Source organism: Marimonas arenosa (assembly GCF_030848945.1).
Lineage (GTDB): Bacteria > Pseudomonadota > Alphaproteobacteria > Rhodobacterales > Rhodobacteraceae > Marimonas > Marimonas arenosa.
This window is the reverse complement of record NZ_JANHAX010000003.1, coordinates 508,428-565,902: the sequence shown is the minus strand read 5'-3', so window position 1 is coordinate 565,902 and position 57,475 is coordinate 508,428. Positions and strand designations below refer to the sequence as shown.

The window sequence follows — 57,475 nt, the reverse complement described above, 5'->3', positions numbered from 1 at the left end:
GCGGTGTCAGCCTGACGGTCCAACCGGGCGAGGTTGTCGGACTGGTCGGTGAATCCGGTGCCGGAAAATCCACCATCGGTAATGCCATCATCGACCTGCTGGAAGCGCCGGGGCGGGTGAGTGCCGGGTCGATCCTGTTCGAAGGCGAGGAATTGCGCGGACGCAGCGAAGCCGAAATGCGCCGCGTCCGAGGTGACCGGATCGGAATGATTTTCCAGGATCCGCAGACATCGCTCAACCCGCTGATGACGATCGGGGCGCAGCTGGTCGAGACCATCGAAAAGACCAGTGACCTGCGTGGTTCCAGGGCCGAAGAGCGGGCCATCGAACTCTTGGAACAGGTCGGCATCACCGAGGCCAAGGCGCGTCTACGCGCCTATCCGCACCAGTTTTCGGGCGGCATGCGGCAGCGCGTGGTGATCGCGCTGGCGCTGGCGGGGGACCCGGACCTGATCATCGCCGACGAACCAACCACCGCGTTGGATGTGTCGATCCAGGCCCAAATTCTGGATCTGATCAAAAGGCTTTGCCGCGAGCGCGACCTTGGAGTGATCATCGTCACGCACGATATTGGCGTCATCGCAAATATCGCCGACCGCGTCGCGGTGATGTATCGCGGCGAAGTGGTGGAAACCGGCGATGTGGCGCAAATCCTCGGCGCGCCCAAGCATGAATACACCAAATCCCTGATCGCCGCCGTGCCCCGCGCCGACCGCAAGCTCGAGCGGTTCTCCTCGGTCGACTACATCGAGGGCGGCAACAAGCCGTTTGAACGGATCGATATTCAGACCCACTGGCTGGGCGCGTCACGGGACAATCGCGGCACGGGCAAGGCGATCGAGGTCGAGAACCTCGACCTGTCCTTCGTGCTGCAAAAGGCGGTGCTGAAACGTAATCGCAAGATGTTGCAGGCGGTGGACAATGTTTCGTTCACCGTGACCGAAGGTCAAACCTTTGGCCTTGTCGGCGAATCCGGGTCGGGAAAATCGACCGTGGCGCGGCTGATCGCCGGGCTCTACCGGCCCGATGCCGGGACAATCCGGGTGCTGGGGCAGGATGTGTCTACGCGCCCGAACAGTGCAGCGGCCCGCGAAGCCCGCCGAGCGTTGCAGATGATTTTCCAGGATCCCTATTCCTCGCTCAATGCGCGGATGCGGGTGATGGATATCGTGGCCGAGCCGATCCGGTTCTATCGTCTGACCGAGAACGAGGCCGAGACCCGACGCATCGTGGGCGATCTGCTGAACCATGTCGGACTTGGCGCGCAGGCCGCCCTGCGCTATCCGCATGAGTTTTCCGGTGGTCAACGGCAGCGAATTTCCATCGCCCGGGCCCTGGCCTCGCGCCCGCGCATCCTGATCTGTGACGAACCAACCTCCGCGCTTGACGTATCGGTTCAAGCCACGATCCTCAACCTTCTGAAAGACTTACAGCAGGAGCTTGGCCTGACCATGCTGTTCATCAGCCACGACCTGCCGGTCGTGCGCCAGATGTGCGACCAGATCGCGGTGATGCGGCACGGACAACTCTGCGAGGTTGCCGATGCCGAGACGTTGTTCAAGACGCCTCGGCATGAATACTCGCGCCACCTTTTGGAGCTCATGCCAAGCATGGAACTGCTTGGAGAGGCATAGTGTTCCGGCGGATAGGGTCTGGTACAAGGGCTGTCGCCTTCAGCCCTTGTGCCGCTGTTCGAAACCTGGCGCCACGCAGACCCGGACCTGATCCGGGACCTCGTTTTTTTCCGGGTATCAAAGACCCTGGATCAGGTTCGGGGTCGCGGATCGCGGGTCACGGGTCAAGGTCAGCACCACTCATCCAACCTGTCACCCTTGAAAACCCTGGCCGGCATCCGCGCCCAGATCCCAATAGAGCCCGGCCATCAGGCCCAGGGCCTGTCGTGCCACCGGGATCAGCATATGTTCGTCTGGGGCATGCTGATTGCAGCCGCCATAGGAGTGCGGGATCCAGATTGTCGGCAACCCCAGCGCATCCATGAAGACATGATTGGGCAGTGAGCCGCCAAGGTTGGGCGCGAGGTGCGGTGCCTTTCCGGTCGTTCGCTGTAGCGAGTCAACGACACGCTTGACCCAGGGATTGTTCGGGTCGGACCGGGTGGCCGGGAAGTATCCGCTCTCTTGCTGTTCGACCCGCACCTGATCGAACCCTTCGGCATCGAGATGGCGTCGCAGTGCCGGCAGAATGTCATCGGCGTCGGTCCCAGTGACAAACCGAAGCTGGCAGGTCGCACGCGCCGTCCCGGAAATTGCATTGACCGGGGCCGCGGGATTGCCGCTTTCCATGGCGAGCACGGCAAAGGAATTCCAACCGTAGACGCGTTCTTGCGGAGTCAGCTCTTGTTCTCCCCACTCCGGATCGACCTGCGGCCCGACCGGCAAGGGCAGCCTCGCAAGAACGGCGCGAATATCCGGCGTCAGGCTGGTCGGGCGCCATTCCGGCACCCGTATCTGTCCGTGCGGGTCGGTGATCGTGGCCAGCGCCTGAGCCAGAATTATTGCTGGATCGGCCAAAAGCCCGCCCCAGTTTCCCGAATGATGGGCACCGTCGCGCAGTTCGACGGTCAGATTGAAGTTCACCGCCCCCCGCGCGCCAAGAAACACCAGAGGCACGTCCGTCGACATCCGCGGCCCGTCTGACGCGATCAGCAGGTCCGCCGCCAGTAGATCGCGGTTCCCGGTGCAGAACTCTTCAAGGCCGGGCGAACCGGTTTCCTCGCCCATCTCGATGAGCCATGTCGCATTGAAGCCAAGTCGCCCACGCGCCGCAAGCACGCATTCGAGCGCGAGCAGGTTGATCAGATGCTGGCCCTTGTTGTCAGCCGTGCCTCGCCCATAGAGCCGGTCGCCTTCTTGCCGAAGCTCGAATGGCTTGCGGTTCTCACCCCATTCGTCGTCCTGTCCCCGGGTGACGTCGCCATGCCCGTAGCCAAGGATCGTGGGCAAGCCCGGATCCTCAACACGCCGCGCCAGTAGGAGCGGATTGCCCTGCGGGTTGGAATGTATCGTGCAGGAAAACCCGGCTTCGGTCAGACGCGGAACCAGCATCTCTTCGAGATAGGATCGCATTTCGTCGCGTCGCTGCGGGTTCTGACTCTCCGTCGGGCGGGAAACGAGCTTGGCCAATTCTGAAGCGAAACGGCCTTCGTCGACCAGAGCCTGCGCTGAAGTGACGACCTCTGAACGTTGGGACATAGCGCTCTTTTTCCTCTTCTGTTTGTTTTCACGTTATGGGCTTAATTTCGGCGCGGATTTCGGTTGCCACCTTTTTAGGGGTTGGTGTGGCCAAGGCCACTTTACATCTGAAAACGGCCATTCCACCCACGGTTCGCAAATGTCCAGATTTGACTGCATGCCCAGTCAATGCGCAACCAGCCAAAGGCCGCTTTCTCCCGCGACACAGTCATTGACGTTACAACTTCGCGGCACGCCGCATGAGCGGCTGCTTTCACAGCTGCACCGCGGCTTCACTTCTCTCGGCTTTGCGGGGACGGAAATGCCGCGAGTGCAGATACGGTTCTTTCAGCACTTTCGCCTTGGGCTCAAACTTGCCGCTCGCTGCAGGCTGGACTCTGTTCAGCAAGGAACCTGCAATCGCCAGTCATCGATCCCGACCCGGCTGACTGGTTCGCTCTGCGACACTCCCTCTTGCATCGAATCAAAGTATTCCGTATTTGGAATGTTAGTTCGCAACTCCCCGGGGAGTTGCCCCACGCAAAAGGACTGAACTTATGACCGTATCCCAAGCCGTCATGGCCTTCGCAGGCTTCATGGTAATCCTGTCGGTGCTGCTCACCGTCTTCGTGCACCCGCTTTTTGTCTGGCTCACCGTCTTCGTCGGCGCCAATCTGTTCCAGACCGCCTTCACCGGCCTCTGCCCCGCAGCCTGGGCCTTCCGCAAGATGGGCTTTAAACCGGCCTGATCGCCGGGTACCACCTATGAATTGCCCGCCCGGGCCTGCCCATGCTATCGTTTGGTTAACAACGAGGCAGAGCAGGCCCGCAGATGACCGCACTCAGCGCATATGACCGGCTGGAAGCGACCGGCCTGTGGCGGGCCACGCCCGATGACCAGCGCCGCGAGGTCATCGTCTCGATCGGCGAGGCGACGCTGACCATTTCCGACCTCAACGACCGGGCGCTGGCGCATTGGTCGATCCCTGCCGTGGCCCGGGCCAATCCTGGCATCCTGCCCGCGATCTTCCACCCCGACGGCGACCCCGGCGAAACCCTCGAGCTTGCCAACAACGAAGCCGAGATGATCGAGGCGATCGAGAAACTGCGCACCGCCGTCGAACGCGCCCGCCCCCACCCCGGGCGCCTGCGCCTCGTCACACTGGCGCTGTCCTTCGCAGCCGTTGCGGCACTCTGCGTCTTCTGGCTGCCCGGCGCGCTGCTCGATCACGCCGTGTCGGTCGTCCCCCAGGTCAAGCGCCAGGAGATTGGCGAGGCCCTGCTGGCCAATATCCGCCGGGTTGCCGGTCGCCCCTGCGACGAGGCTCAGGCCCTGCCGGCACTCGACCGGCTTTCGGACCGGTTGCCCTCGCCGCAAGGTCCGGCGCGGCTCGTCGCCCTGCGCGGCGGCGTGACCGAGGCCGGCCACCTGCCAGGCGGCATTATCCTGCTCGGCCGGGCCCTGTTCGAGGACTACGAGGAACCCGATGTTGCCGCCGGCTATGTCATCGCCGAACATCTGCGCGCCGAGCTTGAAGACCCGCTGCACCGTCTGCTGTCGCAGACCGGCCTCGCCGCCACCATCCGTCTGCTGACCACCGGCAGTCTCACCGACGCCCAGCTTCAGGCCTATTCCGAGACGCTGCTCACCGCCACGCCGGTGGCGCTCGACGACGAAACCCTGCTGGCGGGCTTCAAGGCCTGGTCGGTGCGCTCGACCCCGTATGCCTATGCGCGCGACATCACCGGGGAAACCACGCTCGGCCTGATCGAGGCTGACCCTTTCGCCGCCACGCCGCCCGATCCGCTGGTCTCCGACGCCGACTGGCTCCGGCTACAGAACATCTGTGGCGGCTGACCCGAAACGCCACGCCAACCGGGCATTTTCATCAGGCAAGAGCAGCACGTCCGCTTTCTTTCTTGGCTGAAATACTCAATTCCACCGCCGCCCGCGGGTCCCACTTCCGACCGGCGGCGCTCACCGCCCCAAAAGCGGCAGAAGCAGGGTAAACAGCTCAGCCTGCGAGGAGATGCTGCATTTGCGGTAAAGCTGTTTGCGAAACACCTTCACCGTCTGTGGGCTGATCCCCAGGCGCAGCCCGATCGACACCGAGGAGTGCCCCCGCAGAATGAGCAGCGCCACCTCCGCCTGCCGCACCGACAGCTTGACCCCGTGCGTCGCCGCCAGTGCCGCGATCAATCGTTCGGTCACCTCGGCCTCGGAATAAACCCCCTGGTCCGCCAGGTCGGCCCACTGCCGCACCGCCAGCGCCCCGACGACCGGCGCCAGCTGCCGCGCCCGGGCGATGTCGCGGGCCGCGAAACGCGTGTTCGAGGTGGTGTCCCGGCCGAGGCAGACATGCAGCGAAACGCCCGGCGCCGGATAGGCGACGAAAGCCATCTCATCGACCATGGTAGTGTTGGCGTAATAGTCGAGGAAGTAAGGATTGCGGTGGAACTGGTCCGGGGCGATCTCGCTCAGCCGGTAGACCCCGGGCGCCGCCTGACTGGTGTGCAGATCATGAAACGGATCGAGCAGATAGGCCCCACCGAGATAGACCCGGTCGAAATTCTCGTGCACCTGTCGCTGCGCCGCCTCGGCGAAAAGCGCCACCGGCGCCCGGCCCTGGAAATAGGCCAGGATGGTGAGGTTGTCATGCGGCAGTTCTGCTCGCAGCCATTGACCCAGCGCCGGCGGGAATCCGTCGCCCTCCAGCGACCCAATCGTCTGGGCCAGCCGCGCCTCTGCCTCTTGATTGGGCATCTCTGCATACCTCTCTGGGGGTATATACCCCCCGGATTCCCCGTCTTAACCTGAATAGGCCATTTCAGGGGGTATTCAAAGGCTTTGCAGGGGGACAGCGTGGCCGAAGACCAGGGCGACATTGCCGTCGACATCGATCATGTGACCAAACGCTATGGCGATTTCACCGCGCTGGCGGATGTGTCCCTGGCGATCCGTTCGAATGAGTTCTTTACGCTTCTGGGCCCCTCGGGCTGCGGCAAGACCACGCTTCTGCGCTGCATCGCAGGGTTCGAAGACATCACCCTGGGCGCCATCCGTCTCTACGGCGACAACATAGTTGATTTGCCCCCGAACAAGCGCCCGGTGAACACCGTGTTCCAGCAATACGCGCTGTTCCCCCATATGGACGTGACCCGCAACGTCATGTTCGGCCTTCTGCGCCTCGGCCAGTCCGAGGCGGCGGCCCGCAAGCGCGCCGGAGAGGTGCTCGATCTCGTGCAACTCACCCAGTTCGCCGACCGCCTGCCCGCCCAGCTCTCCGGCGGCCAGCAGCAGCGCGTCGCCTTGGCCCGCGCCCTGGCGCCGAACCCCAAGGTGCTGCTACTGGACGAGCCGCTCTCGGCCCTTGATCTCAAGCTGCGGCAGGCGGTGCGGCTCGAGTTGCAGCAGATCCAGCAGGAAACCGGCATCACCTTCATCTTCGTCACCCACGATCAGGAAGAAGCGCTGACCATGTCCGACCGAATCGCAGTGATCTCGGACGGCCGGCTGCAGCAGATCGGCACGGCGCGCGACATCTATGAGGAGCCCGACAACAAGTTCGTGGCCGATTTCATTGGTGAGACCAACCTGATCGACGTCACCGTCGCCGGCATCGACAACGGTCAGGCCACCTGCACCCTGCCCGGTGGCAATCATTTCACCTGTCCCGCCGCCCAGGGCGCGCATTCCGGCCGCGGCCACCTGTCGGTGCGGCCCGAACGGGTCTCGCTCTCCGACCCGGCGCAAGGGCTTTTGACCGGCACGGTGTCGCGGCTGATCTATCTCGGCACCGACATGCATGTCGATATCACGCTTACCGATGGCGAGGTGGTCACCGCCCGGGTCCAGAACTCGGCCGGGACTCGCATCCCCGCCATGGGCGAAACCATCGGTCTCAACTTCGAGGCGGGCGCCGCGCGCCTGCTGATCGACTGATGGCCGGGCTGGGACCGACCGGGGGCCGCGCCGCCCGCACCTATGCCGGCCGCGGACCGCTGCTGATCCTGCCGGCCTGGGTGATCATCGGCATCTTCCTTGTCCTGCCGATCCTGATCATGGCCACCTATTCCTTCCTCACCAAGGAGTTCCGTGGCGGCGTGATCTGGGAGCCGACACTGGCCGCCTATGACCAGTTCTTCTTTGATCGCGGCCTGTTCGGAGACGAGCAGCCCAAGATCGAATGGACCTACATCCTGATCTTCTGGCGCTCGATCTGGCAGGCGGGGCTGGCCACGCTTTTGTGCCTGCTGATCGGCTTTCCCACCGCCTGGTTCATCGCCACCCGGCCCGCCCACAGCCGAACGGTCTGGCTGTTCCTGATCACCGTGCCCTATTGGGTCAACCTGCTGATCCGCACGATCTCGATGAAATTCCTGATCCGCGACAACGGCCCGATGAACCAGTGGCTGCTGAACGCCGGGCTGATCGACGAGCCGATCCACATCATCAACACCAACCTCGCAGTGCAGCTCGGCCTGTTTTACTCCTACCTGCCCTTCATGGTGCTGCCGATATATGCCGCGGTCGAGCGCTACAATTTCGCGCTCTCCGAGGCCGCCGCCGATCTCTACGCCTCGCGCTGGGTGACGCTGACGCAGGTAATCATCCCGGTCGTCAAACCCGGCATCATCGCTGGCTGCATTCTTGTCTTCGTGCCGAGTCTCGGCGCCTTCCTCGCCCCCGACCTGCTCGGCGGGGCCAAGAACTTCATGATCGGCAGCCTGATCGAGGAACAGTTCAAGGGCGCCGCCGGCAACTGGCCCTTCGGCGCGGCAGCGGCGATGATCCTGCTGAGCATGGTGCTGATCGTGCTCATCGTCTACGCCCGCAACCAGGATCGGGAGAGCGCCTGATGGCCCGCAAACCCGACCTCCGCCGCTTCCCGGGCTTCCTGGCCGTGACTCTGCTCTGCCTGTTTCTGCTCTACGCGCCGCTCGTCATCGTTGCGATCTATTCCTTCAACGATTCCCCGTCGATCACCCTGTGGGGCGGCGTTTCTCTGCGCTGGTACGAAGACGTCTTCTGGGGCCTCGAGGCGGACAAGTTCAAGCGGGCCGCGATCAACTCGCTGACCATCGCCGCCGCCGCCGCCACCACCGCCACCGTCATCGCCACCATGGCGGCCACCGCCATGCTGCGCGCCGGCCAGTTTCGCGGCCGCAGTTTCAGCTTCGGCCTGATCTCGCTGCCGCTGATGGTGCCCGAGATCGTGACCGCCGTCGCCACGCTGATCTTCTTTTCCGCCATCGGTTTTCAGACCGGCATCCTGTCGATCCTGATCGCCCATATCGTCTTCTGCATCCCGTTTGCCTACCTGCCCATTGCCGCCCGGATGGAGGGCATCGAGGATGTCTATGAACAGGCCGCGCAGGATCTCTATGCCACCAAATGGCAGGCCTTCCGCCTTATCCTGCTGCCGCTGATGACCCCCGGCATCGTCTCGGGGTTCCTCTTGGCCTTCATCATCTCGCTCGACGATTTCATTATCACCAACTTCGTCAAGGGTGCGGGGGTCGAGACGCTCCCCACCGCGATCTTCGGCGCCGTGAAACAGGGGATCAAACCCAATATCATGGCGATCTCGACGCTGTTGTTGATGGTCTCGATCACCTTCGTGACGCTGTCCTATTTCGCCGGCCGCATGGGCCAAAACCGCAAATCCAACCCAACAGGAGAGACATAAATGAAAACTCTGAAAACGGCTGCCTCCGCGCTTGCCCTGTCGCTGATGGCCTCGGTCGCCACCGCCGAAGGCAAGCTCTCGATCTACCACTGGTTCGAGTATATCCCACAGGAACTGCTCGACAAATTCGCAGCGGAATACGATGTCGAGGTCACGCTGGACACCTACGACTCCAACGAGGCCCTGCTCGCCGCTTTGAAAGCTGGCAAGCTCGGCCAGTATGACGTGGCGGTGCCCGGCGACTACATGGTCGAAATCCTCGGCAACGAAGGCATGCTCGACACCTTCACCGACGACGAAATGCCGAACAAAGGCAACATCCTGCCGCAATGGGCGGATGTCAGCTTCGATCCCGGCCGCAAAAGCTCGATCCCCTACCAGTGGGGCTCGACCTCGTTCTCGGTCAACCGCGATGTCTATTCCGGCAACATCCAGACCACCGACATCATCTTCAATCCGCCGGAAGAGCTGAAAGGCAAGATCAACGTGCTCGACACCGCGGGCGAAACCCTGACTTTCGCCTCGCTGCACCTCGGTATCCCGCAATGTTCGACCGACCGTGAGCAATTGAAAGCCCTCAATGACCTGGTACAGAACGCCAAGGCCAACTGGGCCAGTTTCGGCTCGGACGTGGCCAAGGATGTACTGGTTTCGGGTGACGCCGCCGCGGGCATGATCTGGAATGGCTTCGGCATGAAGGCCCGCGAGGAAGGCGCCAACATCGAATACGCCTATCCCGATCAGGGTTACATCGTCTGGATGGACAATGTCGTTCTCCTGAAGGATGCGCCCAACCGCGACAACGCGCTGAAGTTCATGAACTTCCTGCTCGAACCCGAAAACGCCGCTGCGGTGACCAACTATGCCCGCTACACCGCCGGCGTGGCCGGGGTCGAGCCCTTCCTCGACGAGGCACTTAAGACCGCGCCCGAGCTCAACCCGCCCGCGGGCGGCAACCCCCAGTTCGTGCAGGCCTGCCCGGAAGAGGTGCAGAAGGTCTATGACACGATCTGGACCAACCTGAAGAAGTAAGACGAAAAGGAGGGACGGCCATGAAACTGGCGCTCTATCAGGGCCCACCGATCCAGGGCGATATCGAGGAGGGCTTCGCGCGCATCGAGGCCCAACTCGGCGCCGCGGCTCTGTCCGGTGCGCGCATGGCCGTCTTCCCCGAGCTTTTCCTGCCGGGCTACAACCAACCCGGGCTGCACGCGTCCCTGTCCCAACCGCTGGGCGGCGCTTGGTGCGACCGTCTCGGCCAACTGGCCGAGACGGCGCGATGCGGCCTGACCATCGGCTGGGCCGAGCGCGATGGCGATCAGGTCTATAACGCCGCCACGGCCTTCGGCCCCGATGGGGCAATCCTCGGCCATTACCGCAAAATCCAGCTCTTCGGCCCGATGGAACAGCAAAGCTTCGCCTTCGGCAACGGCTACACCCTGTTCGACTACCAAGGCCACAAAACGGCGTTGATGATCTGCTACGACGTCGAATTCGCCCACCACGTCAAGGCTTTGGCCGACCAGGGCGTCACGCTCATCCTCGTGCCCACCGCCAACCCCGCCGGGTTCGAACATGTCTCGACCGCGATCGTCCCCTCACGCGCCTCGGAACACGTCCTGACCATCGCCTACGCTAATTTCTGCGGTAGCGAAAATGGCCTGGGCTTCGGCGGCCATTCGGTGATCGTGGGGCCGGACGCCCGGGCGCTGGCTGCCGCCAGCACGACCGAAACTCTGCTCGTCACCGACATCGCCAAAACCTACGACCCGGCACTTCTGTCAACCCAAAGCACCGACTACCGCGAAGTCACACCATGACCTGCTCGGCGCAATCGTTTTCCGCGGCCCCGAATTCAGGCGCGCGCCACATTTTTTCAGGGAGAGAAATCACATGAACAAGATGACCACCGACGACATCCTGACCGCGGACACCCATCTGATCCAGTCCTTCGCCAATCTCCATGCACTGAAACAGGACGGCGCCCGCACCGCCATCGTCGCGGCTGAGGGTGCCCACGTCACCGACAGCGAAGGCAACCGCATGATCGACGGCATCGGCGGGCTCTGGTGCGTTAACGTCGGCCACGGCCGGCCCGAGATCATCGACGCCATCACCGAACAACTGAAGACTCTCGACTACTACTCGACATTCTACAATTTCACCCATCCCGCTGCCGCGGCACTGGCCGAGAAGGTGGCAAGCCTTGCGCCCGGACGGCTCAACAATGTCTATTTCGGCAATTCAGGTTCGGTCGCCAACGATACTGCCGTGCGCGTCCTGCACCACTACAACAACCTTCGCGGCAAACCGCAGAAAAAGCACATACTCAGCCGTATGGGGGCCTATCACGGCTCGACCCACATGGCGATGGCCTTGACCACGCCACAATACGCCGAGGGCTGGGGCGCGGTCGAAGGGCTGGTGACCCACCTGCGCGCACCACACAAATATCGCGAGGCGCCCGATCTCAGTGACGAGGACTTCCTGGCAGAACTTGAAAAAGACATGCTCGATGCCATCCACCGCATCGGCGCCGACAACATCTGCGCGTTCTTCGCCGAGCCGATCCAGGGCGCCGGTGGCGTCATCACCGCGCCGCCGGGCTATCACAAGCGGATGCATGAAATCACCCGCGAACACGACATCGCCTATGTCGCCGACGAGGTCGTCACCGCCTGGGGCCGGCTGGGCCACATGTTTTCCAGTCAGGACGTCTACGACTACACGCCCGACATCATCACCACCGCCAAGGGGCTGACCTCGGGCTATCAGCCGCTGTCGGCCACCATAATCTCGGACGAAATTCACGAGGTCATCTCCGGTCCCGATGCGATGTTCCTGCACGGGATGACCTATTCCGGCCACCCGGCGGCGGCCGCCGCCGGGCTTGCAAATATCGCCATCCTCGAGCGCGAGAACATCCCCGAACGGGTGCGCACCACTGGTAAGCGGTTCGAGTCGAACCTGCGCGGGTTGATCGACATGAATATGGTCGGCGAGGTCCGTGGCTCGCATTTCATGATCGGTATCGAGTTCGTGAAGAACAAGGACACCCGCGAAGAATTCGCCGCCGATGCCATGATCGGCCTCGCCGTCTCGCGCGCGTGCCAGGAACGTGGCCTGATTGCCCGGGCGCTGGGCAATATCCTGATCTTGTCGCCGACCCTGATCATGGACGAACCGATGATCGATGACATCGGAGCCATCCTGCGAGAAAGCATCGAGACGGTGAGTGACGGGCTCGGGATCTGACTGACGCGGCGACCCGGGAACTGTTGGCCCGGAGCGGTCATACCCGAACAGCATTGAGGCGTGCATACGTCAAGCCCTCCCGTGGGGGAGGAGGTCGGGCTTGGCGCCTGCGCGCCGGGCGGTGCGAGGCATGAACGTTTCGCGACACTTCAAACGGCAGTTCCTGCCCAATACCCGGCGCCGCCTGCCCCACCCGCGAAACCCGCTTCTCCGAACCGGCATCCGCAACCACCGCGCGCCCGGTCAACCCGAACCTTACCGCAACCTTGCCCCACCGCGCGCCAGACGATGTGCCAGCCAGCCTGCCAGCCGGGTTGCCATACTCCGCTTATTCGTCGAAAAATTGCGTTAACCGCGCGGGACGGTGGCTTCACGATCCGGCAAGCCCTGCGAATTCGAAAAGCCCGTCGCGGCGGGTGCGCGATCCCATTTTCTACTGGAACCCGCCGCCTGCCTGCGCCATCTCTAGGGACGTAACCGCAGAGGACAGACCATGGACCGCGCCCAGATCGTGCATGACAATTTCCTGCGCCGCGTGGCTGCGAACGACCTTCCTCCGGGCTCACCGCCCGCGCCCGGCCTCACCGCACCCGAAGCGGTGTCGCTCTACCGCGCCCAGTGCCTTTCCCGCGCGCTCGACTTGACTTCGCGCGCCATGCAGAAGGCCGGCACCGGCTTCTATACCATCGGCTCCTCGGGCCACGAAGGCATGGCCGCGGTGGCGCATGCCCTGCGTCCGACCGACATCGCCTTCCTGCACTACCGCGATGCCGCCTTCCAGATCGCCCGCGCCGACCAGGTGCCGGGTCAGAATATCGCCTGGGACATGGCTCTTTCCTTCGCCTGCTCATCCGAGGATCCGACCTCGGGTGGCCGCCACAAGGTGCTGGGATCGAAAGAGCTTTTCATTCCGCCGCAGACCTCGACCATCGCGTCGCACCTGCCCAAGGCGGTCGGGGCGGCCTTCTCGCTGGGCCTGGCCAAGCGCAACCCGCCGGATCATCGCAGCCTGCCCGAAGACGGCATCGCAATGGCCTCGTTCGGCGATGCCTCGCTCAACCATTCCACCGCCCAAGGCGCGCTCAACACCGCCGGTTGGACCGCCGTGCAGCACACTCCGCTGCCGCTGCTGTTCGTCTGCGAGGACAACGGCATCGGCATCTCGGTCAAAACGCCGGACGGCTGGGTCGAGGCTTCGATGCGCCATCGCCCCGGACTGGAATACTTCGCCGCCAGCGGGCTCGACCTGTTCGAGACCTACGCCGTGGCGCGGCAGGCCGCCGATTACGTCCGCAGCCGCCGCAGACCCGCGTTCCTGCACCTGAAGACAGTGCGGCTCTACGGCCACGCCGGCGCCGACATGCCTACGACCTACCTGTCCAAGGCCGAGGTCGAAGCGGACGAGGCCAATGATCCGCTGCTGCATTCCGTGCGCCTGCTTAACGATTTCGGAGCGCTTTCCCCGGACAATGCCCTCGCGATCTACCAGGAAACCCTGACCCGCACCAACGCCATCGCCGCCGAAGCGGTCAAACGCCCCCACCTCCATACGGCTGCGGATGTCATGGCCTCGCTGATTCCGCCAGAACAGAACTGTACGCCGACGAATGGACCAGACCCGCAGGCTCGCGCCGCGCTGTTCGGCGCCGATCTCAAGATGGCGGAGGAGCCACAACCGATGGCGCGGCAGATCAACCTCGCGCTCCACGACCTGATGCTCGAGCACAACGAAATAGTAGCGATGGGCGAGGATGTCGGCCGCAAGGGCGGCGTCTACGGCGTGACGCAGAAATTGCAGTCGCGGTTCGGCCCCGACCGGGTAATCGATACGCTGCTGGACGAACAATCCATCCTCGGCCTCGCCATCGGCCTCGCCCATAACGGCTTTGTTCCGATCCCAGAGATCCAGTTCCTCGCCTATCTCCACAATGCTGAGGACCAGCTCCGCGGCGAAGCTGCCACCCTGCCGTTTTTCTCCAACGGCCAGTTCACCAACCCAATGGTGGTGCGCATCGCCGGGCTTGGTTATCAGAAAGGCTTCGGCGGGCACTTCCACAACGACAACTCGCTCGCCGTGCTGCGCGATATTCCCGGTCTCATCCTTGCTTGCCCCTCGACTGGCCCCGACGCCGCGATGATGCTGCGCGAGTGCGTCCGTCTGGCGCGCGAGGAGCACCGCGTCGTCGTCTTTCTCGAACCCATCGCCCTTTACCCGATGCGCGACCTGTATGCGGAAAAGGACGCGGGCTGGCTGGCGCCCTATCCCGCCCCCGATCGGCGTATCGGCCTCGGTGAAATCGGTCAGCATGGTAAGGGAACGGACCTGGCCATCGTGACCTATGGCAACGGCCATTACTTGTCGCGGCAGGCGCAGAAAGCTCTTTCAGAACAGGGCATTGACACCCGCGTCATCGACATCCGCTGGCTCGCGCCCCTGCCGGAGGACACCATTCTCGCCGCCGCGGCAGACTGCAAGGCGGTGCTGATCGTCGACGAATGCCGCGCCCGTGGCAATCTCTCGGAAGAACTGATGACTTTGTTCGCCAGCCGCTCGTCGGTCCTGGCAGACCGCCTCGCCGCCGAGATGAGCTTCATCGCCACTGGCCCCGCCTATGCTGCCACGATGCCCTCGGCCGACACGATCGCGGCAGCCGCGAAAGCCCTCGTGGAGCGCAGCAAATGACCCGCCGTGCCGTGCTCGTCTGCCCCGGGAGGGGCACCTACACCAAGACCGAACTCGGCTATCTCGCGCGACACCACGCAGGTCACCCCTGGCTGGCCGATTTCGACGCCGCCCGCGTCGCCGCGGGTCAGGAGACGGTCACGGCGCTCGACAGCGCCGCCCGCTATTCCGTGGCCACCTATTCCCGCGGCGACGTCGCCTCACCGCTGATCTACGCCAGCGCGCTGCTCGACGCGCAGGCTCTGGCCGAGGACATCGAGATCGTCGCTGTCACTGGCAATTCCATGGGCTGGTATATCGCCCTTGCCGCCGCCGGGGCCGTGTCTCCGAAGCATGGCTTCACCCTCGTCAACACCATGGGCCGCCTGATGCAGGAACACCTGATCGGCGGCCAGGTCGTCTATCCGCACACCGGTGAGGACTGGCGCCCCGACCCCGCCCGCAAGGCCGAATTGTTGGCACTTGCCGCCGAAGTCGATACCCGCGAGGGCCACCTTCTCAGACTCTCGATCGATTTAGGCGGGTTGTTGGTTCTGGCCGGCAACGAAGCCGGGCTCGCGGCCTTCGAGGCCGCGGTCCCGCCCGCCCAGTCCCGTTTCCCGATGCGGCTGGCCAACCACGCCGCCTTCCATACCGCGCTCCAGAAGCCGGTGGCCGAGGAGGCCCGCGAAACCCTGACATCAGATTTCTTTTCGCAACCGGTCTTGCCGCTGATCGACGGTCGCGGCGCAATCTGGTGGCCACATGCCTGCGATACCGACCGGCTGCACGCCTACACGCTCGGGCATCAGGTGACCGAAGCCTACGACTTCACCCGCGCCATCCAGGTGGCCGCGCGCGAATTCGCCCCCGACCTTTTCATCCTCACCGGCCCCGGCGACACGCTGGGCGGCGCCGTGGCGCAATCGCTCATCCAGGGGGGCTGGCGCGGCATGACCGGTAAAGCCGATTTCCAGCGGCTGACCGCGCAAACCCCGATGATTCTGTCAATGGGTCGGGAAGATCAGCGCCGTCTCGCGACCGATCCGGCCTGACCGCCGTCTTGGACCTTCCGGATCAAGTTGGGCGCGGGGCTTGCCATTGTCCCCCGACTCGTCCCAAGCTGCGGTCAGGGCGCCCAGCGCCACGCCAAGCACAACCCCGGAAACCGGAAAGAAGACTCCATGAGATTCCAATCCCCAGAGAGCGTTGACGAAGCGGTCGCCCTGCTCGCCGCTGATCCCGAGGCGCGCGTCCTGGCCGGAGGCACCGATCTGCTCGTGCGCCTGCGCATGGGCGATGTCGCTCCCTCGGCCGTGATCGACATCAAGCGTATCACCGAGATGACGACCATCGCACAGGATGACGGCGGCTGGCGCATCGGCGCCGCCGTGCCCTCGGCCGAGATGAACGAAACAGCCGCCCTCGTGACCGACTGGCCCGGCGTAACGGAAGCCGCCGACCTGATCGGCTCGACTCAGATCCAGGGCCGCGCCACCGTGGCCGGCAACCTATGCAACGCCTCGCCCGCGGCCGACAGCGTACCTGCCATGGTCGCCGCCGGTGCGGTGGCCCGCGTGGCCGGCCCCAATGGCAGCCGCGACGTGCCGGTCGAAGACATTCCCACCGGCCCGGGCCAAACCTCACTGGCCCAGGGCGAACTGGTCACCTCGATCTTTTTGCCTGCCAAACCGGAAAATTCTGGCAGCGCCTATCTGCGCTTCATTCCGCGCACCGAGATGGACATAGCCGTGGTCGGCGTCGGTATCACACTGACGCTCGACAGCGCAGGCGCCGTGACCGCCGCCAAGATCGCTCTGGGCGCCGTCGGGCCCAAGGTGATCGTGGCCGGGGACGCCGCCAAAACACTGATCGGCACCACCGGTGACGACCCCGCGCTCGACGCGCTTGCCGCCGCCTGTTCCGCCGCCGCCACGCCGATCGACGACAAGCGCGGCACCGCCGAGTTCCGTCGCGACGTCACCGGCGTGATCGCCAAACGCACCGCGCGGATCGCGTTGGCCCGTGCCAAGGGAGAAGCCTGATGTCCCAGATTCATGTCATCACCACCATCAACGGCGACGAGACCGAGTTTCTCTGCGAGGCGCAGGAAACCCTGCTCGACGTGCTGCGCGATCACCTCGACCTGACCGGCAGCAAGGAAGGCTGCGGGACCGGCGATTGCGGCGCCTGTTCGGTTATCGTCGACGGCCGTCTCGTCTGCGCTTGCCTGATGCTCGCCGGCGAGGCCGAAGGCCGCAGCGTCGAGACCATCGAAGGCATGGCAGACGGCGATGACTTGCATCCCCTGCAGCAGAAGTTCCTCGAAATGGCAGCGCTGCAATGCGGGGTCTGCACCCCGGGTATTCTGGTCGCCACCAAGAACCTGCTCGAACGCAACCCGAACCCGACCGAGGAAGAGGTCCGCTACTGGCTGGCGGGCAACCTCTGCCGCTGCACCGGCTATGACAAGATCATCCGCGCGGTGATGGACACCGCCGCCGACATGAGGGGAGCCGCCTGATGCCTAAAGACGAGTACCAATCCCGCGACTTCAGGATCGTCGGAACGCGGCCCGTTCGCCCCGACGGCATCGACAAGGTCACCGGCAAGGCCCGCTATGGCGCCGACATGACCGCGCCCGGCATGCTCTGGGGCGCCATCCTGCGCTCGCCGCATGCCCATGCTCGGATCAAGTCGATCGACACGTCCGCGGCTGAGGCGATGAAGGGCGTCAAAGCCGTCATCACCCGCGCCGATTTCACCTACCAGCCTGAAAGCGCCAGCCTTGCCGACGTGCTCGACAACTGCATGGCCGGCGAAAAGGCCCGTTACGACGGCCACGCCGTCGCCGCCGTCGCCGCCACCTCAAAATCCATCGCGCGCGCCGCACTCAAGGCGATCAAGGTCGATTACGGGGTTCTGCCGCACGTCACCGATGTCGACGAGGCAATGAAGCCCGACGCACCCGTTATCGAAGCCGGCCGGGTTCAGGAAAACGTGCCCGAAGGCTATTCCGAAAACGTCACCGGCCGCTCGCAATACGGTCATGGCGATCCCGAGGCCGGCTTTGAGAAGGCCGATCTGGTGATCGAGCGCCACTTCACCACCGCCGCCACCCACCAGGGCTATATCGAGCCCAACGCCTGCCTGGCTCAACTCGGGGCCGATGGCCAGGGCGAGATCTGGGTCTGCACCCAGGGCCATTACATGGTGCGCAACACCTGCGCCGGCGTCCTCGGCCTCGATGCCGGCATGCTCAGGGTGACCGCCAGCGAAATCGGCGGCGGCTTCGGCGGCAAGACCCATGTCTGGATGGAGCCCACCGCGCTGGTCCTGTCGCGCAAGGCGGGCAAGCCGGTCAAGCTGGTGCTTTCCCGCGACGAGGTGTTCCGCGCCACCGGCCCGACCGCGTCGTCGTCGATAGACGTCAAGATCGGCATGAAAAAGGACGGCAGCATCACCGGTGCCACGGCCACGTACCGGCTGCAGGCCGGGGCCTACCCCGGTTCGATCGCCTTCCTGTCGGCGATGTGCGGCTTTGCGCCTTACGACCTGAAACATGTCCGTACCGAGGGTTACGAGGTCATGACCAACCGGCCCAAGGCCGCCGCCTACCGTGCCCCCGGCGCGCCGATGGCCGCCTATCCGGTCGAGTCGGTCATCGACGAGCTCTGCCAGAAGCTCGACCTCGACCCGCTGGAAACCCGGCTGAAAAACGCCGCCCGCGAAGGCACCAAGGCCTCCTATGGCCCGACCTACCCGGCCATCGGGCTCGAGGCCACGCTGAAGGCTGCGCAATCGCATCCGCACTGGATCGCGCCTCTGGGCGAAAACCAGGGCCGTGGCGTTGCCTGCGGCTTCTGGTTCAACTTCGGCGGCGATACCTGCGTGTCGCTGATGGTCAATCCCGACGGCACCGTGTCGCTCTCTGAAGGCAACCCCGATATCGGCGGCTCACGCGCCTCGATGTCGATGATGGCTGCCGAGGAACTGGGCGTCGACCTCGATCAGGTCCGCACGGTGATCGCCGATACCGCCAGCCTCGGCCAGAACGAGGTCACTGATGGCAGCCGCGTGACCTTCGCCGTCGGTCTCGCCACCATCAAGGCGGCGCGGCACGCGATCCAGATCATGAAGGAACGCGCCGCGATGACTTGGGGCATCGACCCCGAGGCCGTCGACTGGCGCGACGGCGCGGCCCATCCGGCGGGTCCCAACGCGGGCAAGTTCCCGCCAATGACGATCAAGGAAATCGCCGCCATCGCCTCGAACACCGGCGGCCCGATAGCGGGCCATCACGAGGTCACGGCGGAAGGGGCCGGCGTCAGCTTTGCCACCCACATGGTCGATACCGAGACAGACCCGGAAACCGGTCAGGTCAAGGTGCTGCGCTACACCGTCTTCCAGGACGCTGGCAAGGCGGTGCATCCGGATTACGTCGAAGGCCAGTTCCAGGGCGGCGCCGCCCAGGGCATCGGCTGGGCGATCAACGAGGAATACATCTATGGCGAGGACGGAAGGCTTCAGAACCCGGGCTTTCTCGACTACCGGATTCCCGTCGCCTCCGACCTGCCGATGATCGAGCCGGTGATCCTCGAAATCCCCAACCCCGGCCACCCCTACGGCGTGCGCGGGGTTGGCGAGACCTCGATCGTGCCTCCCCTGGCGGCCATCGCCAACGCGGTATCGCGCAGCTCGAACGTGCGCCTGACCTCGCTGCCGATGTCGCCGCCCAAGGTGCTCGCGGCCATGAAAGGGACCTGATGGTCACGGTCCGGCTTTGGGGTTCGCTCGGCGACCTGGCGGGGAAGACAGAAGTGGAGATCCCCGCCACGACCCTGCGCGAGCTGCTTCAGGGCCTCGAAGAAACCTACCCCGCGCTCAAGCCGCAACTCGAGCGCGGGGTGTCCGTTTCGATCGACGGCAAGATCTACAACGACAGCTGGTCCACGCCGATCCGCGAGGATAGCGAAGTGGTGTTGCTCAACCGTCTCGTCGGCGGCTGATCCGTCCTTCATCTTGCTCAAAGTACTCCGGGGGTGTGGGGGCAGAGCCCCCACGGCTTCGTCCTCGGCTCAGAGCGACGCGTCCAGCTTGGCGACAATCGCATCACCCATCTCGGACGTCGAGACCGGCTGCACACCCTCTTCGCCCAGCAGGTCAGCGGTGCGCAGACCGTCGGCCAAAACCGCGTTCACCGCCTCTTCCAGCCGGGTCGCCTCGTCGCCGGCATCGAACGAGTAACGCAACGCCATGGCGAAGCTGAGAATACAGGCGATCGGGTTGGCCTTGCCTTGTCCCGCGATATCGGGCGCCGAGCCGTGCACCGGTTCATAAAGCGCTTTCGGCCGACCATTGGCCATCGGCGCCCCCAACGACGCCGAGGGCAGCATCCCCAGCGAGCCGGTCAGCATCGCTGCCAGGTCGGAAAGCAGGTCTCCGAACAGATTGTCGGTCACGATCACGTCGAATTGCTTGGGCCAGCGGGTCAGCTGCATCGCTCCGGCATCGGCATACATGTGGCTCAGTTCGACCTCGGGGTAGTCCTCGCCCACCTTGGTCACCACCTCGCGCCACAGCACGCCCGACTCCATGACGTTGGCCTTTTCCATCGAGCACAGCTTCTTGTCACGCTTCATCGCCAATTCGAAGGCCGAGCGCGCCACCCGGTCGATCTCGCTCTCGGTATAACGCTGGGTGTTGATCCCGACCCGCTCGTTGCCTTCCTCGAATATCCCGCGCGGCTCACCGAAATAAACGCCCGAGGTCAACTCGCGCACGATCATGATATCGAGCCCCGCCACCACGTCGCGCTTGAGCGAGGAAAAATCCGCCAAAGCGTCGAAACACTGCGCCGGGCGCAGGTTGGCATAGAGGTCCATCTCCTTGCGCAGGCGCAACAGGCCGCGCTCGGGCTTCACCGAGAAATCAAGGCTGTCGTATTTCGGCCCCCCCACGGCGCCGAGCAGGACGGCATCGACCTCCTGCGCCTTGTCCATGGTCGCATCGGCCAGCGGCACCCCGTGCTTGTCATAGGCCGCGCCGCCGACCAGGTCTTCGCTGACGTCAAAGGTCAGGTCGCGCTTGGTGCCGTACCAGTCGATGATCTTGCGCACCTCGGCCATGACCTCGGGGCCAATCCCGTCACCGGGCAGAATGAGAAGCGAGGGGTTGCTCATGGGGTGAAACCTTCCTTGGGACTCCGTTCGCTCTCGCCTAGCGGGATGCGCAGCGAGGGTCAAGAAAACACCTCAAGCCGCCGCCGTCCGCAGCGATTGGCCGAACCCATGGAAGGAAACGCGCGTGACGTGACGGCGCGCAGTCGCAAATCAGGCGGCAGCGCCAAACGCCGCTTGTCTCGGACCCGGCCAGATCCTACTGCTGGATGTCGGGGATTTTCCCTGACGTTACAGGTTCGGCGCCGCGCAGATGACCACCCGCTCCCCTTCCCAAATCACTGGCCATGCCGCCGCCTGGAGCATCGTGTTCGTGTGGTCCTTCTGGCTGATCGTCAGCCGGGTCGCCAGTCAAAGCGGGCTGACGATCTATGACCTCGCGGCGATGCGGTATGGCCTGGCCGCGCTGATCGCCGTTCCGCTCAGCCTGTATTACAAGCCCTGGAAGGAACTGCGCCCGATGCAGATCGTCGTGGTCTCGGTCATCCTGGGGCCGGTTTATATCCTGTGCGTGTTTTCCGCCTTTCTCTACGCACCAGCCGCCCATGGCGGCATTTTCATGAACGGCGTCCTGCCGCTCATCAGCATTCTGTTCGGCCTCGTCCTGTTTCGCGCGGTCCCCGGCCCGCGCCAGGTCCTGGGCGCGGCGCTGATCCTGGTCTCGACCATCTTGTTGGCGTGGGACGGGACCGCAACCAGCAGCGGCGACGCGTGGATCGGCGATCTGCTGTTCGTCGTCGGGGCGGTCTTTTTCTCGTCCTACGTCATCCTGTCAGAGCGTTGGGGCCTTACCGCGATGCAGGTGATCTTCTGTGGCACGGTGGTCAACGCCGTGCTCTACGTCCCGGTCTGGGCGCTTTGGCTGCCCTCGGGGCTGGCCGACGCGCCGCTGCAGCCGCTGCTATTGCAGGCCGTCTATCAGGGCTTCGTGCCGAACCTTGTCGGGCTGATCTTCATTGCCCACGCCTCGCGCACGATCGGCAATTCCAATACCTCGTCGATCCTCGCTGCGGTGCCGGGGGTGGGCGGGCTGCTGGGGGCCCTTATCCTGGGCGAAGCCCTGAGCCTGTTCAGCATTGCAGCGATTGCCCTCCTGACGGTCGGCTTGCTGACAAGCGTGCGCCGGAAAAAGCCGGCGCTTGCCTGACCTTCGCCGCGGCGTGAGCGTTTGAGCGCCTGGCGGAAATGTTGGTCGCCTTTGGCCTGGGGGTGCCATTGCGAGACCACTCCGTGAAAGACCAGTCATGCCCTTTCCGGACCTCGATTGAGCCCTGCGCCAGCCGGGCGGGCGGGATGCGCCAAAGGGCGCGGCTTTGATCCGTTGCCGATCTTGGGACATCGCGCAGCCAAGAGCAGCGACAGGGCAATACCTCGCTGAGACATATTTTGACAGACGTCGTTCGGGAATTATGCGCGGAGGGCCTGTAAGCCGGATTCTGTAACCGCGGGTTTCCCCGTGGCCGATGACCATTCCTCTGGTCCCGCGGTTGCCCGCGGGCTCAAGCTGCCGACCCGGACCGCAGGGCCAAGGCTGCCCATGTGCGATCCCTATTTGGCATTGCTCCCGGTGGGGCTTGCCGTGCCCCCTCTGTTGCCAGACGGGCGGTGGGCTCTTACCCCACCGTTTCACCCTCACCTCCGCCGAAACGAAGGCAGACTTTTCTCTGTGGCGCTTTCCGTCGGGTTTCCCCGCCCGGGCGTTACCCGGCACCGTTGCCTTGTGGAGTCCGGACTTTCCTCGCGGGGTCGCCCCCACGCGGCCATCTGGCCCTCCGCGCAAAAGTTCACATAGGCTCGCCAGTCCGGTCCGTCAATGTAGAGTGGGTTTTCAACTCACCTCCGGCACCGCCGGCCAGCGCGCCGCCAGCGCTGCCATCACCGCCCCGTCGGCCTCGCACAAAGGCCCCTCGGCCCAGGGCCGGAACCGCATGCGGAACGCCTCTAGAACGGCATCGGTGCCGACATCCGCCACGGGATAACCGAACGCCGCCGCATCCGCCTCGAACGCCGCCGTATCCGCATCGGGCTCCCCGGCTTGCGGCCAGACGCTCAGCCCAGCCCATGCCAGACGCCGCCAGTCGAACCGCCGCCCCGGATCGCCTTTGCGCCCCGGCGCCATGTCTGAATGCGCGATCACCCGCTCGGGCGGAATGCTCCACCGCGCCATGATTCCTCGCGTCAGCGCCTCCAGCGCCGCCATTTGCGGTTCGGGGAATGGGTGGTCGCCGCGATTGGCCAATTCGATCCCGATCGAACGCGAATTGACGTCCGCGACATCTCCCCAACGCCCTGCGCCGGCATGCCAGGCCCGCATCTCTTCATCCACCATCCGCCAGATGCGACCCTTCTCGCAGACCAGGTAATGCGCCGAAACCTCGACCTCTGGATCACATAACCGTTCCAGTGCCGCTTCGGCGCTCTCCATCGCGGTGTAATGCAGAACGATCATGTCCGGACGCGCGCCTTCGCGCCGCGCCGCGAAGCAAGACGAAGGATGGGAGGTCACCGCCGGCGCGGTTGACACGCCGCCCTACCCGCCGTTCTTCGCCGACCGGAAGGGCGCCGGATCCCAGGTACAGGCATAGCCGTCCCCGTCAGGGTCGAGCCCCAACCGGTCCTTTTCCGGCCCACCCTTCCCCAGGAATTCGGCTTGCGCCAGATCGGGCGACGGGTACTTGGCGCAATTCGCCTCGTATCGCGCCTGCGCATTGAACCCGCCGCGGCGATAGCGGCTGGTCCCCACGGGATGCGACGTGCTCAGCGCGTATTGCACGATGTTCGGCCCGCCCGAGCCAACGCGGCTCGGCACGGCTGTCGGCTGGATCACTTGGTATTGCGCCTGCTGCTGGCGGCGCAGTTCGGCATCGTCCTGGATCGAGCGGCGCGCGTCGACGGCTCCAAAGTCGTTTTCGTTCGAAATGCCGGAGGGAGTGTTGACCACCTGCGGCGCCGGGTTCGACGGGCTGGCGTCGAGTGGCTGCTCGCCGGAGTTGCTGCGGGTGGCATCAAGAACGGCTCGCGTGTCCGCCGCGATAACCGATCCGGTCGCCTGCGCTCCGCGAGCCGTTTCGCCCGATATCGCCTGGGACGACGGCACCGCCTGTCCCTGCAACTGCGCCTCGCGCGCGGCTTGCTGTCGCTGATAGGATTCGTAGTCGCCAAACCCTACGCCCTCTCCGCTGTCAGGAACGGTCGGCTGACATGCCGAAAGGACGACAAACGCCGCTGGCACAAGTGAAAACCGCATCTTCCCTATCCTGCCTTTGATTGTTTTCGCGGGTTCTACCACCATTTCCCGGGCTTTTCCACAAATCCCGCAGCGCCTTCCAGCGCATAGGCCAGATTAAGCAGATCGCCCTCTTCCCAGGGCCGCCCGATCAGCTGCAGCCCCAGCGGCAGGCCCTGCTTGTCCAGCCCCGCCGGCACCGCGACCCCCGGCAACCCGGCCAGATTCACCGTCACGGTGAACACGTCGTTCAGATACATCGCCACCGGATCGGCCTCGCTCATCTCGCCGAGCCCGAACGCGGCAGACGGCGTTGCAGGTGTCAGTATCGCGTCGATCCCTTGCGCGAACACCTCTTCGAAGTCGCGCTTGATCAGTGTCCGAACCTTGCGGGCGCGGTTGTAATAGGCATCGTAGAACCCGGCGCTCAGCACATAGGTCCCGACCATCACCCGGCGCTGCACTTCGTGGCCGAAACCTTCGGCGCGGGTCTTCTCGTACATCTCGGTGATGCCGTCGCCCTGCGCCAGACGCGCCCGGTGGCCATAACGGACCCCGTCATAACGCGCGAGGTTCGACGACGCCTCGGCCGGCGCGATCACGTAGTAGGCGGGCAGCGCGTATTTCGTATGCGGCAGACTGATATCAACGATTTCCGCCCCCGCGTCGCGCAACATCTCGGCGCCGTCAGTCCACAACTTTTCGATCTCGTCGGGCATCCCGTCCATCCGGTATTCCTTGGGAATGCCGATTTTCTTGCCCTTGATATCCCCGGTCAGCAGCGCCTCGAAATCCGGCACGGGTAAGTCGGCGCTGGTCGAATCTTTCGGGTCATGCCCGCACATCGCCTCCAGCATGATCGCCGCGTCGCGCACGCTCTTGGTCATCGGCCCAGCCTGGTCGAGCGACGAGGCAAAGGCCACGATCCCCCAGCGCGAACAGCGCCCATAGGTCGGCTTGATGCCGGTGATCCCGGTGAACGCCGCCGGTTGCCGGATCGACCCGCCGGTATCGGTGCCGGTCGCAGCCAGACACAGGTCGGCCGCCACCGCGCTGGCCGAACCGCCGGAAGAACCACCCGGTGTCAGCGCCGCGTCGTCATTGCCGCGCCGCCACGGGTTCACCGCGTTGCCATAGACCGAGGTTTCGTTCGACGAACCCATGGCGAACTCGTCCATGTTGAGCTTGCCCAGCATGACAGACCCTGCATCGAACAGGTTCTGCGTCACGGTCGATTCATATTCCGGTTTGAACCCGTCCAGGATTTTCGATGCTGCCTGGCTTGGCACGCCCTTGGTACAAAAGAGGTCCTTGATCCCAAGCGGGATGCCACACATCGCCGGCGCATCGCCCTTGGCGATGCGTTCGTCTGCCGCCATAGCCTGCTCGCGGGCGATCTCGGGCGTATGATGCACAAACGCATTCAGCGCCCCCGCCCCGTCGATCGCGTTCAGACAGGCCTCGGTCAGCTCAAGGCTGGTCACATCCCCGGCCCGCAACTTGTCACGCGCCTCGGCAATGGTCAGTTTGTTCAGGTCGCCCATTATTCCACCACCTTCGGCACCGCGAAAAACCCTTCTCGCGCATCCGGCGCATTGCTCAGGATCTTGTCCTGCATGCCGCCATCGGTCACCACGTCCTGACGCCGTTTCAGCCGCATCGGCGTCACCGACACCATCGGCTCAACGCCTTCGACATCCACTTCGTTCAGCTGCTCGATAAAGCCCAGCACGGCGTTGAATTCGCCGGCGAGCGCCTCGAGCTGGTCCTCTTCCACCTTGATCCGCGCCAGCTTGGCCACTTTTGCAGCAGTGTCCTTGTCGATCGACATCAGCGACTCCTGAAAATCCAATTAGGCAGGCTCTTACCGCTCCATCCCCCCACCTTCAAGGCAATGCACCGTGTCGTCGTTTCATCTTAGCCAAAATACGCCCGCCGGAGATGCCTGTTCGCGGCAATGGCCACTTCACTCGAAGGTCTTTGCCCAATTGCCGCCCGAGGGCGCGGGGTGGGCAGGTGAGGCGTGCCGAAGGGCGGCAATCCCCGCCACTGGCGCCGCGGCCAGCGCATGCTAAGCTTCGGCTCGAACCGACTCAACAAAGGAAGTTTCCCAATGCAACTCATCTGGCTCGGCCACGGCTCGTGGCGCATCGAGACCGGCGATCAGGTGCTGCTGATCGATCCCTGGATCAACAGCCCGGTCATGCCGGAAGACCGCCGCGACAACGCGATCCAGGGGGCCACTCAGATTCTCGTCACCCATGGCCATTTCGACCACACCGCCGATATCGTCGAGGTCAGCCAGAAAACCGGCGCCCCGGTCTCGGGCATGTACGAACTCGCCAGTCACCTGGCCTCGCTGGGTGCAGTCGAAGGCAACGCCTTCAACAAGGGCGGCGCGCTCGAGTTTGGCGCGGCCCGCGTCACCATGGTGCCGGCGTCGCACAGTTCGGCCATGCAGTTGGGCGACCGCGCGGTCTACATGGGGACCGAGACCGGTTTCGTGATCCAGGCCGAGGGCCACAGTGTCTATCACAGTTCCGACACCGCGATCATGGCCGACATGGACTGGATCGCCGATTATTTCAAACCCGACATCGGTATCCTCTCCGCAGGCGGCTATTATACGATGGACATGAAGCAGGCGGCCTATGCCGCGACACGCTATTTCAACTTCAAGACCGTGATCCCCAGCCACTACCGCACTTTCCCGGCGCTCGAGCAGAATGCGGACGCGTTGCGCGCCGGCCTGCCCGGCGTCGCGGTGATCGAACCGGAGGTGCTTTCGCCGATCGCCGTCTGAGCGCCCGCGCCAGCCTGACACAGATCTCAGCCCCGGGGTCCGGCTCGGGGCTTTTCCGCCGATGCGAAATTTTCGCGACGGACTCTTTCGCGGTCTGCGTTAATCTTTGCAGCGTAATCGCGGAACACAGCCATGCAGGACATCGCCAGTTTCATTGCCCTCAACCGTTTCGGCCTCGGGCCTGCCCCGGGCGAGGCCGAGGCGGTCATGTCCGACCCCCGTGGCTGGATCGCCGCGCAGATCGCTTTACGGCATCGGGAACCCGCCGAACTAGCTGGTTTCGAAAGCTCCGAGGCGATCCTGGCCGCGATCCACACCGCCCGCGTCAAAGGAGACCGCGACACGCGCAAGACCACCAACACGATGCTACGCAAGCGCATGGTGCAGGAGCTTCTCGCCCGGGCCCGCGCCATGATCGCCACGCCCGTGCCCTTCGCCGAACGGATGGTGCTGTTCTGGTCGAACCACTTCACCGTTTCGGCCACCAAGGGGCTGATCGCCCCGGCGCTGCCGGCCTACGAGCGCGAGGCGATACGTCCGCATATCTTCGGTCGGTTTTCCGAGATGCTCGTCGCCGCCATCCGTCACCCGGTAATGCTCAGCTATCTCGACAACGCCGTGTCGTTGGGCGAAAACTCTCCCGCCGGGCAACGGCGGCGCCAGACGCGTGGCAGCACCAAGACGCTCAACGAAAACCTCGCCCGGGAAATTCTCGAGTTGCACACGCTGGGCGTCAATGGCGGTTACACTCAGGCGGACGTGATCGAACTCGCCAAGGTACTCACCGGATGGGGCCATGGCGGGGTACGCGGCCGGAACGCAATGCGCCCGGTGCACGGTGGCTTCGAGTTCCGCCCCGGCTTCCACGAACCCGGCCCCAAGACGCTGTTGGGCCGGACCTATCCCGAGGACGGAGACCGCGAAGGCCTCGCCGTACTGTCTGATCTCGCCCGCCACCCCTCGACCGCACAGCATATCGCCACGAAGCTGGTGCGCCACTTCGTCTCCGATGACCCGCCTGCCGATGCGGTGGACCGGATTGCGCAGGTGTTTCTCGACAGCGACGGCGACCTTGCCGAAGTCAGCCGCGGCTTGATCGAACTGGACGCGGTCTGGGCCGAACCGTTGCCCAAGGTGAAGACGCATTACGAACTGGTGATCTCGGCTCACCGCGTCACCGGGGAAGATCAGGCCCGGCGGCGCGACGTGCTTCAGCCATTGCGTGAATTCGACCATTTGCCTTTCACCGCGCCGTCGCCCGCCGGCTGGGGCGACCGCGCCACCGACTGGATCGCGCCCGAAGCGCTGATGCGCCGCATCGAATGGCTGCGCCGCTTTTCCGGCAGCCTGCCGGCAACGCTCTATCCCGACCAGCTTTTGGATCAGGCCATCGGCCCGGTGGTCAGCGACGACACCCGTCTCTGGGTCTCGCGCGCGCCCTCGGGCGATGCCGCCATCGCCATGATCCTCGCCAGCCCCGAGTTCCAGAGGAGATAGCCATGTTCAGCCGCCGCGCCTTTCTGCAAACCACCGCCGGCGGAGTGCTGACCTCGCTCGCCGCCTCTGGCACAGCCTTCGCCGCCGCCCCGACCGAAAACCGTCTGGTTTTGATCTTCCTGCGTGGCGGGCTCGACGGGCTGCATGCACTGGCCCCCTTCGCCGATCCCGACTATCGACGCCTGCGTCCAGTGATCGGGTTGGACCAGACCGCAGGCGAAGATCGCGGCGCGATCAGTCTCGACGGCTATTTCGGCCTGCACCACGCGCTGGCGCCGCTCAAACCGCTCTTTGAAGACGGCGAACTTCTGTTCATCCCTGCGGCCTCCACCTCCTATCGCCGCCGCTCGCATTTCGACGGCCAGAACCTTCTGGAAAACGGCTCGGGCACACCCTATGGCGCGCGCGACGGCTGGCTCAACCGCGCCATTCTGGGCCTCAACGACGGCGACCGCCGGCTCGGGCTGGCACTCGGACCATCTGTTCCGCTGATCCTGCAGGGTGCGGCGGAAGTGCAGACGTGGGACGACTCGGCGCTGCCCCAGGTTGACGAGGATTTCCTGATGCGGCTGACGCAGATGTATCGCGCAGACCCGCTGTTTCTAGATGCACTGCACGATGCCACCGGCGCGTTGAAACCCGATGTCAGCATGGACGGCATGGATGACACCCCGCGCCAGGGCCGCAATTTCCTGATGGCCGCCCGGGTAACCGCCGACCTGCTGGCGCATGACCATGGCCCGCGCATCGCGGTGATGGAGTTGGGCGGCTGGGACACGCACTTCGCCCAGGAGCGGCGGCTCAACCGTCTGCTCGGGTTCGTTGCCCAGGGCCTGCTGGAACTGCGCACCGGACTCGACGGGAGCTGGGACAGGACGACCGTGATGGTGGTCTCGGAATTCGGCCGCACCGTGGCCGAGAATGCCTCGCAGGGCACCGATCACGGCACCGGCGGGATCGCCATGCTGGCCGGTGGCGCGGTCAAAGGCGGGCGTATCGCCGGTAACTGGCCGGGCCTGTCACCGAACGCACTCTGGGAGGAACGCGACCTGCGCCCGACCAATGCCTATGAAAGCCTGTTCAAGTCAGTACTGATGTCGCATCTCGGGCTGGACCAGGGGTTCGTCGAAACCCGCGTCTTCCCTGGCAGTGCCGGACTGTCCCCGATGGACGGCCTGTTCAGGTAACGCTCCACGCCGTTTCGGGATCGCGCCCGAAACGGTCGGAAACCCGTCGCGCCTCAAACCCCGTCACGCCTCAAACCAGGTGCACGTGCCCGCCGGACACCACGCCCAGCACCGGGATATCCTTGAGCGCCATCGGGCCCACAGCAGTGGGATCGTCCCCCAGCACTGCGAAATCAGCGATTTTGCCGGTCTCGATGCTGCCGATCTCGTGATCGAGCTTCAGCGTGAAGGCCGCCCCCAGCGTGATCGCATACAGCGCCTCCTCGACAGTGATCCTCTGCGCCGCGCCCAGCGTATACCCGGTCATCGTCTGCCGGTTCACCGCACACCAGGCGGTGAACAACGGCCCCAGCGGTGTCACCGGCGCGTCGGAATGAATCGCCACGTGCACGCCCTCGTCGAGCGCCGCCCGCACCGCATCCATCCGGCGCGCCCTGTCGTCACCAATGGTAAGCCGTGCATGCTGATCCCCGAAATACCAGATGTGATTGGCGAAAATGTTGGTGCAGATGCCCAGCTCGGCACAGCGGCGGAACTGGTCCGGCCCCATCATCTGGCAATGCTGCAGAACGTGCCGCGCCCCGGCCCATGGATGTTTCCGTGCCGCCGCCTCGATGGCGTCGATACTGACCTCGCTGGCCTCGTCGCCATTGACGTGAATATGCATCTGCACGCCGGCCTTCTGCATCTCCTCGACCAGATCCCGGATCAGTTCGGGCGGGGTGTTCCAGATACCGTTGGGCTGGCCGCCGACATAGCCGGGCCACTTGACCCGCGCCGTCCAGCCCTGAATCGAACCGTCGGTCATCAGCTTCACAGCGCCCAGCCGCAGCTTGTCGGTCGAGTGTTTCGCGATCGTCTGCGCCCGTGACGCGATTTCCGCGGGACGCGCTCCGATGGCGCCCATCGCCGGCACGATCCGCACCGGGAACGCCGGGTCGCCGGTGACCCTCAAGAGCACCTCGATATCCTCGTCCTCGGGCTGGGCGAAGAGATCGGTGATCGTCGTCACCCCCGCCCGCTTGGCAACCTCTGCATAGGTCCGGATGCCGGCTTCGGTGCGCGACATCTCGCGGAAATCGATCCCCAGCCGCCGCATGATCGGGAACATCGCCGCCATTTCCTGCAACTCGCCATTGGGGACGCCGTCCGCGCCCTTGACCACCCCTTCGACATTGGTCTCGCGGTCGAACCCGGCCAGTTCCAAAGCCGCCGAGTTCACGCACATCAGGTGGAAGTTCGAGAAGATCACCGCCACCGGCCGGTCAGGGCTCACCTGATCGAGATGGGTCTTGTTGAGCCGCTCACCCTCAAGGAAAATCGGGTCGAGACCCCAGCCGATCACCGGCGCGCCCTCGGGCAGGCCCGCGGCAAAGGCACTCAGCCCGTCGATCACGCCCGTCAGGTCGCCGCGGCCTGTCCATAGCTTTCCGTCGGGGTCCAGACGATCGTGATAACCGACGTAACAATAGTTCCAGATCGCCCCGGCCATCATGTGAGCGTGGCCCTCGACGAAACCCGGCATCAACACCGCCTCGGCCAGGCTGTCATCGTGGGCGACCTCGCCCCACTGGTCGGCACAGTCCGCCCCGCCAACCGCCAGGATCTTGCCGTCCCGCACCGCGACGTGGGTGGCCTCGGGACGGTTGGGATCCATGGTGATGATCTTTTTTGCCTTGAATACGGTAATCCCGGCCATCTCGCGCAGTCCTTTCTCAGTCATTCAGCAGGTTGACCTGCCCGCCCGTCACCGTGCCGAGCACCGGCACGTCCTTGAGCATCATCGGATCGACGGCAGTCGGGTCGTCGCCCAGCACCGCGAAATCGGCGCGCTTTCCCGCCTCGATGCTGCCGATCTCGTCATCCATTTTCAGCGTATAAGCCGCCCCCAGCGTGATCAACCGCAGCGCCTCCTCAACGCTGATCCGCTGTTCGGGGCCCAGCACCCGGCCAGACATCGTCACCCGGTTGACCGCGCACCAGGCGGTGAACAGCGGCCCCAGCGGCGTCACCGGCGCATCCGAGTGAATCGCCAGTTTCACGCCGGTTTCCAGCGCCATGCGGCAGCCGTCCATCCGGCTCGCGCGGTCTTCGCCGATGGTCTTGGCCGCATGCTGATCGCCGAAATACCAGATGTGGTTGGCAAAGAGATTGACGCAGACACCCAGCTCGGCGGCACGCTCAAAGAGATCCCGGCCCATCATCTGGGCGTGTTGCAGGACGTGGCGCGCCCCGGGCCAAGGGTGTTTGCCGGCAGCGGCCTCCATAGCATCCAGCGTCACCTCGCTGGCCTCATCACCATTGGTGTGGGCATGCATCTGGATGCGCTCGCGCTGCATCACCTCGCACAGCCGGTGGATGGTCTCGGGTGGAGTGTTCCAAAGGCCGTTGGGCTGTCCGCCCACGTATCCAGGCCATTTCACCCGCGCGCTCCAGCCCTGGATCGAGCCGTCGGTCATCAGCTTCACGGCCCCCAGCCGCAGCTTGTCATGGCTTTCACCCCGCACCGCCAGCGCCTGCGCCGCGATCTCCTCCGGGCTGGCGTTCATCGCCCCGATGGTGGGCACGATGCGCACCGGGTAATCCGGTTCGGCCGTTACCCGCGCCAGTTCCGCCACGCCTTCATCGGTCAGCGTTGCGAAAAGGTCGGTCGCCGTGGTCACACCGGCGCGGGTGCAGACCATGCCGAACTGGCGGATATAGGTCTCCTGATGCGCCTTGGTGCGATAGTCCATCCCCAGCCGCCGCATCACCGGGAACATCGCCGCCATCTCCTGCAACTCGCCCGTGGGCTCTGCATCCGCGCCTTTCACAACGCCTTCCACGTCGGTCTCACGGTCATACCCCACCAGTTCCAGCGTCTTCGAGTTCACGCACATCAAATGCCCGCTCGAGAACAGGAAGGCGATCGGCCGGTCGGCACTGATCTGGTCGAGGTGATGCCGGTTCAGCCGCTCGGAGGTCAGGAAGATCGGATCGAATCCCCAGGTCAACAGAGGCTCTTCCGGCGCCAGGCCCTCGGCATAGTCGCGCATATCATCGATCACCGTCTCGATATCCTGCTTGCCGCGCCACAGCTTGCCGAACGGGTCGATGCGGTCGTGATACCCGGCATAGGCATAGTCCCAGATGAAGCCTGCCATCATGTGGCAATGCCCCTCGACAAAGCCCGGCATCAGCACGGCCTCGGCCAGGCTGTCGTCGTGGCTCACCTCACCCCACTGGTCGGCGCAATCCGCCCCGCCCACCGCCAGGATGTGGCCCTCCTTCACCGCCACGTGGCTCGCCTCCGGGCGGTTGGGATCCATCGTGATGATTTTTTTTGCCCGGAAAACGGTAATCTCGGCCATGGCAAACTCCCTCGTGTCGCCACGACGTTACGCCCCGGCTTGATCTTCGGGAAAATAGATTTACTGTCTGGATAAACTCGATTTCCTGGGGGAATGATGCCCCATGCATTTCACCTTGAAACAACTGCGCTATTTCGATGCGGCGCTGCGCATCGGCTCGATTGCCCGCGCCGCCGCCGAGATGAATATTTCGCAAAGTTCGATCACTGCCGCCATCGACTCGATCGAACAGGACATCGGGACCGAGCTGTTTCGCCGGATACCCGCCAAGGGTCTGATACCCACCGACACCGGACAGCGCGTGGGCCAGTTGGTGACCCAGTTCCTGGAACAGGCGCGGATGTTCGAATCCGACCTGATGTCGCTCTCGGGCGGACCCGCTGGTACGCTGCGGCTGGCCTGCTACGCACCCACCGCGCCCTATGTCCTGCCGCCATTGCTGAAACGCGTCGCCCGCGATTACCCGGAAATCCGCATCGATCTGCAGGAAGGCGACATGCACTCGATCAATACACAACTGAAGTCGGGCACGGTCGATCTCGCCCTGACCTATCGCCGTGAAACGCCCGAAAAGCTGCCTTTCACGCCGTTGTTCCGCGCCCGTCCCTGGGCGCTGTTGCCGGCAAACTCTCCATTGTCGCAGCAACCCGCCGTGAGGCTGGCCGACCTGGCGCCGCTGCCGATGATCATGCTCGATCTGCCAGGCACCGAGACCTACTTCCTGTCGATCTTCTCGTCCCACGGCCTCCGGCCGGACGTGGTGCACACCACCAAGTCCTCATCGGTGCTGCGCGGGTTGGTGGCCGCCGAATTCGGCTATTCCATTCTCAACATCTGCGGCCCGAATGACCGCGACGGCCGAAACGGCATCATCGCCCTGCCGATCAGCGACGAGATCGAATCGCCGCGCTTCGGTGTTGCCTGCACCCACGCCGCCCAGCGCGCGGCCATGGTCCAGGCCGTGACCAGCATTTGCGAAGAGCTTTCCGAGAATGGCGCGTTCGATCACCTGATCCTGCGTGATCCAACCTGATCTCGGCACTTCTCGCATAAAATAGCGTTACTACCTCCACAAAACGCTGTTTTCTGTATCAAGCGGCACGTCTAGCGTTGGACTCAATGAGAAAAAGCCAACCGGGAGACTTCATATGAAACTCATGACACGCCTCATGGGCGCCGCGGCTATCGCCGTCGGGTCGCTCGCCTCCACCCCCGCCTTCGCCGAAGGCGGCACGCTGGTCATCGCCTCGACACAGGTGCCACGGCATCTCAACGGCGCCGTGCAGTCGGGCATCGCCACTGCCGTGCCGTCGACCCAGATCTTCGCCTCGCCGTTGCGTTATGACGAGAACTGGGAACCGCAGCCGTATCTGGCGAAGAGCTGGGATATCAGCGAAGACGGCCTTTCGGTCACGCTCAACCTAGTCGACAACGCCACCTTCCATGATGGCAAGCCGGTTACCTCCGAAGACGTGGCCTTCTCGATCATGACGACGAAGGAAAACCACCCCTTCAAATCGATGTTCGCACCGGTCGAAAGCATCGAAACCCCAGACGCCCACACCGCCGTGATCAAGCTCAGCCAGCCGCACCCCGCGCTTCTGCTGGCACTCTCGCCGGCGCTGGCGCCGGTGCTACCGAAGCACGTGTTCGGCGACGGCCAGGATGCGAAATCCCACCCCGCGAACTCGGCCCCTGTCGGCTCGGGACCCTTCATGCTCGATGAGTTCAAGGCCGGCGAGGTGATCGTCCTCAAGAAGAACCCCAATTTTTTCCTCGAAGGGCGTCCCAAGCTGGACGAGATCATCGTCCGCATCATCAAGGATCCGTCGGCGCTGCTGATCGCGATGGAAAACGGCGAAGCCGACATCTATCCTTTCATGGCCGGCAGCCAGGAAATCCGCCGACTGGAAAAGGCCGATCACCTTGCGATCACCGACCAGGGCTATGCCGCCGTCGGTCCGATCAACTGGCTTGCCTTCAACACCGCCTCCGAAAAACTCAAGGACGTGCGGGTGCGTCAGGCCATCGCCTATGCCACCGACCGCGACTTCATCACCAAGGCGTTGCATCGCGGCGTTTCGAAACAGCAGCGCAGCCCGATTATCGAAAGCTCGCCGTTTTTCGACGAAACCATCCCGGCCTATGACACCGATCTCGACAAGGCCAAGGCGCTGATGGCCGAGGCCGGCTATGCTGACGGCATGGACCTGACCATCGATTATATTCCGGGGCCCAAAGAGCAGCAGCAATCGGTGGCCGAATACCTCAAGTCGCAGTTGAAGAAGATCGGTATCAACCTCACCGTCCGCGCCGCGCCCGACTTCCCCACCTGGGCGGGCCGCGTCGGCGGACATGATTTCGAACTGACCATGGACGTGGTGTTCAACTGGGGCGACCCGGTGATCGGCGTGCACCGCACCTATCTCAGCTCGAACATCCGGAAGGGCGTGATCTGGTCGAACACCCAGCAATACGCAAATGCCAAGGTAGACGAACTGCTCAACGCCGCCGCCGTTGAACAGGACGCGGACAAGCGCAAGGCGCTTTATGCCGAGTTCCAGCAGATCGTGGCGCAGGATGTGCCGATCTACTGGATCAACTCTCTGCCCTATCACACGGCCTACGACAAGAAACTCAAGAACGTTCCTACCGGCATCTGGGGCACCATGCACCCGATGGACATGGTGGAATGGTCTGAATAAGGCCCCTCGCGCCCCGGCCTCCGTGCCGGGGCCTCTTGGCTATCCCAGGAGGCCCCGGATCAGGTCCGGAGCGCGGACTGTCTGAACCGCGAGACCTGCGCCATGTCCAGCTCCTACCTCCTTCGCCGCACCGGCTACGGGCTCCTGCTCATGCTGGGCGTCGTGGTGCTGAATTTTCTGTTGATCCGCCTTGCACCCGGCGACCCGGCGGTGGTGATCGCCGGTGAAATGGGCGGTGCGACCGAGGAAATGCTCGAGTCGATCCGCGAGGAATACGGGCTCAACAAACCGGTGCTCACCCAGCTCGCGATCTATGTCGGCAACGTGCTCCAGGGCAATCTCGGTGAAAGCTTCTTCTTCAACCAGCCAGTCTCGAAACTCATCGCCGACCGGATCGGCCCGACCATCCTGCTGGTCATCACCGCCCAGCTGATGTCGATTGCGCTCGGCGTCTTCCTCGGCGTCATCGCCGCGCGCAAACCTAACGGGGCGATGTCCGCCTTCGTTTCGGTGTTTGCCACCATCGGCTATGCAGTGCCGGTGTTCTGGACCGGGATCATGCTGATCATCCTCTTCGCCTCGTCCTTCCCGATCTTCCCGGTCGAAGGCATGCAATCGGTCAAGCTGCGCGATGCGGCGTGGTATGTGCAGACCATTGACATTTTGCACCACCTGGTGCTGCCCGCCTTCACCCTCGCAATCATCTATCTGGCGCAATACGCCCGCCTCAGCCGCGCCTCGATGCTCGAGGTGCTGGGCTCCGACTACATCCGCACCGCCCGCGCCAAAGGAGCGTCGGAAAAATCGGTGCTCTTCAAACACGCGCTGCGCAACGCCGCCCTGCCGATCCTCACCGTCGCCGGCCTGCAATTCGGCAACCTGATCTCCGGCGCCCTGCTGGTTGAAACCGTGTTCAACTGGCCCGGCATGGGGCGGCTGGCCTTCGATTCGATCCTGCGCCGGGATTATCCCACCATCATGGGGGTGCTGTTCTTCGCCTCGGCCATGGTGGTGATCGCCAACATCCTCACCGACATCTCCTATCGCTGGGCCGATCCGCGGCTCCGGGGTAGATCCTAGGGGCCAGACCATGACCGACCAGACGACGCAAAGCTCCTACAAGGCCGAAAGCCCCGCCCTCGAAGCCTGGCGCATGTTCCGCCGCAACATCCCGGCGCTGGTTGGCGTGGCGCTGCTGGCGGTTATCGTCGGCGCGACGCTCTACGGCACGTTCTTCTATGCCGGCGACCCGTTCGAGGTCGTCTGGGCCCCGCATGAACCGCCCGGAGTCACCCCGGACTTCCCGCTCGGTACCGACTATCTCGGCCGTAACCTGATGGCCGGCATGCTGACCGGTGGCGGTCCCACCCTCACGGTCGGCGCCGCGGCGGCGGCCATCACTATGGTGATCGGCATCACGCTGGGCGCGCTCGCGGGCTACTACGGCGGCTGGGTCGATAACCTGCTGATGCGCATCACCGAGTTCTTCCAGGTCCTGCCGGCCCTGCTTTTCGCCATGGTGCTGGTCACGCTTTTCTCGCCCTCGCTCTGGACCATCGCCATTGCCATCGGCGTGGTCTCCTGGCCGCAGACCGCCCGCCTGACACGGGCCGAGTTCCTCAAGATCAAGGAACTCGAATACGTCACGGCCGCCCGCGCCATCGGCGCGCGCAACAAACGCATCATCTGGCGGGTGATCCTGCCCAACGCCATGCCGCCGCTCATCGTGTCGGCCACTTTGACCATCGGCGTCGCAATCCTCTTCGAGGCCGGGCTCAGCTTCCTCGGCCTCGGCGATCCAAATGTCATGTCCTGGGGCCTGATGATCGGTGCCAACCGCGAATACATCCTCGACGCCTGGTGGCCGGTCACCTTCCCCGGCCTCGCCATCTTCTTCACCGTCTTCGCCGTCAGCCTCATCGGCGACGGCCTCAACGACGCGTTCAACCCAAAACTGAGGGAGAGATGATGCCCGATCCCCTGCTTCATCTGACCCCAAATATCCCGGGGGTGCGGGGGCTGGCCCCCGCTCCGGCATCGCCATGAGCGCGCTGCTTGCCATCGAAGACCTCCGCGTGACCTTCAACACCCGCTACGGCCAGGTCACGGCGCTCGACGGCGTGTCGCTGCATGTCAATGCCGGCGAAACCCTCGGCGTCGTCGGCGAGTCGGGCTGCGGCAAGTCGATCACCGCGCTGGCCACGATGGGCCTGATCCCGATGCCACCGGGCAGGATCGCCGGCGGATCGATCAGGCTCGAAGGCGAAGAACTGGTCGGCGCGGCGCCGGCCCGCATGCGCGGCTTGCGCGGCGCAGATATCGCGATGATCTTCCAGGAGCCGATGACCTCGCTCAATCCGGTCTTCACCGTCGGCGCCCAAATCGCCGAGGCGATCATGCTGCACCAGAAGGTCAGCCCCGATCAGGCCTTCAAGGACGCCATCGCCCTGCTCGACCGCGTTGGCATCCCCTCGCCGGATGCCCGCGCCCGCGATTATCCCCATCAGCTTTCGGGCGGCATGCGACAGCGGGTGATGATCGCCATGGCCGTTTCCTGCCGGCCCAAGGTGCTCATCGCGGACGAGCCTACCACCGCGCTCGACGTCACCGTCCAGGCCCAGATTTTCGACCTGCTCAATGAAATTCAGCGCGATTTCGGTGCCGCCATCATCCTCATCACTCACGACATGGGCGCAATCTCGGAAATGGCCGACCGGGTTGCAGTGATGTATGCTGGCCGCGTCATCGAAGAGGCCCAGGCCGACGACGTGCTCGACTTCCCGCAGCACCCCTACGCCCGGGGCCTGATTGACTGCATCCCGGCGCTGGGCCGCGAGGACCATGCGCTCAGGGAAATCCCCGGCGTCGTCCCGCCGCTGCACCTCCTTGGTGCCGGCTGCGCCTTCGCCGACCGCTGCGAACACACGAATGCCCGCTGCAAGACCGAAAAGCCGCTGCTCGCGGCCCATGGCCACCACCCCGCCGCCTGTCACGCCGTCGAGGAGGGCCGGATATGAGCACGCTTCTCGACGTTCGCGACCTCACCGTCCGCTTCGCCATGCCACGCAAGGGCCTGTTTGGCCCGCGCCCCTGGCTCGAAGCGGTCCGGAAGGTCAGCTTTTCGCTTGAAAAAGGCCACGCGCTCGGAATCGTCGGCGAATCCGGCTCTGGCAAGACCACCACCGCCATGGCCGCGATCCGCCTGACCGAGGCCGCCGGCGGACAGGTCCTGTTCGAAGGCGATGACCTGTTGTCGCTCTCAGACGAACAGATGCGGGCCCACCGCCGCGACGTCCAGCTCATCTTCCAGGATCCCTATTCCTCGCTCAACCCGCGCGCCCGGGTCGCGGATATCGTGCGCGAACCGCTCGACCTGATGGACATCGGCACGCCGGACGACCGCCGCGCCCGCGTCGAAGAGCTGTTCAAGCTCGTCGGTCTGCGCCCGGATCAGCTCAACCTGTTCCCGCACCAGTTCTCCGGCGGCCAGCGCCAGCGCATCTCGATCGCCCGGGCGCTGACCACCAACCCGAAACTGCTGGTCTGCGACGAACCGGTCTCGGCGCTCGACGTGGCGATCCAGGCCCAGATCCTGAACCTGCTGGCGAAACTGAAGTCCGAACTCGGCCTCAGCTACCTCTTCATCTCCCACGACCTCGGCGTGGTCCGCCATGTCTGCGACGACGTGGCGGTGATGTATCTCGGACAGATCGTCGAACATGCCTCCCGCACGGCCCTGTTCGAAAGCCCCCAGCATCCCTACACTCAGGCGCTTCTGTCGGCCGCGCCGTCGCTGGCGCGGCGGAAGTCGAAAGGCTATGTCCGGCCGCTGAAGATCTCAGGTGACCCGCCCAGTCCGATCAACCCGCCGCCCGGCTGCGCCTTCGCCGAGCGCTGCCCAAGGGCGCGGGACATTTGCCGCAAGACCCCGCCGGTGCTCGAAGACAGGGGCCCGGGCCGCGTCGCCTGCCACGTCCCGGGTCCCGCTGACGCCTGAGGAGACCGCTGCGGGATTGCGCCGCGCGACGGCGCGGCGCGGCAAGACGGCCTCCGTGCACGCCAGACGGCAGCGTTGTCGCGATGGCATAGTGTCGGCATGAGTATTTTCACCAAGAAAGAGAAGCAGGCCGGTCAAGACGAGCCTCTCCGGCTCTTTCTTGGCACAAATACTCATGCCGGAGGCGTCCGCCCGGTACCGCTGCCGGGCCAGCCAGATCCCCGGGCGCTGAGCCCCCTCGCCGGTGCGGGGCGGGCGGGTGGGCGCGCCGGTGAGGGGGCGGGCCCGGTGTCAGCGCCGCGCGGCGAAAAACTCCTTGAGAAGTTCCGCCGCCTGGCGCGCGGCGATGCCGTCATAGACCTCGGGCACGTGATGGCATTGCGGATGGGTAAACACCCGCGCGCCGTGTTCCACCCCGCCGCTCTTGGGATCGGACGCGCCATAATACAACCGCCGGATCCGCGCCACCGACATCGCGGTGGCGCACATCGCGCAGGGCTCCAGCGTGACGTAGAGATCGTGCCCCGGCAGCCGCTCGCTGCCCAGTTCCGCACAACGCGCCCGGATCACCAGGATCTCGGCATGGGCCGTCGGATCGTTCAACGCGCGCGTGCGGTTGCCGTCCCGCGCCACGATCTCGCCCTGCGGCGACACCAACACCGCCCCCACCGGCACCTCGCCCCTGTCGGCGGCCTTGCGCGCCTCGTCGAGCGCCGCCTGCATGAACCCGTTGAATTCCATGCCCCTCCCATAGCCCCTTCCGCCGCCCCGGCCAATCCGCTATTGCCGAAACCATGAGCCGCAAACCGCCCTCCGACAAACCAGACCGCGACGCCCCGCAGGGCGATCGCATCGCCAAGGTCATCGCCCGGGCCGGGCTCGCCTCGCGGCGCGAGGCCGAGCGGATGATCGAGGCGGGCCGCGTGGCGGTCAACGGCACGGTCATCACCCGCGCCGCGCTCAACGTCACGGACAAGGATCGTATCACCGTCGACGGTAAACCGCTCGACGCCCCGGAACCGCCGCGGCTCTGGCTCTATCACAAGCCCGCCGGGCTGATGACCACGACCAGGGATCCCGAAGGCCGCCCGACGATTTTCGACGCGTTGCCCGAGGACCTGCCGCGCGTGATGACCGTGGGACGGCTCGACCTCAGTTCCGAAGGCCTGCTGCTGCTGACCAACGACGGCGCCGTCAAGCGGCGGCTGGAACTGCCCGCCACCGGCTGGCTGCGGCGCTATCGCGTGCGGATGAAGGGCCGGCCTTCGGACGCCAGTTTCGACCCGTTGCGCGAAGGCATCACCATCGACGGCGAAACCTTCCAGCCGATGATCGTCAGCCTCGATCGCCAGCAGGGCGCCAATGCCTGGGCCACCGTGGCGATCCGCGAAGGCCGGAACCGAGAGATCCGCCGCGCGATGGAGGCGATCGGTTTCACCGTCAACCGGTTGATCCGCACCTCCTACGGTCCCTTCCAGCTGGGCAATCTCAAGCCCGGCGAGGTGCAGGAAGTCCGCCAGCGGGTCGTCCGCGATCAACTTGGGCTCGACGGCGAGAAACCGCAGGACACGCCGCGCCGCACACCGCAACGAAAACGCCGGCGTTGACCCCGACAAGCGTGTGCCCCGGGGCCAGCCTGGCTTAAAGCCCGCGGACAAAGCCGCGTCGCCCGGGAATGCCGCGCCAATCTTCCCCCTAGCGCTGCGCCGCCGCATAACCTAGGTTAATCTTCAAGTTGAATGGGCGCTGGGGTCATGTCGGAAACCGGACTTCAAAAACTCGCCTTCGTGCTGCTGTTCCTGCTCATCCTCTTCGTGTCTATCGCGGGGGGCGTGTGATGGCGCAGCGCTACGGCGGCAAACACAGCCCACGGGGCCAGGGTGGCGGCGATCAGGGCAGCTTCCGCGGCGCCACCCGCACCCGGGCCGGCGGCCGGGTCAATTTCCTGTTCCTCGCGCCCCTACCGCTGATCTGGCGCGCCTTTGCCGGCGGCGCTTCGGGGCTGGCGCTCAATCTCGTCGCGCTGGGCATTCTGTTACTGGCCGCCTGGCTCACCCGTGACGGGCTTCTGGCGCAAGAGGCCTATGACGCCCGCAGGGTCGCGCGCCGACCCGCCATCCCGCGCAAGATGCTGGGCTCGGTCCTCACCGGCGCCGGCCTCTTCATCGCCGCTTTCACCGCCAAACCCGGGGTGATCGAGCCGCTGATCTATGCCGTTTCCGGCACCGTGCTGCACTTTCTCGCCTTCGGTCCCGACCCGATGAAGAACAAAGGCATGGTAGGCATCGACGAGTTCCAGACCGACCGCGTCGCCCGCTATGTCGACCAGGCCGAGGCGCATCTCACCGCCATGCGCGATGCCGTCAAACGCGCCGGCGACCGCGAGGCCGAAGCCCGCGTCGAACGATTCCAGGCCCGCGTGCGTGACCTGCTGCGCACGGTCGAGGAAGACCCGCGCGATCTCACCGCGGCACGCAAGTTCATGGGCATATACCTCCAGGGCGCTCGCGACGCGACGGTGAAATTCGCCGACGTCTATGCCCGCACCCAGGACCGCGGCGCGCGTTCCGACTACATGATGCTGCTTACCGATCTCGAGGAAAGTTTCAACGCCAAGACCCGCGCGCTGCTGCTCGACAACCAGTCCGACCTCACCGTCGAAATCGAAGTTCTGCGCGACCGGCTCGCCCGTGAGGGCGTGCGCCTCGAACAATGACGCGCTCTAACCAGTAAAGGACACTCCCATGTCGACCACCATTCAGCAAGAGGCGCAAAAGGCGCTCGCCCTCGTCGAAGAAGTCAACGCCGTCGTGCTGCCTGAACCCGTCGCCGCGGAACAGGTCGTCGCCCTCAAGGATGCCGACCCCACCGTGTCAAAGGAGATCGAAGCACGCATGGGCGAGCTTGACATGTCCGACACCGGTTCGATCGTGAATTTCGGCTCCGCCGCCCAGGCAGAGCTGCAGGAAATTTCCCAGGCGATGCTGGCGGATGTCCGCAACAAGGATGTCGGCCCGGCGGGCGACTCCCTGCGCGACATCGTTACCACCATCCGCGGCTTTTCGGTCTCCGAACTCGACGTCCGCCGCAAGCGCACCTGGTGGGAAAAACTGCTGGGCCGCGCCGCGCCTTTCGCCAAATTCACCGCCCGGTTCGAAACCGTGCAGGGCCAGATCGACAGGATCACCGATAACCTGCTGCATCACGAGCACACGCTATTGAAGGATATCAAGTCGCTAGACCTGCTCTACGAGAAGACGCTGACCTTCTATGACGAGCTTGCGCTCTACATCGCCGCCGGTGAAGAAAGGCTGCGCATCCTCGACGACGACGAGATTCCAGCCAGGGAAGCAGCGGTTCAGGCCGCGCCCGAGGACGAACAGGTCATGGCCGCGCAGGAACTGCGCGACCTGCGCGCCGCCCGCGACGATCTCGAACGCCGGGTGCATGATCTGAAGCTCACCCGTCAGGTGACGATGCAGTCGCTGCCGTCGATCCGGCTGGTGCAGGAAAACGACAAATCGCTGGTCACCAAGATCAACTCGACACTGGTCAACACCGTGCCACTATGGGAAACCCAGCTGGCCCAGGCCGTCACAATCCAGCGTTCGGCCGAGGCCGCGGCGGCGGTACGCGATGCCAACGATCTGACCAACGAACTCTTGACCGCCAATGCCCGCAACCTGCGCGAGTCGAACAAGATGATCCGCGAGGAAATGGAACGCGGTGTGTTCGATATCGAGGCGGTGAAACAGGCCAATGCCGACCTGATCGGCACGATCGAGGAATCGCTACAAATCGCCGACGAAGGCAAGAAACGCCGCGCCGCCGCCGAGGAGGAACTCAAGAAAATGGAAACCGAACTGCGCGACACGCTGGCCGCTGCCAAGGCGCGCAAGACCGGGCTCGGTGATACCGCCGGCACGGCGGTGCCCGAAAAAGGCTGACACGCAGATGGCAATCAGGGCAAAACTGACAAAAGCGGTTCTGACGCTCTCAGGGTCAGTGCTTCTGTCGGCATGTCTTGCCCAGACACCCACGCTCAAGCCGCAGACACGGCCGGCCGGGCTTACCCAATCTGCAAAGCCCGAGACACCGCAGGGCCCGTCGGCCGAAAGCCTGGCGCTCAGCCGTTACTATACCCGGGTGCAGAACGACCTTCTGGCTCAGGGGCTGATGCGCACCGATGGCGGCGGGCCCGATACCCGCTATGGCCCCGATGACCTGTTGCGAAATTTCGAGCGTATCGCCTTTATCAACGAACACCCGCTCGACAGCGTCGGCCCTGCCGACGGCAGCATCAGCGACCTGCACCGCTGGCAGAAGCCGGTGCGGATGCGGATCGAATTCGGCGACACGGTCAGCGCCGAAGATCGCGCCACGGACACCGATTTCATCTCGTCCTATGCGGCGCGGTTGCGCCGGATCACCGGCCACCCGATCGGCATAACCCGGTCGACCTCGGCGAATTTCCATGTCCTGGTGATGAGCGCCGATGACCGCGACCAGATGCTGACCCGGGTGCGCCAGATCATGCCCGGCGCTTCCTCGGGCACGCTCGCTGTATTCCGCAACCTGTCGCGACCGACCTATTGTCTGGTCGTCGCCGAACCGGGCGGCCGGACCGGCAGCGAATACAAGACCGCCATCGCGCTCATCCGTGCCGAACACCCGCCGCTGCTGCGCCGCTCCTGCATCCACGAGGAACTGGCCCAGGGCCTTGGCCTCACCAATGACAGCCCGCGCGCACGGCCCTCGATCTTCAACGACGACGAGGAATTCGCCTATCTCACCACGCATGACGAAATGCTGTTGAAGATGCTCTATGACAAGCGCCTTCAGCCCGGCATGAGCCTCGACGAGGCCCGCCCCATCGCCGCCCAGATCGCACGCGAACTCACGGCGACCAATTTCTGACCCCAGGGAGACCAAAGCAACATGGGTATTCTCGATTTCCTCACCGGCGAATTCATCGACGTCATCCACTGGACCGATGATACCCGCGACACCATGGTCTGGCGCTTCGAGCGCGAAGACCACGAGATCAAGTATGGCGCCAAGCTAACGGTGCGCGAAGGTCAGGCGGCGGTGTTCGTGCATGAAGGCCAGCTCGCAGATGTCTTCACCCCCGGTCTCTACATGCTCGAGACCAACAACATGCCGATCCTGACGACGCTGCAGCACTGGGATCATGGCTTCCAGTCGCCCTTCAAATCCGAGATCTACTTCGTCAACACCACCCGCTTCAACGACCTGAAATGGGGCACCAAGAACCCGATCATCGCCCGCGATCCGGAATTCGGGCCGGTCCGGCTGCGCGCCTATGGCACCTATTCGATCCGGGTCAGCGATCCGGCGAAGTTCATGGTTGAAATCGTCGGCACCGATGGCGAGTTCACCATGGACGAGATCAGCTTCCAGATCCGCAACATCATCGTGCAGGAGTTCTCCCGCACCATCGCCCGCGCCGGCATCCCGGTCCTGGACATGGCCGCCAACACCCGCGAACTGGGCAAGCTGATCGCCAGAGACATTGCCCCGACGCTTGCCGACTACGGGCTCGAGATCCCCGAGCTCTATATCGAGAACATCTCGCTGCCCGAGGCCGTCGAAGCGGTGCTCGACAAGCGCACCTCGATGGGGGTGATCGGCGATCTGTCGAACTACATGCAGTTCCAGGCTGCCGAATCGCTTGGCCGCGACGGTGCCGGGGCCGCGGCAATTCAAACCGGCATGGGTGCGGGCCTCGGCCTGCAGATGGCCCAGCAGATCGGCCCCTGGGGCACTCGTCCCGCCATGCAGACCGCCCCGCAAATGGCCGCGCCCGCGGCCGGCATCGCCCCGCCACCGCCGCCTCCCGCCGAACATGTCTGGCACATCGCCGAGAACGGCGAGACCAAAGGACCCTTCTCCAAGGCCGCCATGGGTCGCATGGCCGCCGCGGGCGAGCTCAAACGCGACAGCCATGTCTGGACCCCGGGCCAAGACGGCTGGAAAACTGCCGGTGAGGTGGCGGAGCTGGCGCAGCTCTTCACCATCCTGCCGCCGCCGCCGCCGGGCGCGTGATCGGGGCTTGAGGATTTCCGCGCGCCGGGGCACCTTGATCCCGGCCCGCCTTTTCATCTTGCCCGAAATATCCCCGCCGGAGGCATAAAATCTTATGTCCCACTCCCCGACGCCCGCGCCTTCGCCAGAGCAGGAACACCGCTTCCCCTGCCCGCAATGCGGCGCCGATTTTCGCTTCGCCGCGGGCCAGGGTCGGCTGATCTGCGACCATTGCGGCGCCGAGGCGCCGATCGAGGGAGACGGGTTCCACCCCCACCCGATCCGCGAGCTCGATTTCCGCGCCGCGCTCGACGCTGAGCTTCCGGCCCAGGAGATCGAGGAAACCCGAGTCCTGCAATGCCCCAACTGCGGCGCGCAGGTCGAGTTCGACGAAAAGGACCACGCTGCCGAATGTCCGTTTTGCGCTACACCGGTGGTCACCGACACCGGCACGCATCGCCATATCAAACCCCGCGGCGTGCTGCCCTTCACGCTCGATGAACGCACCGCGCGCAAGGCCATGACCGACTGGCTCGGCCGGCTTTGGTTCGCACCGAACGGCTTGCAGGACTACGCCCGCAAGGGCCGCCGCATGCAAGGCATCTACGTACCCTACTGGACCTTCGATGCCGACACCAAGTCCCGCTATACCGGCGAACGCGGCACCATCTACTATGTCACCCGCACCGTCATGCGCGACGGCAAACAGGTGCAGCAGCGGGTGCAGAAAATCCGCTGGCGCCCGGCCTCGGGCCGCGTGGCGCGGTTCTTCGATGACATTCTGGTGCTGGCCTCCCGATCGCTGCCCAAGCGCTATACCGACGCGCTGGAGCCCTGGGATCTCGCCGCGATGGAACCGTACCGTCCGGAATACCTCGCCGGATTCCGCGCCGAAGGCTATACCGTCGAGTTGATCGAAGGCTATGACGAGGCCCGAGATCACATGGCCCGCGTCATCGAACGCGACGTGAAATTCGACATCGGCGGCGACCGCCAGCGCATCCATAACATCGACACCGACGTCAAGGACGTGACGTTCAAGCATATCCTGCTGCCCGTCTGGCTGGCGGCCTACAAATACCGCGGCAAGACCTACCGTTTCGTGGTCAACGGCCGCACCGGCCGGGTTCAGGGTGAACGCCCGTGGTCGGCCTGGAAAATCACCATCGCCGTCATCCTTGGCCTCATTGCCGCCGGCATCGTCGGCTATCTCGTCGCACTCAATCAGGGGGCCCTATGACAGGTTACGACACGCTCTCCGATCTCCTCGCGTCGCGCTATTCGTGCCGCGCCTTCAAACCAGGTCCCGTGCCGCGCGACACGATCGAGAAGATCGTCACCGCCGCCGGCCGGGTGCCCAGTTGGTGCAACGCCCAGCCCTGGCAGGTCACCGTGACCGACAAACCGGAAACCGACCGCTTCCGTGAGGCGCTTTTCGCCCACGCCGCGGCCAACAGCTCGCAGCCCGATCTCGACTGGCCGAAACAGTATACCGGCCTCTACCAGGACCGCCGCCGCACCTGCGGCTGGCAGCTTTACGAAGCCGTCGGCGTCGAAAAGGGCGACCGCGCAGCCAGCGCAGCCCAGATGATGGAAAACTTCCGCCTGTTCGGCGCGCCGCATGTCGCCATCATCACCTCCGAGGCCGACCTGGGCACCTACGGGGTGATGGATTGCGGCGGCTTCATCGCCGCGTTCTGCCTCGCCGCGCAGTCCCTGAACGTCGCCACCATCCCGCAGGCGGCGGTGGCCGGCCATGGCCGCTTCGTGCATGACTGGTTCGGCATCCCCGACACCCGCCTGGTACTCGCCGCCATCTCCTTCGGCCTCGCCGATGCCGATCACCCGGCCAATGCGTTCCGCACCGAACGCGCGCCCCTGCCCGAGATTCTCGACTGGCGCGGCTGACGACCACCCCAGCCCCCCGGCCACCGACCACCGGCAGGGTGGGGTTTCACCCCACCCCGCGTCGCCACCCGCCCCTTGACCCAGCGCAAGGCCGCGCCTGGCAGGCGCACCTAGACTTTTAGTTAAGGGACTCGCGCCCATCGGCGCAACCACAAGGGATCGACGATGTGCTTTTCCGCCACCGCCAGTTTCGCGCTTTCGGCCGCGCTCATGCCCGCAGGGGTCTACGCCATGGCCAGGGCCAGGCGGGTACAGCCGAAGTGGCTGGCCTTCGCCGCCTTCCCGGTCGCCTTCAGCATCCAGCAGGGCTTCGAAGGGCTGGTCTGGCTCGGGCTGAACGGGGGGCATGACGAGCTTGTCGCCTATGCCTCGCGCGGCTTCCTGTTCTTCTCGCATTTCTTCTGGCTGGCCTGGGTGCCGTTTGCCGTCTGGATGATCGAACCGTCGGGGATGCGCCGACGCCTCGCCGCGGGGCTGGCCGCGCTGGGCTTTTTCTACGGGCTCTCGATCTTCCTGCCGTCCTTCCTCCTCCGCGACTGGCTTTACATGGAGGTGATCAACCGCTCGCTCGAATACCGCACCACCCTGATCTACGAAGACACCGTCAACCGCGTCGCGCTGCGGCTGTTCTACGCCGCCATCGTGGTCAGCGCGCTTTTCGTCTCGTCCGATCGGCGAATCCAGTTCTTCGGCCTGCTCGTGCTGGCCTCGCTGGCGTTGACCTACGCGTTTTTCGCCTATGCCTTCATCTCGGTCTGGTGCTTCTTCGCCGCGATCCTGTCGGCCTATCTGACTGTCATCATCGCCCGCGACGCCCGCGCACCGGCCTGACACCGCCACCAATTTCCGGGTTTGGGGCCAAGACCGGCCACACTCCAGCCCAATTTTTGCGGCACAGTCCCGCCCATGACAACCGGCACCAGAATGAAATTTCAAAGCCTCGAGTCCCTGCGTGGCATCGCCGCGATCATGGTGGTCCTGTTCCACTGCCCCTTCGTTGTATCAGGGCAGAACACGTTGATTTCAAACGGTTCGCTCTTCGTCGATTTCTTCTTCGTGCTCTCCGGCTTCGTGATCTGTTTTGCCTATTTCGAGCGTATCCAGGCCGGCCTGCCCTTCCGCGAATTCGCCTTCCTGCGCCTTGGCCGACTGTTCCCATTGCACGCCGTCCTGATCCTGGCCTGGCTGTTTTACCAGACAACCGGTAGTTCGGCTTCGGTGCCGGGAACCGACGGCGCCAGCTTCCTGATCAACCTGTTTTTTCTCAACAGCTACGGGCTCGAAGACGCGCTCTACTGGAACTATCCCAGTTGGAGCATCAGCGCCGAGCTTTTTGCCTATCTCACCTTCTTTCTGGCAGTCACGCTCCTGCGACATGCCCTTTCGACCCCGGTTGCCCTCATCATATCGGCTGCGGCCTATGGTCTCCTGCTCATCGACAACCCGTCAACAATCCAGCGCTCGTATGATCTGGGGTTCCTGCGCTGCCTTGCCGGATTCTTCCTCGGCGTCGGTGTATATCAACTACACAGCCGCCTGCGTTTCATCTGGGCCACGCCGGGCACACTCTCCGAAGCGACGGCGCTCCTCGGTATCCTCGCGCTGATCAGCTTTCCCGATCCCGCCGCTTCGCTCGAATTGCTCACGATTCTGGCATTCTCGGTTTGCGTATTTCTCTTCGCCCGTTCCGATGGCCAAATCGCCCGACTGCTCTGCACCGAAGTCCCGGCCTTTCTCGGGCGGATTTCCTATTCTGTCTACCTGACCCATGCGCTGGTTTTCATGGTGGTGACGGATGTCGCGGTTCAGATGATCGGCATCCCTTCGGCGATCATCCCGCCGCCTGCCGGTCAGCTCCGGCTATTCTACATCACCGATCACGCCCTGGCCCTGAACGCGTTCGCGATCCTCCTGACACTCGTAATCTCTGCCACAACCTTCCGGCTGATCGAAGACCCCTGCCGTAGACTGTCCAAAGCACTGATCCGCCCTCGGGCGCCTCAACCGGCCCGGAAACCTGCGCCGGCCCAACCATAAACCCCGGGCGCGGCTCCTCCTCCGCGCCCGGGACCTCGCACGGCTGACAAATATCCCCAAGACTCAGCCGCGCTTGATCTTCACCTTGGTCGAGGGTGGCTCCTCCGGCGCCTTCTTCGGCACCGTGATGGTCAGCACCCCGTCCTTCAGATGCGCCTCGACCTTTTCGCCGACGGCGTCCTCGGGCAGCCGGAACGACCGGCTGAACGATCCGTATTGCCGTTCCGAGAAGTACCAGGTTTCGCCCTTTTCCTCCTTCTCCGATGACTTCTCGCCTTTGACGCTGACCACACCGGAATTCACCGTCACGTCGATGTCTTTCTCCTCGACGCCGGGAAGCTCCATCGTGATGCGATAGGCTTTGTCATCTGAACTCGCGTCGGAGGCCGGTGCCAGCCAATCGGCCACACGCTCTCCGAAGTTGCGGAACGGCTCGTAAAGCGAAGGCCACAGGCCTGCCGTGTGTGATTTTTCAACCATGAACAGGCTCTCCTTTTCTTTTTCCTATTTGAAATTATACCGCGAATCACACGGCCTCTGCCTTGACCTCTGGCAAATCCGCAGGCTTCCTGCCGTGGTAAATTAGGAGGTTTTCATGCGTGCCCTTCTGCAACGTGTGTCCGAGGCCGCCGTCCGTGTCGGTGGTGACGTAGTTGGCGAAACCGGTCCCGGCTTGTTGATCCTCATCTGCGCCATGCAGGGCGATACCGAGACCGAAGCCGAACAACTCGCCGCCAAAATCTCCAAGCTGCGGATCTTCACAGACGAGGCCGGCAAGATGAACCGCTCGATCCTCGATTGCGGCGGTTCGGCTCTGGTGGTGTCGCAATTCACGCTGGCCGCCGATACCTCGCGCGGCAACCGTCCCGGCTTTTCCTACGCCGCGCCGCCGGCCGAAGGCGAACGGCTCTACGAGTATTTCGCCGCGCAGTTGGCGGGCTTGGGTATCCCGGTCAGAACCGGCCGCTTCGGCGCCGACATGAGGGTCGCGCTGATCAATGACGGCCCGGTGACGATCTGGCTGGATACGTCCGCTTAAACTGCAATCCGTTGGCAGGTTCGAATCTGGAGCGGATGTTCGGGCCGCGCGCCGTGGCCCGGCTTGGGCACTGCCGGAGCGATGTCCGCAAAGGTAGAAAACAGCACCGCGCCACTCCCCTTCACTCCACCGTCACCCCGGCATCCAGAAGCGGCCTCAAGAGCGCCATCGGATGCGCCCGGAGCGAAAACCGCATCGCCACGTAATCCTCCACCACCTGCTCGCCCAGCGTCATCTCCGGCAACACCGCCGCCGGCTCCACGATCCCCTCGCCATCCAGATCGCCCGCAAAGAGCGGCAACGCCTCGGCTGTCGGGATCGCCTTGGCTGCCCACAACGCCTCGCGCCGGCTCAGCCCCAGCCCGGCGAACACGTCCGCCTCGGCCAGCCGCGCGATCACGAACGGTGTCAGTCCCGCCCGTCGCCACAGATCCTCGACGGAAGCGTAGCCGTTGCCCCGCGCCGCCGCGATCCAGCTGGCATCTTCTTCCTTCAACCCCTTGATCTGGCGAAACCCCAGCCGCAGTGCCAGCCCGCCGCGGCCGTCGGGCTCCATCACGTTGTCCCAGTAGCTCGCCTGGACGCAGATGGGCCGCACCTCGACCCCGTGCTGACGCGCGTCGCGGATGATCTGCGCCGGGGCATAGAACCCCATCGGCTGGGAATTCAACAGCGCACAGGCGAAAAGGCCGGGATGGTGGCACTTGATCCAGGCGCTGGCATAGACCAGGAGCGCGAAAGACGCCGCGTGGCTTTCCGGAAACCCGTAGGAGCCGAACCCCTCGATCTGGCTGAAACAGCGCTCGGCAAAATCGTCGTCATAGCCGTTCGCTCGCATCCCCTTGATGAACCGCGTCCGGAAGGCGCTGACGCTGCCATGTTTCTTGAAGGTCGCCAGCGACCGGCGCAGCTGATCGGCCTCGGTGGGCGAAAACCCCGCCCCGATGATGGCGATCTGCATCGCCTGCTCCTGAAACAGCGGCACGCCCAGCGTCTTGCCCAGCACCTCGCCCAGCGCATCCGAGGGAAACTCCACCTTTTCCTCGCCGTTCCGCCGCCGGATGAACGGGTGCACCATGTCGCCCTGGATCGGCCCGGGCCGGATGATCGCCACCTCGATCACCAGGTCATAGAAATTCCGCGGCCGCATTCGGGGCAGGAAATTCATCTGGGCGCGGGATTCCACCTGGAACACGCCGACTGAATCCGCCTTGCACAGCATGTCATAGACCTTGGGGTCCTCCGGCGGCAGCGAGGCCAGAGAATGATCCACCCCCAGATGCTGCCGTATCAGGTCGAGCGCCTTGCGCAGGCAGGTCAGCATCCCCAGCGACAGCACGTCGACCTTGAGGATGCCCAACGCGTCGATATCGTCCTTGTCCCAGCAGATCACCGTGCGGTCTTCCATCGTGGCGTTCTCGATCGGCACCAGTTCATCGAGTCGCCCCTCGGTCATGATGAAGCCGCCGACATGCTGGCTCAGATGGCGCGGAAAACCCTCGATCTCGTGCACCAGCGCCATGGTCTGCTTGAGCCGCCGATCACTCGGGTCGAGCCCGATCTCGCGCATCCGCTGATGCTCCAGCGCACCGGCGGCATAGAACCCCCAAAGCTGCGAAGACAAGGCGCTGATCGTGTCCTCGGACAGCCCCATCGCCCGCCCCACCTCGCGGATCGCCCGCTTGCCGCGGTAGTGCACCACCGTGGCGCACAGGCCCGCCCGGTGCCGGCCATAGCGCTCGTAGATGTGCTGGATCACCTCCTCGCGACGTTCATGCTCGAAATCGACGTCGATATCGGGCGGTTCGTCGCGCGCCTCGCTGACGAACCGCTCGAACACCATGGTGCCGATCTCGGGGCTGACCTCTGTCACCCCCAGCGCGTAGCAGGTCACCGAATTGGCCGCGCTGCCGCGCCCCTGACAGAGAATGCCACGCGAACGCGCGAACGCCACCACGTCATGCACGGTCAGGAAATACGGCTCGTATTTCAGCCTGGCGATCAACTCCAGCTCGTGCTCCAGCATGCCCCGCACCCGGTCGGGCACGCGGCCGGGATAGCGCAGCCGCAGCCCTTTCTCGGCCAGCCGCCGCAGCCGCGCCGTGGGCGTCTCGCCCGGCGCCACTTCCGAAGGGTATTCGTAGCGCAGCTCGTCGAGCGAGAAGGTCAGGCGCCCGGCCAGCGCGCCGGCCCGGTGCACCGCGTCCTCGAACCCACGAAACAGCCGCAGCATCTCGGCTTCCGAGCGCAGCCGCTGTTCGGCATTGGCCAGCGCCGCCCGGCCCAGGGCATCGACCCTGGTCTTCAGCCGGATCGCCGTCATCACGTCGCGCAGCCGTCGGCGCCGCCCGCGATGCATCAGCGGCGCGGCCGAGGCCAGCGTCGGCAGTCCCAGTTCCCCGGCCAGCACGGTGAGGCGTTCGAGCCGCACGCGATCCTGCCCGTCATAGCGGGGCTGAAGCACCAGGTGCATGGCGTGACCGAAGCGGCGCGACAACCGGTCCGCCCGTGACCACCATTCCCCCGCGCCGCCCGTCGCCGACAGCGCCTCTGGCGGATGCAGCAGCAAGTGGAGCCCGGCGTGATGCGCGTCGAGGTCACTCAGGTGCAGGACGCAGTCCCCCTTCTCGGCCCTGAGACGGCCTTTCGTCAACAGCCGGCACAGGCTCGCCCAGCCCTGACGGCTCTCGGGCAGGGCAGTCACCCGCAGCCCTTCGACAAACACCAGCCCCGCCGCCGGGATCAGCCGCGGCAGCACCGGTGTCACCGGCGGCGGGCTCCCCGGCGGCGCCGGCGGGCCGATCAGCCCGTCGCGCGCGAGGATCTCGGCCCGCTGCGCCACCTCCGCCGCCATCTGCCGCGCCGCCACATGCGCCCGCACGATGCCGGCCACCGAGTTGACATCGGCAATCGCCAGCGCCTCCAGCCCCAGCCGGGCGGCCTGGTGCATGTATTCCTCCGGGTGCGAGGCCCCGGTCAGGAAGGTAAAGTTCGATATGGCGCAGAGTTCTATAAACATGGACGAATCAGGATTATATTCACTTTTTGTTCTCTTTTCGAGCATCACGCAGGCGGCACGCATGGGGATGAGTATTTTTGCCAAGAAAGAGGGGGCGGGTTCACCCTTCGTTAAGGTTAATTTCCTAGATTCGAGGGGCGGAACAGGCTGGAGAGCCGATGGCCGCCCAAGGAAGAGACGCGCTCCCGGGCCACTTCGTAAGCATCGGCAGAGGTCCGACCGGCGAAGAGCCAGGGGGCGCCCCCGGGAACCGGGACCATCGGCAAGGGCATCTTGCGAAGGCACCACGCAGGCGCCAGAATGGCGCGGGTCCTTGCCGCTTCCCGGTCTCGCCCTCGGTCCCCGGCCTGACCCGGTCCACCCTGCTCATGCCGCAACGTGCTTTCCGGACAAAACCGGGGCGTTCTCTCTCTTGCGGGCTGGGTTTCCAACCCGGCCTCCCCCACCCCCGGCCGAAACGACACCGTGCGCCAACTTAACCCGACCCGTTACCAAACTCCTGGCCCGCCGCACGCCAGACGGGATGCCAGCCAGCGGGCCAGCCAGAGTGCCATACCGACGATGTCCACAGCACGGTGGGGTTCACGACTACGCCGAAAGGGTTCTGCGCACCGCGTCTTGCCAGCCCGCATAGCGCCGTTCGCGCTCGGCCGCCGCCATCGCCGGCTGGAACCGTCGCTCCAGCACCCAGTTTTCGGCAAACCCTTGTTTGTCGGGGTAAACCCCGGCCCGCATCCCCGCCAGCCAGGCCGCGCCCAGGGCCGTGGTCTCGGTCACCCGCGGCCGGTCGACCGGGGCGCCCAGGATGTCGGCCAGGAACTGCATGGTCCAGTCGCTTGCCACCATGCCGCCATCGACCCTGAGCACCGTGTCATCGCCCGCCTCGGGCCAATCCGCCAGCATGGCGTTCAAGAGGTCAAGTGTCTGATATCCAACGCTTTCCAGCGCCGCCTTCGCGATTTCGGCCGACCCTGTCCCGCGCGTCAAACCAAAGATCGCGCCGCGGCAATCGGCATCCCAATACGGCGCCCCCAACCCGGTGAAGGCCGGCACCAGGATCACCGCCTGCTCCGGGTCCGCGGCCTCGGCCAGCGCCTGTGTCTCCTCTGCTGCGTCGATGATCTTCAGCCCGTCGCGCAGCCACTGCACCACAGCGCCGGCAATGAAGATCGAGCCCTCCAGCGCATAGGTGACCTCGCCCTCCAGCTGGTAGGCGATTGTTCCCAACAGCTTGTTCTGCGACCGCACCAGCACGTCCCCGGTATTGAGCAATGCGAAGCAGCCGGTGCCATAGGTCGATTTCATCATCCCCGGCGCGAAACAGGCCTGGCCGATCGTCGCTGCCTGCTGGTCACCCGCGACCCCGAGAATCGGCACCGGCGCACTGAAAAGGTCGCTCACCCCGTAATCTGCTGCGCAATCCTTGACCTGCGGCAGCATCTCCATCGGCACGCCCAGCAGCGCGCAGATCTCGCTATCCCATTGACCTTCAATGATATTATACAACATCGTGCGCGAGGCGTTGGTGGCATCCGTGGCATGGACCCGTCCACCGGTCAGTTGCCAGATCAACCAGCTGTCGACCGTGCCGAAGGCCAGCTCCCCCGCCTCGGCGCGGGCCCGGGCGCCGTCGACATGGTCGAGAATCCAGGCCAGTTTCGTCCCCGAGAAATACGGATCCAGCAGCAACCCGGTGCGGTCGCGGATCATCTGCTCGTGCCCGGCCTCGCGCAGGGCACGACATGTATCGGCCGTGCGCCTGTCCTGCCAGACGATTGCATTGTGCACCGGCACGCCGGTGGCGCGGTCCCAGACCAGCGTCGTCTCACGCTGGTTGGTGATCCCGATGCCTTCGATGCTCTCGGCGGAAATTTCCGCTTTTTCAATCGCTTGACCGCAGGATCGCCATACCGTCCGCCACAGGTCTGCAGGGGCATGTTCGACCCAGCCCGAGCGCGGGAAATACTGCGGGAACTCTTCCTGGCCGACCGCCACAACCCGCATCTCGGCATCGAACAGGATCGCTCGGCTCGATGTCGTTCCCTGATCGATGGCCAGGATGTGCCCCATTGACTGCCCCCGTTCACAAAATCGCCACGATCATCCGGTCTCCTCGCCGCCAATGCAAGCCGCGATGCGACGAAGCGGCCTGTTGCAAATCACAATACGTGAGCGTATGGATCGAGCATGGCAATGAAAAGACTCTCCTCCGACAGCTGGATCGAAGCCGGGCTCACGGCGCTCGAAACCAGAGGGCCTTCGGCGCTCGGCGCCGAAACGCTGGCCCGGGAACTGGGCGCCTCGAAAGGCTCCTTTTACTGGCATTTCAAGGGATTGCCGGATTTCCACGAACAGCTCGCCGCAGCCTGGAAGCGCCGCGCCGCGACCGCCCTGGTTACCGTGCTCGAACATGACGATCCGGTTTCTTTGCGGTTGCAGAAAATCGGCCAGGAGTCGGGCGGCGAAACCGCCATGCGGGCCTGGGCCTGCGAAAACCAGGCCGCCGCCGGCGAGCTGGCCGAGATCGACCAACTGCGTCTCAACGCGATGTCGGCGGTGCTCCGCGATGTCGGGGTGTCGAACCCCGATATCGCCCGCGCGCTTTACGGTGCCGGTCTGGGGCTTGCGTCTCTCCCTGGCGGTGCGTCCGATACCACCATGGCCACCCTGATCGACCTCGTGCTCGCCCTGCGATGAAGGCCTTGGCCGCCGCGCTTTGCCTGACTGCGCTACCGTGCGCGGCCCATGACAGCCACAGCCCGTTCGACGCCCCGGGCGTGATCTGGCGGCTGATCGAACTCGACGGGAAGCCGTTCCGATCCAAAGCCGTGCTCGAATTCCCCGAGGTCGGGACGATCACCGGCGAGTGTCCGTGCAACCGGTTCCGGGGCGAGATGTGGTCGGCCTATCCCTGGTTCGATCCCGGCCCGCTGGCCGCGACCCGCCGCGCCTGTCCTGACTTGGCAGACGAGACCCGATTCTTCGCAGCGCTGGAACGCATGACGCTGGCCGAAGCTGACCACGAGTTGCTCATTCTTACAGATGACGAAGGCGGCGCGATGGTCTTCACCCGCGCTGCATCCGGCGAGTGAAAAGATCGACAAAGCGCTGTCTTGCCTCAGGCAGGGGTTTGTGCACCAGTTCCTGCGCCAACTTGTGTCGCAGGAAATAACCCGTGGTTTCAAATCCTTGTGCGATTTCCTCGTCCGGGGCCTCCCCTTGGCCCAGCATCAGGGGCGGCAGTGGCAGCAGCTGGTCGGCCCAGTCCCCGGCGCCGGCGCGCGACACCGCCCGCCCCGATTTCGGCGAGACAAAGACCAGACCCTCGCGCGCGCCGGTGACCGCACAGCGGACAAGGTCCAGCCCGAAGCCCATCTCGTCCAGAAGCGCCAGTTCCCAGCGCAGATAGGCCAATGGCCAGAGTTCGTCCTGGCCCAGCAGATCCATCAGCGGCTCGGTCTTCCCGTAAAGCTTCGGATGTGCCTCGCGCTCGGGCAAGCAGAAGCTCAGAAGGCCCGTCACCGCGTTGAGCCCCGCCAGCGCCAGCCGCGAGCCCATCACGGCGGCCGCACGCGAGCGCATCGGCTCGACGGTAAAAGTGCCGATATGATCTTCAAGCCGTGCCCGCCAGGTGACATCAAGCTGCGCACCTGGCTGCAGGATCGGCGCGATCTTCCGACTGGTG

At 64.6% G+C, this 57,475-nt stretch carries 51 protein-coding genes and 1 other RNA gene (2 of these 52 only partly in view); 37 read left to right on the top strand and 15 right to left on the bottom strand.

Annotated features, from left to right (window positions below; genetic code table 11):
* Window positions 1–1,634: the 3' portion of a dipeptide ABC transporter ATP-binding protein gene (locus NO357_RS12940; RefSeq protein WP_306736090.1), read on the top strand. The gene continues 73 nt to the left of window position 1, outside the view; the window shows 1,634 of its 1,707 coding nt (coding positions 74–1,707); the start codon falls outside the window, past its left edge; it ends in the stop codon at window positions 1,632–1,634.
* Between the two features lie 192 nt (window positions 1,635–1,826).
* Here NO357_RS12940 and NO357_RS12935 read toward each other — a convergent pair whose 3' ends face one another.
* Window positions 1,827–3,212 carry a M20 family metallopeptidase gene (locus NO357_RS12935; protein WP_306736089.1) on the bottom strand — a complete coding sequence of 462 codons (1,386 nt, stop codon included), beginning with the start codon at window positions 3,210–3,212 and terminating at the stop codon, window positions 1,827–1,829.
* 536 nt (window positions 3,213–3,748) lie between these two features.
* Between NO357_RS12935 and NO357_RS12930 the strand changes: the two genes are divergently transcribed.
* Together NO357_RS12930 and NO357_RS12925 are read left to right on the top strand one after the other, a co-directional pair.
* Window positions 3,749–3,940 (top strand): YgaP family membrane protein, encoded by a 192-nt coding sequence (locus NO357_RS12930; protein WP_306736088.1) that lies wholly within the window; start codon window positions 3,749–3,751, stop codon window positions 3,938–3,940.
* Window positions 3,941–4,023: 83 nt separating this feature from the next.
* The gene (locus NO357_RS12925; protein WP_306736087.1) at window positions 4,024–5,049 is read left to right on the top strand and encodes a hypothetical protein; all 1,026 of its coding nucleotides are present in this window, start codon (window positions 4,024–4,026) and stop codon (window positions 5,047–5,049) included.
* Between the two features lie 120 nt (window positions 5,050–5,169).
* Here the strand turns inward: NO357_RS12925 and NO357_RS12920 are convergent, their stop codons facing one another.
* Entirely contained in the window at window positions 5,170–5,955 is a 786-nt protein-coding gene (locus NO357_RS12920) for a helix-turn-helix transcriptional regulator (RefSeq protein ID WP_306736086.1), read from the bottom strand.
* Between the two features lie 99 nt (window positions 5,956–6,054).
* On the opposite strand from NO357_RS12920, the gene NO357_RS12915 reads away from it, so the two are divergent.
* The 12 genes from NO357_RS12915 (at window position 6,055) to NO357_RS12860 (ending at window position 19,807) form a co-directional block, all read left to right on the top strand.
* Entirely contained in the window at window positions 6,055–7,134 is a 1,080-nt protein-coding gene (locus tag NO357_RS12915) for an ABC transporter ATP-binding protein (protein WP_306736085.1), read from the top strand.
* Window positions 7,134–8,051: an ABC transporter permease gene (locus tag NO357_RS12910; protein WP_306736084.1), complete on the top strand. Its 918-nt coding sequence runs from the start codon at window positions 7,134–7,136 to the stop codon at window positions 8,049–8,051. The genes NO357_RS12915 and NO357_RS12910 overlap by 1 nt, the downstream gene beginning before the upstream one ends.
* Window positions 8,051–8,881 carry an ABC transporter permease gene (locus NO357_RS12905; RefSeq protein WP_306736083.1) on the top strand — a complete coding sequence of 277 codons (831 nt, stop codon included), beginning with the start codon at window positions 8,051–8,053 and terminating at the stop codon, window positions 8,879–8,881. Before NO357_RS12910 ends, NO357_RS12905 begins: the two co-directional genes overlap by 1 nt.
* Window positions 8,882–9,913, top strand: coding sequence for an extracellular solute-binding protein (locus NO357_RS12900; RefSeq protein ID WP_306736082.1), 1,032 nt, complete (start codon window positions 8,882–8,884; stop codon window positions 9,911–9,913).
* 20 nt (window positions 9,914–9,933) lie between these two features.
* Window positions 9,934–10,701, top strand: coding sequence for a carbon-nitrogen hydrolase family protein (locus NO357_RS12895; RefSeq protein ID WP_306736081.1), 768 nt, complete (start codon window positions 9,934–9,936; stop codon window positions 10,699–10,701).
* A gap of 73 nt (window positions 10,702–10,774) precedes the next feature.
* Window positions 10,775–12,136 (top strand): aminotransferase class III-fold pyridoxal phosphate-dependent enzyme, encoded by a 1,362-nt coding sequence (locus NO357_RS12890; protein ID WP_306736080.1) that lies wholly within the window; start codon window positions 10,775–10,777, stop codon window positions 12,134–12,136.
* Window positions 12,137–12,629: 493 nt separating this feature from the next.
* On the top strand, window positions 12,630–14,819 hold the full coding sequence (locus NO357_RS12885) for a thiamine pyrophosphate-dependent enzyme (protein WP_306736079.1): 2,190 nt from the start codon (window positions 12,630–12,632) through the stop codon (window positions 14,817–14,819).
* Window positions 14,816–15,853 (top strand): ACP S-malonyltransferase, encoded by a 1,038-nt coding sequence (locus NO357_RS12880; RefSeq protein ID WP_306736078.1) that lies wholly within the window; start codon window positions 14,816–14,818, stop codon window positions 15,851–15,853. The genes NO357_RS12885 and NO357_RS12880 overlap by 4 nt, the downstream gene beginning before the upstream one ends.
* A 129-nt stretch (window positions 15,854–15,982) precedes the next feature.
* Window positions 15,983–16,843, top strand: a complete 861-nt coding sequence (locus NO357_RS12875; RefSeq protein WP_306736077.1) for an FAD binding domain-containing protein — start codon at window positions 15,983–15,985, stop codon at window positions 16,841–16,843.
* Window positions 16,843–17,322 (top strand): (2Fe-2S)-binding protein, encoded by a 480-nt coding sequence (locus tag NO357_RS12870; protein ID WP_306736076.1) that lies wholly within the window; start codon window positions 16,843–16,845, stop codon window positions 17,320–17,322. Before NO357_RS12875 ends, NO357_RS12870 begins: the two co-directional genes overlap by 1 nt.
* The gene (locus NO357_RS12865; protein ID WP_306736075.1) at window positions 17,322–19,565 is read left to right on the top strand and encodes a xanthine dehydrogenase family protein molybdopterin-binding subunit; all 2,244 of its coding nucleotides are present in this window, start codon (window positions 17,322–17,324) and stop codon (window positions 19,563–19,565) included. The genes NO357_RS12870 and NO357_RS12865 overlap by 1 nt, the downstream gene beginning before the upstream one ends.
* On the top strand, window positions 19,565–19,807 hold the full coding sequence (locus NO357_RS12860) for a MoaD/ThiS family protein (protein WP_306736074.1): 243 nt from the start codon (window positions 19,565–19,567) through the stop codon (window positions 19,805–19,807). The genes NO357_RS12865 and NO357_RS12860 overlap by 1 nt, the downstream gene beginning before the upstream one ends.
* A gap of 69 nt (window positions 19,808–19,876) precedes the next feature.
* Here the strand turns inward: NO357_RS12860 and leuB are convergent, their stop codons facing one another.
* Window positions 19,877–20,980: a 3-isopropylmalate dehydrogenase gene (gene leuB, locus NO357_RS12855; protein WP_306736073.1), complete on the bottom strand. Its 1,104-nt coding sequence runs from the start codon at window positions 20,978–20,980 to the stop codon at window positions 19,877–19,879.
* Window positions 20,981–21,230: 250 nt separating this feature from the next.
* Here leuB and NO357_RS12850 point away from each other — a divergent pair, with 250 nt between their 5' ends.
* Complete coding sequence (locus NO357_RS12850) at window positions 21,231–22,124, top strand: DMT family transporter (RefSeq protein WP_306736072.1); 894 nt, start codon at window positions 21,231–21,233, stop codon at window positions 22,122–22,124.
* A gap of 262 nt (window positions 22,125–22,386) precedes the next feature.
* Here NO357_RS12850 and rnpB read toward each other — a convergent pair.
* From rnpB to gatC, 5 genes are all read right to left on the bottom strand, one after another.
* Window positions 22,387–22,753: RNase P RNA component class A (gene rnpB, locus NO357_RS12845), an RNA gene on the bottom strand.
* 52 nt (window positions 22,754–22,805) lie between these two features.
* Window positions 22,806–23,483, bottom strand: coding sequence for an N-acetylmuramoyl-L-alanine amidase (locus tag NO357_RS12840; protein WP_376744384.1), 678 nt, complete (start codon window positions 23,481–23,483; stop codon window positions 22,806–22,808).
* 24 nt (window positions 23,484–23,507) lie between these two features.
* Window positions 23,508–24,224: a hypothetical protein gene (locus NO357_RS12835; RefSeq protein WP_306736070.1), complete on the bottom strand. Its 717-nt coding sequence runs from the start codon at window positions 24,222–24,224 to the stop codon at window positions 23,508–23,510.
* Window positions 24,225–24,259: 35 nt separating this feature from the next.
* The gene (gene gatA / locus NO357_RS12830; RefSeq protein ID WP_306736069.1) at window positions 24,260–25,747 is read right to left on the bottom strand and encodes an Asp-tRNA(Asn)/Glu-tRNA(Gln) amidotransferase subunit GatA; all 1,488 of its coding nucleotides are present in this window, start codon (window positions 25,745–25,747) and stop codon (window positions 24,260–24,262) included.
* Window positions 25,747–26,034: an Asp-tRNA(Asn)/Glu-tRNA(Gln) amidotransferase subunit GatC gene (gene gatC, locus NO357_RS12825; protein WP_306736068.1), complete on the bottom strand. Its 288-nt coding sequence runs from the start codon at window positions 26,032–26,034 to the stop codon at window positions 25,747–25,749. The genes gatA and gatC overlap by 1 nt, the downstream gene beginning before the upstream one ends.
* Before the next feature lie 282 nt (window positions 26,035–26,316).
* On the opposite strand from gatC, the gene NO357_RS12820 reads away from it, so the two are divergent.
* From NO357_RS12820 to NO357_RS12810, 3 genes are all read left to right on the top strand, one after another.
* Window positions 26,317–27,006, top strand: a complete 690-nt coding sequence (locus NO357_RS12820; RefSeq protein ID WP_306736067.1) for a metal-dependent hydrolase — start codon at window positions 26,317–26,319, stop codon at window positions 27,004–27,006.
* Between the two features lie 132 nt (window positions 27,007–27,138).
* A complete protein-coding gene (locus NO357_RS12815) occupies window positions 27,139–28,503 on the top strand; it encodes a DUF1800 domain-containing protein (RefSeq protein WP_306736066.1) in 1,365 nt (454 codons plus the stop codon).
* 2 nt (window positions 28,504–28,505) lie between these two features.
* The gene (locus tag NO357_RS12810) at window positions 28,506–29,690 is read left to right on the top strand and encodes a DUF1501 domain-containing protein (RefSeq protein WP_306736065.1); all 1,185 of its coding nucleotides are present in this window, start codon (window positions 28,506–28,508) and stop codon (window positions 29,688–29,690) included.
* A 70-nt stretch (window positions 29,691–29,760) separates the two neighbouring features.
* Here NO357_RS12810 and NO357_RS12805 read toward each other — a convergent pair whose 3' ends face one another.
* A complete protein-coding gene (locus NO357_RS12805) occupies window positions 29,761–31,413 on the bottom strand; it encodes an amidohydrolase (RefSeq protein ID WP_306736064.1) in 1,653 nt (550 codons plus the stop codon).
* The gene (locus NO357_RS12800; RefSeq protein ID WP_306736063.1) at window positions 31,406–33,040 is read right to left on the bottom strand and encodes an amidohydrolase; all 1,635 of its coding nucleotides are present in this window, start codon (window positions 33,038–33,040) and stop codon (window positions 31,406–31,408) included. Before NO357_RS12800 ends, NO357_RS12805 begins: the two co-directional genes overlap by 8 nt.
* A gap of 103 nt (window positions 33,041–33,143) precedes the next feature.
* On the opposite strand from NO357_RS12800, the gene NO357_RS12795 reads away from it, so the two are divergent.
* From NO357_RS12795 to NO357_RS12770, 6 genes are all read left to right on the top strand, one after another.
* Entirely contained in the window at window positions 33,144–34,073 is a 930-nt protein-coding gene (locus tag NO357_RS12795) for a LysR family transcriptional regulator (RefSeq protein ID WP_306736062.1), read from the top strand.
* Window positions 34,074–34,188: 115 nt separating this feature from the next.
* Window positions 34,189–35,745, top strand: a complete 1,557-nt coding sequence (locus tag NO357_RS12790; RefSeq protein ID WP_306736061.1) for an ABC transporter substrate-binding protein — start codon at window positions 34,189–34,191, stop codon at window positions 35,743–35,745.
* Window positions 35,746–35,847: 102 nt separating this feature from the next.
* The gene (locus NO357_RS12785) at window positions 35,848–36,825 is read left to right on the top strand and encodes an ABC transporter permease (protein WP_306736060.1); all 978 of its coding nucleotides are present in this window, start codon (window positions 35,848–35,850) and stop codon (window positions 36,823–36,825) included.
* Window positions 36,826–36,835: 10 nt separating this feature from the next.
* Window positions 36,836–37,714, top strand: a complete 879-nt coding sequence (locus NO357_RS12780) for an ABC transporter permease (protein WP_306736059.1) — start codon at window positions 36,836–36,838, stop codon at window positions 37,712–37,714.
* A gap of 73 nt (window positions 37,715–37,787) precedes the next feature.
* Window positions 37,788–38,762 carry an ABC transporter ATP-binding protein gene (locus NO357_RS12775; protein ID WP_306736058.1) on the top strand — a complete coding sequence of 325 codons (975 nt, stop codon included), beginning with the start codon at window positions 37,788–37,790 and terminating at the stop codon, window positions 38,760–38,762.
* Window positions 38,759–39,742 (top strand): ABC transporter ATP-binding protein, encoded by a 984-nt coding sequence (locus NO357_RS12770; RefSeq protein ID WP_306736057.1) that lies wholly within the window; start codon window positions 38,759–38,761, stop codon window positions 39,740–39,742. The genes NO357_RS12775 and NO357_RS12770 overlap by 4 nt, the downstream gene beginning before the upstream one ends.
* A gap of 291 nt (window positions 39,743–40,033) precedes the next feature.
* Here the strand turns inward: NO357_RS12770 and NO357_RS12765 are convergent, their stop codons facing one another.
* A complete protein-coding gene (locus NO357_RS12765; protein WP_306736056.1) occupies window positions 40,034–40,483 on the bottom strand; it encodes a nucleoside deaminase in 450 nt (149 codons plus the stop codon).
* Between the two features lie 53 nt (window positions 40,484–40,536).
* Between NO357_RS12765 and NO357_RS12760 the strand changes: the two genes are divergently transcribed.
* From NO357_RS12760 to NO357_RS12720, 9 genes are all read left to right on the top strand, one after another.
* Window positions 40,537–41,349 (top strand): pseudouridine synthase, encoded by an 813-nt coding sequence (locus tag NO357_RS12760; protein WP_306736055.1) that lies wholly within the window; start codon window positions 40,537–40,539, stop codon window positions 41,347–41,349.
* Between the two features lie 230 nt (window positions 41,350–41,579).
* Window positions 41,580–42,458 carry a 5-bromo-4-chloroindolyl phosphate hydrolysis family protein gene (locus tag NO357_RS12755; RefSeq protein WP_306736054.1) on the top strand — a complete coding sequence of 293 codons (879 nt, stop codon included), beginning with the start codon at window positions 41,580–41,582 and terminating at the stop codon, window positions 42,456–42,458.
* Between the two features lie 28 nt (window positions 42,459–42,486).
* On the top strand, window positions 42,487–43,689 hold the full coding sequence (locus NO357_RS12750; RefSeq protein WP_306736053.1) for a toxic anion resistance protein: 1,203 nt from the start codon (window positions 42,487–42,489) through the stop codon (window positions 43,687–43,689).
* A gap of 7 nt (window positions 43,690–43,696) precedes the next feature.
* Window positions 43,697–44,659 (top strand): DUF2927 domain-containing protein, encoded by a 963-nt coding sequence (locus tag NO357_RS12745; protein WP_306736052.1) that lies wholly within the window; start codon window positions 43,697–43,699, stop codon window positions 44,657–44,659.
* Window positions 44,660–44,680: 21 nt separating this feature from the next.
* Window positions 44,681–45,808 (top strand): SPFH domain-containing protein, encoded by a 1,128-nt coding sequence (locus NO357_RS12740; RefSeq protein ID WP_306736051.1) that lies wholly within the window; start codon window positions 44,681–44,683, stop codon window positions 45,806–45,808.
* 94 nt (window positions 45,809–45,902) lie between these two features.
* On the top strand, window positions 45,903–47,027 hold the full coding sequence (locus tag NO357_RS12735) for a TFIIB-type zinc finger domain-containing protein (protein WP_306736050.1): 1,125 nt from the start codon (window positions 45,903–45,905) through the stop codon (window positions 47,025–47,027).
* Entirely contained in the window at window positions 47,024–47,695 is a 672-nt protein-coding gene (locus NO357_RS12730; RefSeq protein ID WP_306736049.1) for a nitroreductase, read from the top strand. Before NO357_RS12735 ends, NO357_RS12730 begins: the two co-directional genes overlap by 4 nt.
* 165 nt (window positions 47,696–47,860) lie before the next feature.
* Entirely contained in the window at window positions 47,861–48,526 is a 666-nt protein-coding gene (locus tag NO357_RS12725; RefSeq protein ID WP_306736048.1) for a DUF6629 family protein, read from the top strand.
* A 93-nt stretch (window positions 48,527–48,619) separates the two neighbouring features.
* Window positions 48,620–49,732 (top strand): acyltransferase family protein, encoded by a 1,113-nt coding sequence (locus NO357_RS12720; protein ID WP_306736047.1) that lies wholly within the window; start codon window positions 48,620–48,622, stop codon window positions 49,730–49,732.
* A 63-nt stretch (window positions 49,733–49,795) separates the two neighbouring features.
* On the opposite strand, the gene NO357_RS12715 is transcribed toward NO357_RS12720, so the two are convergent.
* Window positions 49,796–50,212 (bottom strand): Hsp20/alpha crystallin family protein, encoded by a 417-nt coding sequence (locus tag NO357_RS12715; protein ID WP_306736046.1) that lies wholly within the window; start codon window positions 50,210–50,212, stop codon window positions 49,796–49,798.
* 115 nt (window positions 50,213–50,327) lie between these two features.
* Here NO357_RS12715 and dtd point away from each other — a divergent pair, with 115 nt between their 5' ends.
* On the top strand, window positions 50,328–50,771 hold the full coding sequence (gene dtd / locus NO357_RS12710; RefSeq protein WP_306736045.1) for a D-aminoacyl-tRNA deacylase: 444 nt from the start codon (window positions 50,328–50,330) through the stop codon (window positions 50,769–50,771).
* 121 nt (window positions 50,772–50,892) lie between these two features.
* Here dtd and NO357_RS12705 read toward each other — a convergent pair whose 3' ends face one another.
* Together NO357_RS12705 and glpK are read right to left on the bottom strand one after the other, a co-directional pair.
* Complete coding sequence (locus NO357_RS12705) at window positions 50,893–53,790, bottom strand: error-prone DNA polymerase (RefSeq protein WP_306736044.1); 2,898 nt, start codon at window positions 53,788–53,790, stop codon at window positions 50,893–50,895.
* A 588-nt stretch (window positions 53,791–54,378) separates the two neighbouring features.
* Window positions 54,379–55,860, bottom strand: a complete 1,482-nt coding sequence (gene glpK / locus NO357_RS12700) for a glycerol kinase GlpK (protein WP_306736043.1) — start codon at window positions 55,858–55,860, stop codon at window positions 54,379–54,381.
* A 117-nt stretch (window positions 55,861–55,977) separates the two neighbouring features.
* Here glpK and NO357_RS12695 point away from each other — a divergent pair, with 117 nt between their 5' ends.
* Window positions 55,978–56,487, top strand: coding sequence for a TetR/AcrR family transcriptional regulator (locus tag NO357_RS12695; RefSeq protein WP_306736042.1), 510 nt, complete (start codon window positions 55,978–55,980; stop codon window positions 56,485–56,487).
* Window positions 56,484–56,882, top strand: coding sequence for an META domain-containing protein (locus NO357_RS12690; protein ID WP_306736041.1), 399 nt, complete (start codon window positions 56,484–56,486; stop codon window positions 56,880–56,882). Before NO357_RS12695 ends, NO357_RS12690 begins: the two co-directional genes overlap by 4 nt.
* Here the strand turns inward: NO357_RS12690 and recO are convergent.
* Window positions 56,857–57,475, bottom strand: the 3' portion of a protein-coding gene (gene recO, locus NO357_RS12685) for a DNA repair protein RecO (RefSeq protein WP_306736040.1). Its footprint extends 116 nt past the window's final position; 619 of the gene's 735 nt are visible here — the last part of the coding sequence; the start codon falls outside the window, past its right edge; its stop codon occupies window positions 56,857–56,859. The genes NO357_RS12690 and recO overlap by 26 nt on opposite strands.

Coding starts and splice junctions, on each gene's coding strand:
- NO357_RS12935 (WP_306736089.1), bottom strand. CDS start 3,212: ATGTCCCAACGTTCAGAGGTCGTCACTTCAGCGCAGGCTCTGGTCGAC.
- NO357_RS12930 (WP_306736088.1), top strand. CDS start 3,749: ATGACCGTATCCCAAGCCGTCATGGCCTTCGCAGGCTTCATGGTAATC.
- NO357_RS12925 (WP_306736087.1), top strand. CDS start 4,024: ATGACCGCACTCAGCGCATATGACCGGCTGGAAGCGACCGGCCTGTGG.
- NO357_RS12920 (WP_306736086.1), bottom strand. CDS start 5,955: ATGCCCAATCAAGAGGCAGAGGCGCGGCTGGCCCAGACGATTGGGTCG.
- NO357_RS12910 (WP_306736084.1), top strand. CDS start 7,134: ATGGCCGGGCTGGGACCGACCGGGGGCCGCGCCGCCCGCACCTATGCC.
- NO357_RS12905 (WP_306736083.1), top strand. CDS start 8,051: ATGGCCCGCAAACCCGACCTCCGCCGCTTCCCGGGCTTCCTGGCCGTG.
- NO357_RS12900 (WP_306736082.1), top strand. CDS start 8,882: ATGAAAACTCTGAAAACGGCTGCCTCCGCGCTTGCCCTGTCGCTGATG.
- NO357_RS12895 (WP_306736081.1), top strand. CDS start 9,934: ATGAAACTGGCGCTCTATCAGGGCCCACCGATCCAGGGCGATATCGAG.
- NO357_RS12890 (WP_306736080.1), top strand. CDS start 10,775: ATGAACAAGATGACCACCGACGACATCCTGACCGCGGACACCCATCTG.
- NO357_RS12885 (WP_306736079.1), top strand. CDS start 12,630: ATGGACCGCGCCCAGATCGTGCATGACAATTTCCTGCGCCGCGTGGCT.
- NO357_RS12880 (WP_306736078.1), top strand. CDS start 14,816: ATGACCCGCCGTGCCGTGCTCGTCTGCCCCGGGAGGGGCACCTACACC.
- NO357_RS12875 (WP_306736077.1), top strand. CDS start 15,983: ATGAGATTCCAATCCCCAGAGAGCGTTGACGAAGCGGTCGCCCTGCTC.
- NO357_RS12870 (WP_306736076.1), top strand. CDS start 16,843: ATGTCCCAGATTCATGTCATCACCACCATCAACGGCGACGAGACCGAG.
- NO357_RS12865 (WP_306736075.1), top strand. CDS start 17,322: ATGCCTAAAGACGAGTACCAATCCCGCGACTTCAGGATCGTCGGAACG.
- NO357_RS12860 (WP_306736074.1), top strand. CDS start 19,565: ATGGTCACGGTCCGGCTTTGGGGTTCGCTCGGCGACCTGGCGGGGAAG.
- leuB (WP_306736073.1), bottom strand. CDS start 20,980: ATGAGCAACCCCTCGCTTCTCATTCTGCCCGGTGACGGGATTGGCCCC.
- NO357_RS12850 (WP_306736072.1), top strand. CDS start 21,231: ATGACCACCCGCTCCCCTTCCCAAATCACTGGCCATGCCGCCGCCTGG.
- NO357_RS12835 (WP_306736070.1), bottom strand. CDS start 24,224: ATGCGGTTTTCACTTGTGCCAGCGGCGTTTGTCGTCCTTTCGGCATGT.
- gatA (WP_306736069.1), bottom strand. CDS start 25,747: ATGGGCGACCTGAACAAACTGACCATTGCCGAGGCGCGTGACAAGTTG.
- gatC (WP_306736068.1), bottom strand. CDS start 26,034: ATGTCGATCGACAAGGACACTGCTGCAAAAGTGGCCAAGCTGGCGCGG.
- NO357_RS12820 (WP_306736067.1), top strand. CDS start 26,317: ATGCAACTCATCTGGCTCGGCCACGGCTCGTGGCGCATCGAGACCGGC.
- NO357_RS12815 (WP_306736066.1), top strand. CDS start 27,139: ATGCAGGACATCGCCAGTTTCATTGCCCTCAACCGTTTCGGCCTCGGG.
- NO357_RS12810 (WP_306736065.1), top strand. CDS start 28,506: ATGTTCAGCCGCCGCGCCTTTCTGCAAACCACCGCCGGCGGAGTGCTG.
- NO357_RS12805 (WP_306736064.1), bottom strand. CDS start 31,413: ATGACTGAGAAAGGACTGCGCGAGATGGCCGGGATTACCGTATTCAAG.
- NO357_RS12800 (WP_306736063.1), bottom strand. CDS start 33,040: ATGGCCGAGATTACCGTTTTCCGGGCAAAAAAAATCATCACGATGGAT.
- NO357_RS12795 (WP_306736062.1), top strand. CDS start 33,144: ATGCATTTCACCTTGAAACAACTGCGCTATTTCGATGCGGCGCTGCGC.
- NO357_RS12790 (WP_306736061.1), top strand. CDS start 34,189: ATGAAACTCATGACACGCCTCATGGGCGCCGCGGCTATCGCCGTCGGG.
- NO357_RS12785 (WP_306736060.1), top strand. CDS start 35,848: ATGTCCAGCTCCTACCTCCTTCGCCGCACCGGCTACGGGCTCCTGCTC.
- NO357_RS12780 (WP_306736059.1), top strand. CDS start 36,836: ATGACCGACCAGACGACGCAAAGCTCCTACAAGGCCGAAAGCCCCGCC.
- NO357_RS12775 (WP_306736058.1), top strand. CDS start 37,788: ATGAGCGCGCTGCTTGCCATCGAAGACCTCCGCGTGACCTTCAACACC.
- NO357_RS12770 (WP_306736057.1), top strand. CDS start 38,759: ATGAGCACGCTTCTCGACGTTCGCGACCTCACCGTCCGCTTCGCCATG.
- NO357_RS12765 (WP_306736056.1), bottom strand. CDS start 40,483: ATGGAATTCAACGGGTTCATGCAGGCGGCGCTCGACGAGGCGCGCAAG.
- NO357_RS12760 (WP_306736055.1), top strand. CDS start 40,537: ATGAGCCGCAAACCGCCCTCCGACAAACCAGACCGCGACGCCCCGCAG.
- NO357_RS12755 (WP_306736054.1), top strand. CDS start 41,580: ATGGCGCAGCGCTACGGCGGCAAACACAGCCCACGGGGCCAGGGTGGC.
- NO357_RS12750 (WP_306736053.1), top strand. CDS start 42,487: ATGTCGACCACCATTCAGCAAGAGGCGCAAAAGGCGCTCGCCCTCGTC.
- NO357_RS12745 (WP_306736052.1), top strand. CDS start 43,697: ATGGCAATCAGGGCAAAACTGACAAAAGCGGTTCTGACGCTCTCAGGG.
- NO357_RS12740 (WP_306736051.1), top strand. CDS start 44,681: ATGGGTATTCTCGATTTCCTCACCGGCGAATTCATCGACGTCATCCAC.
- NO357_RS12735 (WP_306736050.1), top strand. CDS start 45,903: ATGTCCCACTCCCCGACGCCCGCGCCTTCGCCAGAGCAGGAACACCGC.
- NO357_RS12730 (WP_306736049.1), top strand. CDS start 47,024: ATGACAGGTTACGACACGCTCTCCGATCTCCTCGCGTCGCGCTATTCG.
- NO357_RS12725 (WP_306736048.1), top strand. CDS start 47,861: ATGTGCTTTTCCGCCACCGCCAGTTTCGCGCTTTCGGCCGCGCTCATG.
- NO357_RS12720 (WP_306736047.1), top strand. CDS start 48,620: ATGAAATTTCAAAGCCTCGAGTCCCTGCGTGGCATCGCCGCGATCATG.
- NO357_RS12715 (WP_306736046.1), bottom strand. CDS start 50,212: ATGGTTGAAAAATCACACACGGCAGGCCTGTGGCCTTCGCTTTACGAG.
- dtd (WP_306736045.1), top strand. CDS start 50,328: ATGCGTGCCCTTCTGCAACGTGTGTCCGAGGCCGCCGTCCGTGTCGGT.
- NO357_RS12705 (WP_306736044.1), bottom strand. CDS start 53,790: ATGTTTATAGAACTCTGCGCCATATCGAACTTTACCTTCCTGACCGGG.
- glpK (WP_306736043.1), bottom strand. CDS start 55,860: ATGGGGCACATCCTGGCCATCGATCAGGGAACGACATCGAGCCGAGCG.
- NO357_RS12695 (WP_306736042.1), top strand. CDS start 55,978: ATGGCAATGAAAAGACTCTCCTCCGACAGCTGGATCGAAGCCGGGCTC.
- NO357_RS12690 (WP_306736041.1), top strand. CDS start 56,484: ATGAAGGCCTTGGCCGCCGCGCTTTGCCTGACTGCGCTACCGTGCGCG.